We start from the raw sequence: 45,596 nt of genomic DNA, 5'->3' as shown, positions 1-45,596 counted from the left end.
GCTCGTGTACCCCGAAGGGCCTTACCGCTCGACTTGCATGTGTTAAGCACGCCGCCAGCGTTCGTCCTGAGCCAGGATCAAACTCTCCGTTGAAATCCATATGTCAACCACGGACAAGCCGCGGAAAACAGACTAACGAAAAACGATCCATTGCAATCAGAAACAAATCAAACTGACTTGAATCCAGAAAAATTACAAAGGAATCCGACACGAATCAACAATGAGCGAACCCACCAACCTCGAAGAGGTCAGCAGACCCACACGCCGAGACCCGTGAACGGGGTTAATGCTAAATTTCGGCATTGACTTTCGGCACGCTGTTGAGTTCTCAAGAATCGGACGCACACCGCGCTTCATTCTTTCGTTTGAAGCTCCGGGGCAACCCGCCAGACTTTACTATTTCGTCCGGGGCCGGTCAAATCGGCCCCTTTCGTCCTAGTCTCTCTGCACGTCTCAGTGCCCGAAACCCGCTCAGGGCGTGTTTCGGTAGCCAGGACCTTCAGGGAGTTCGGAGCATCCGGCCGCTTTCGCGTCCCGCACTCGCTCCGACAAGGGGAACATTACTGACGTTCGCGGCGAAGATGCAAATCGGGGTCGAGGCCCTGTCCGGACCCCGGATCTAGCCCACCTTCGGGCAGGTGATCTCCCCGTCGTTCTGGACGAAGACGATCGCCTTGCCCGACCCCTCAGCACGTAGCACGGTGTCCGCCGTACGGCAGCCGAACGACCCCTGCGAGCGAGGCGCGAACGTCATCGGCACCTGCCCCGGGAAGGTCACCGACAGCCGGCCTTCGTCACGTACCACGGTGAACGCCGAGCCAGGGCGCAACTCGTACGTGCCCTCGAGCGCCGCGAGCTCGTCGAGCCCGGGCCACTCCGGCTCGTCCAGGTCCGCGGGATGGTCCTTCCACCCGTACGACGAGGCGATCGTGGCGAAGGCCCTCTGGACGACATACGAACCGTTGTCGCCATTGGTCATCACCGCAGCGCCTTGTCCCGTATCCCGGTAGGCCAGCAGGTGGCACTTGAAGCCGTGGTTGCCGCCACTGTGGCCGAAGGTCGTCCCACCATTCCCCAAGAACAACCCGAGACCGAGCGCATCCAGCCCGCCGATCCGATCGGACGACAGCACCTGCTGAGTGAGCATCTCCCTCGCCAGCTCCGGGGACAGCAGCGCTCCGTCGGCGCCGGCGTACGCGCTTTGGACGGCTATGGCGAAGGTGCAGAGGTCACTGGGGGTGGTCCAGAGGCCGGCCGCCGCCAGCTCGGGGTACGTGTGCCAGCGTCCATCGACCGCGCGCCCGAACTCGTCGTGCGCGGTGGCGGCACGCGCATGCGATTCCTCGGGAAGAGGTTGTGCGTAGTCACTCGACGACATCCCGAGCGGATCCAGGACCAGCTCGCGCAGGAGCTCCCGGAACGGCGTACCGGTGACGTCTTCCAGGAGTTGCTGCATGATCACGGTTCCGCCGCCGGAGTACCGGAACTGGGTGCCGGGCACTGTGTCGACCCGTACTCCGAAGGTGTTCGTCGGGCGAACGCCGTCGAGGACCTGCAAAGGTGTCGGTACTTCGGCGTCGTGTGCGTAGCCGGGGAATCCGTGCACGGTCAGACCCGCACTGTGGCTCGCCAGGTGGCGCAAAGTGACCACGGGCTGCCAGTCGCCGGTGGGTGGCAGCTGCCAGGAGGTGAGCCGACGGTTCACGTCCTCGTCGAGGTCGAGCAGACCTCTGTCGACCAGGCGGAGCATGGCGAAGACCGCGATCGGCTTGCTGATCGAGCAGGCCTGGAACAACCTGTCCGGCGTGACCGGATCCGCCCGGCCGGCGTCGACGACTCCCGCACTCCCCCGGTCGACGATCTCGCCGCCGTCGATCAGCGCCCAGCTGACCCCCGGCACCTTGAACTTCTCGAGTTCCGCCCCGATCCCGTCCCGCAGTACGTCGGTCAACTCCGTCGCCTCCCCTGGCTCAAGTGCTCGGAGCCTAGTTGCGCGACGGGGCATTGAACGGCCGCGGAGGCCCGGGGTGCCAGGCGTCCGCGGCCGTCGACTCGGTCACCGCGACGGCTGGGGTGCCTCGCAGTCGATCTTCGGGTTGGCGCCGATGTAGTTCAACGGCCCCGCGATGATGGTCACGAGGATCGTGCCCACCTTGGCGCAGGTGGCGTCCGAACCGGAGAAGTACTCTCGCTGCCCTGCGGCGGCGACACCGATCAACAACCACACGACGACAACGATCGTGACGATGCGAGAACCTGTCGTAGAAGCTCTACGAGTGCGCATGGCTACCTTCCTGACACTGGTCCACCCCCGTGGATCCACAATCTGGTGCCCGCCGACCACGCAGCGAAAACGTCCGGACCTCCTTGTCGATTCGCAGCCCGCTCGTTCGTCAGCTCTGTGAGCGCCCACCAGGGGCGGTCCGCGGGCGTTTCGGCGGTCGCGGGACGGAAAGGAATCACCATGAGCAAGTACCTGTACCTGTACCGCGGGCCGGCCACCCCGATGGAGGACTTCACCCCCGAGCAGGGTGAAGAGCAGATGAAGGCCTGGACCGAGTGGATGGGCAAGGCGGCGTCCGCGATCGTCGACCAGGGGAACCCGTTGGTTCCGAAGGCCTCGGTGCGCGACGACGGCTCGGCGACCGAGCCGAGTGACCAGAACGGCTACACCATCGTCGAGGCGGCGGACCTCGACGCCGCCCAGGCGTTGCTGGTCGGCCACCCGTTCCTGTCCGAGGGCAAGGGCCGCTTCGCGGTGGAGATCTTCGAGATCCAGCCGATGTAGGCGCGCTCAGAGGTAATGCGCTCAGATCTCGGCGAACTCGAAGTACGGCTTGATCTCGGCGTTGACGTAGGCGCCGATGCTCGGAGCCGCAAGCAGGCCGGCGTACGTCGGCTGGGGGACGTCGTAGTACAGGTAGACGCTGCCGTTGACGTACTCCAGCTCCAGCGTGCGCTTGGCGACGTCGTACCCGACCGACCTGACACTCGCCGACTCCACCAGTCGCCGCCTCATCGCGCGTCTCCTCACCGACATCACGTCCTCGACCTCGGACATGATGCCCGGCGCGGCGGCCCGAAACCTTCTCGACCGCGGTCATGTCTGTACTTCGTCGAGACGGGTTGCGGTGTCCGCCTGGGTCGGGGCCTTCGGGGGTTGCAGGGCGGCGAGCACGCGGGCCAGTTCGCCGACGACTGCGTGGAGCTGGCTGACCACAGAGGTGTCCAGGGTGATCGGGTCGTCGTCGGGCGGCGGGAGGTTGAGGTTCGAGGCGAAGCGGGTGCGGGTGTCCTCGGTGGCGAGGGTGAGCGAGGTGTCCAGCGCCTCCTGGAGTTGAGGGCTGGGCACCATGCCGGGGCGCTCGCGCCACTTCGCGATCGTCCGTGGGGAGACGCCGAGGTGCTCGGCGAACGCCTCGTTGGTCAGGCGCATCGCCGCCTGCAAGGCGCGCGCATGCCTGCCGGTCCACTGATCGATGACTGTCATCGGCTCACTCCCAGCTCGACTACTCTATGCAATCAGATTACGACGATCGGGTGAGCGGATGGGTGCCTGATCAGTGCCCTGTGGATACAGCGCCGGTTCGTGGTTCGGCGCTGGCTGCGGGCGTTGACTGTCGGACATGGACGAGACCAGCGGAAGACCCGCGACGATGCTCCGGCCGCGGCGGCGTCACCTGAAGATCGCCGTGCCGACAGGACCACGGCGGTTTCAGCTCGTGCGGCACGTCGACATCTCCGGAGTCAGCGGTACGGGGGTGGTCGCGGAAGGCGTCGAGTGGACCGACGGCTCGGTCACCCTGCACTGGGGAGGCCGCTACCCGACGACAACCGTCTGGCAGGACGGGGTCGACGCCCTGCTGTCCGTGCACGGCCACAACGGCGCGACCACGATCCAATGGCTCGACTGATCTCGGTAGGGCGCGGCGCAGCAACCCCCTGCAAAAGGTCGCCGGCCCTACCGACTACTCCGAGAGCATCAGCTGAGCGTGTCCGTTGTCATCGGCCCGGCCGTCCTCGAGCGCCTCGACCGGCAGATCATTGGCGGCCGCCGACAACCGGGTGAGCGTGCCGAGCAGGTCGACGCACTTCGCGACCTCACCCGGATTGTTGGCGAGCCACCAGACCGCGGCCGAACCCGGAGTCGCCAGCACGTCATCCCTGACATAGGCGCGTTTCTCCTGCTGCAGTTGACGTTCCAGCGACGAGGTCTGCGCTTTGCGGTGCAGGGCGGTGACGACCTGGAGGTGCTTGAGGTCGGCGACGGACAGCTTGAGACGGACCTCGGTCGCCCACGTTCGCACCTGACCTTCTTCGTCCAGATCCGGTTCGCCGAGCAGGGCGGCGAGTCGGTGCTGGTTGAGCGCCTCTTCGGTTGGTTGCTGGCCGATCGTCAGCGCCTTAGCGCGGCTGACCGGAGCGACGCCTCGCGTGTCGCTGACCGCGATACCCCGGTACTGCGACTGTGGCCGGTTACCTCTGTACCGCGACCGTGGCCGGCCGCGGCGGCGGTCAGCCGGCCAGGGAGCGGAGGGCTCGACGGGAGGGAGTCAGCAGGACGGGCTTGTAGGGGCAGCGGGTGTCGGTGAGCGTCTCGTAGGCGCGGATCGCCCGGTCCGCGGCGTCCCAGCCCTGCTCGGCGGGGCTCTTCCCCAGGCCGCGGTTGCGGACCAGGGCGCCGTAGAAGGCCGAGCAGAAGACGGTCGCCTCGTACCAGCCGACCACCGTGCTGGTGCCGATGTAGGTGATCTCGTCCTGCAGGCAGTCGCGGATCGCCCGCTGCCACTTGCCGATGCCCGTCTTGCAGCCGTCGGCGATCACCACTCCGCTGGCGATGCCCCACGACCGGTCCAGGAACCAGTCCGCGAGAGCGGTCAGGGAGACCTGGGTCTGACCGTCCGTCGACAGGAACGACGGCTCCTCGCTGTGGTCACCGTGCGCCATCACGTGGAGCACGGTCGAGGGCGTGGTCAGCGCGGAGAAGGCCGTCTCATGGTCGCGGGTCCGGACGAAGTTCACGTCGATCACCGGGCTGTTCCAGCCGGCGTTGATGTTGCTGGTGATCCCCTGCACGAAGGTCATCGAGGCGTCGAAGGAACTGTCCAGGCCGAGGTCCACCAGCGTGATCAATCGGTTCTTCATCGCCCACCCCTCGAACGAGTCCCGGTCCCCCGGCCTCCGAGGTCCCGCCCCATCATGACCCAGCCCGCCGACAGTTTCGCCTCCCGGTCCACGGATGAGTCCGCGGATGGGTCCACCGCTACGGTGGCGGGAGCGCGCCTACCACCTGGAGGATGTCCGATGAGCGAACTCGCACCGACCGTCACGCTGAGCAACGGAGCCAGTCTGCCCCGGCTGGGTCTCGGCACCTCGCCGATGAACGACGACGAGGTCGAGCGCGCCGTAGTACAGGCGCTGGAGGTCGGGTACCGCCTGGTCGACACCGCGGAGGCGTACCGGAACGAGGTGGGCGTCGGGCGCGGGTTGGAGGCGTCCGGAGTCCCGCGGGACGAGGTGTTCGTGACCTCGAAGTTCAACAAGCACCGGCACAGCGTCGAGGGGGCGCGAGCGGCCTTCGAGGCGAGCGCGGAGAAGCTCGGCGTCGAGTACCTCGACCTGCTGCTGATCCACTGGCCGAACCCGGAACACGGCCAGTACGTCGAGGCGTGGCGCGGCCTGATCGAGCTCCGCGAGGCGGGGCTGGTCCGCGCGATCGGCACCTCCAACTTCAAGCCGTCCCACCTTCAGAGGCTGATCGACGAGACCGGTGTGGCCCCCGAGGTCAACCAGATCCAGCTGAGCCCTATCTGGACGAAGCAGGCGGAGCGCGACTACCACACCGCCCACGGCATCGTCACGGAGTCCTGGAGCCCCCTCGGCAAGGGCAGCGATCTCCTGGACCACCCCACCGTCACAGCAGCCGCCAAGGCCCATGACAAGACTCCAGGGCAGGTCGTGCTCCGCTGGCACGTCCAGCAGGACCTCGTACCGATCCCCAAGTCCTCCAACCGCGAGCGCCTCGAGCGGAACCTCGCGGTCTTCGACTTCGAGCTGACAGCCGACGAACTGGCCGCGCTGTCAGCCCTGGACGGGACCGGTCGAGCCCCAGCCGACTCAGACAAGACCGGCCACTGACCACGACGCCGGGGGTCAGTCGGTGAGGGTGCCGAGTTCGTTCAGTAGCGTCTCGAGAACGGACTCTTCGTGGACGGCCTTCCCGTGCAGTCGCATGGCAGCGCCGAGCTCGGCGTCCCACGACGGTTGGATCGGCGTATCCAGCAGGCTTGGACTGCCTGGTTGCAGTCCAGCCTCGTAGTCCGAGGCGGTCATCAGCCAGGGACTCACCTCGAAACGCGCCACTAACCGGTTGGCGATCGCGATGCCTGCCCAGTCGAAATCGCCGTGATAGCGGAGCTGCACCGCGGGTGAAAACCGATCGAGCACCGTTGTGACCACCGTGTTCGGCTCGCCCGATGTGCAGACGACCGGCGTCGAGCCGCCATTGGCCTCCGCGACAGCTTCGAGAACTCGAGGGTTCTCGCAGACCAGCACGGGCCGGTCCGACGGCATGTTCAACTCACAGCGCCGCAGTTCCCAGGCCGTCAGATGCACCGGATCACCTGCATCGGCGGCCAGCTGCAGCCGCTGCGTCACCGGATCCTGCCCTTCCGGACGCAGGCCCAAAGTCAGGCACGTCGACGAGATCAGGTCCGGCGTCGCTCCATAGGCCTGCCACAGGTTGCGCCGCCCTCCTGCTGACCCTGGTAAGGCTATACCGGACGCCGCTGCCAGGCCTCGGAGTACGACTAGATGGAGCGGGCCGTCCTCGTCCAGTGCATGCGCGTTCCCGAGAAGCTTCGCGCCCAGCTCGACGCGTGACCTAGGCAACGACTCAGCTGTGACAGCCCGGAGGATGGTGGCGGCATCAGCGATCAGTCGAGCCGCGTCCGACCGGTTCGTCAACAGACCCGTCCGTCGCAGGCCGGCCAACCACTCGTCCACCCAAGGGGCCTCGAGCAACGACTTCGCCAACGTCAGCGGCTCCTCCCGACGTTGCGTCAACTCCTCGCGCTCCCTGCGCCGGTCCCGCAGCGGTGACCCGGTCAACGCCTCCAGTACCGCCGCCAGACCGGACTCACCGGATCGTTCGGCCAACCGAGCATCGAGTACGGCCAGGTCCACGACCACTCGTTCCCGTGTCACGGTCCGCCCCAGCAAGGCTCCCAGCGCATGCCTTGATCCCCGCGAGGCGACAGTCAGAGTGACTCTGCCTTGGGGCGGCAAACCTGTCGTCTCCACCCGGGCGCGGACCCGTTCCCAGATCTCGGTGAGCTCCGGAGTCGCCACCCAGTCGGGCAAGGTCATCCGATCGCCCTCAGCCCGCGGCCGTCCCAGCGGTACTCGTACTGAGCGATTCCCCGTTGCGCCGGGTCCCGCAAGGCTTCGTAGATCGCCAGCGACGGCACGGTGTCGTGGTCTCCCCACAGCCGCTCGCTCGTGATGACGAAGTCCAGGTCCAACTGCACCAGCAACCCGAACAGCAGCGGGTGGGTGCGCACATCGATCTTGGGGAACGCATCGTCGAGCAGCACGAGCCGCGGCGCGAACGGAGCCGCGCCCGCCAGCGAGGTGAAATGCGCCGCGGCCGCGGCGAACAATGGCAGGTAGCAGAGCACCTTCTGCTCGCCCTGGGACAACGGGGATCGGCGATGGAGCTCGAGCCAGCGCCCCTCGGACTCCGGCCGGGTGTACTTGATCCGGAACTCGAACCATCGCCGGTAGTCCAAAGCCACTGCCAGATGCTCGCTGTAGGACAGTTCCGGGCTCTCCGCCCGAGAAGCCTCGATCAACCGGTGGAGCGAGTCCCGCAGCGTGGCTCGCTCCTCAGGCAGCAGGGCGCCGACCGGTTGGGTCAGCAGTCGGATTGCTTCCCGCGCCTCAGGCGACACGTCCTCCCGCAACCGCCAGTCCAGCCGCATCCGGATTCCCTGCGAGGTGGTGACGTCGGTCAGTAGGCGGTTCATCGCCTCGACCAGGTCAGTGGCCTCTACCCTGCGTCGCCGGATCGCGTCACCTAGCTCCCCCAGGATGTGCTGTTCGAACCTCTCCCGCTCTCGATCGGTCAGCAACCGCCGATCCTGCTCAACCGCGGCAGCGGCCCGGGCGACCAACTGGCCGATCGCTGATTCGCCTCCCTCGTCCCGCCCAGTGACCGAGAGCAACCCCCCGAACATCAGGATCTGCGGCTCGTGCTCGGCCGCAGGCCCGCTGGCAGCCTCGGTCTGCGCGCGCCAGACAGCGGCTTCCTCGTTCCCTGACCTCGCCCCTTCGAGGCTGGCCAACTCGCGGGCGACGGCCATCAGTTCATCAGAAACAGAGTCATCCGGCCCTAGGGTCGCGGCCTGGACAAACACCGCACCTGCCGGCACCTCACGTCCTTGGAACGCCGACGCCAAGAGACCCGGCACCTCGACCACAGCACCCAGCTCATGCAAGACCTCGGCCCGGACCTGTCGGTGGTCGGCGACCGCACTGCCGGCCTGCGCGACTCCTTCCCGCAGACCACCTCTGCGCTCTGCAAGCTCCTTGGCTTGAGCCTCGCCCAAGCGGGCCGCCGCCTTGGCCTCTCGCACTCTGTCGCGCAACTCGCTCAGGCGTCGCTCCAATTCGACTACTGTCGCGCTGACAGCCGTACGCAACTCGGCCAGTTCGGCGGCAACGCCGTCAGCCGTCGATCGCGCCTGGGCCCCACCCGTCCGGATCACCTCCAGCGCCTCGGCCTCGGCATCCAACTCAGCTCGGTCGTCGCGCCACCTGCGGACGTCACGGTGCAAGGGCGCGACGTCATGCTCCAATTGGGCGAGCTCACGATCGACTGCTCGTAGCCGCTCCTCCAACGCGGCCAGTGGGCCCGACTCCTCCGGTACCTCGTTCTGCCGGGCCAAGCGCTTGACCTCAGCGAGCCGCTGGGTGACCACCTGACGAGCAGACAGTACGGCGGTCTGCGCAGCCTCATGCGCGAGGCGATCCCGATCCGAGGTTGCCGTCCGTTCCTCCACTGTCGCCCAAGCCCTCAGCAGTGGCTGAACGGCAGGGATGTTCCGCAGCCATTGCTCCAGGGCATCGATCCGCGCCTTGACTGAGCCTGCGACTCGAGCGGCCTCGTCATGCTGTGCATGCGCGGCGGTGATCAACGCATCGACCGCGGCCAGTCGGCGGAGCCGCTCCTCGGCGCGGGCGGTTGCGCCGACGTACTGGGCTTGTTCCTTGGCCGCGCGACCTTGGAGAGGCCCCAGCGACCACGTGCCGTCGACGCTCACCCAGGCCGACTCATCGGCGGGACCAAGACCCACCCGGGAGAGCACGGCAGTGACGACCTCGGCCGTGACATCTCCGGAGGACCCGACATCGGGTTGGAGTACATCGAGCAGCGTCGTCCCCGACAGTCCAGAGCCGGCGGACAGCACGATGTCGCGTTGATCAGCGCCCAGAACGCTGCCGTCCGGTCGTACCCAAGCATCCAGCAGACCCGAGGCCTGCAGCGCAGCCTCCAGACCTGGCCGGTGTTCTACGTCGAGATCAGAACGGAAGTCCACCAGCCGCCACAATGCGGCTCCAGCAGTTCGCTCCGATCGGCCCAGTACTGGCTCAGGCGGAGCCGGGTCGGTCTCGCGCTCGATCACGGTACGTCGTGCGGCAAGACGCTCGAGCTCTGCGGCGGCAGCGTCACGGCTGGAGATCGCCGACTGCAGCTCGGCCCGGAGGCGGTCGAGCACGGGCGCTGCAGCAACACCGGTGGTCCGCGCTAGGCCCTCCACCACCGACGGTGTCAGCTCGCCCGGCAACGGGAACTCCGGGGCGGCGGGTTCCGCCGCCCAGTTGCTCAAGCTGCCCCAGAGCGAGTCGGCTTCAGCGCCGGCGTTGACCTCGGCGTCGCGCAGAGAAGCGCGAGAGATCTCCCATCGCTCCTCAGCCTCAGCTGCGCGTCGTTCGCGGTCGGTACAGTCGCTTCGCGCCCTCTCGTGCTCAGTCATCGCATCCCGTACGACGTGCGCCGCGGCCAAGCGATGGCGTACGGCCTGTCCGGCTGATGCCACGATCGGCCCGGCCGATTCGACCGCAGCGAGCAACTGGTCGGCTTGGTGGGTGTCATCCAGCCGCTCTACGGCGAGAGCGGCCGGCGAGGCAAGAGGCGCCTGCACGCCCGCCTCCCGCAGAGACCGGTCGGCCTGGCCTACCCGTCGGGTGAAGATGTTCAACCGATCCAGGACGTCCCGACCTGCCGCGGCCAGCTTGGCCCTCCGGCGCTTCCATTGCTCGTCAGCCGACTGTGCAGACCGTTCCGCGTGGACTGCTGCTGTCTCCAACTCACTCGCTCGAGTGCTGAGGTCCGTCAGTCGTCGTTGATCCCGAGCCTCTGGGCTGTCCTCGAGCTGTCGGATCCGCCCATTGTTCTGCTCCACCTCGGTGTTGAGTGTCTCGACCTGCGCCTCAGCCGTCTCTTGCTGGGTTGTCAGGTCAGCCAGCTCTTTCTGCCGTCGTTGCAGTCGGCCAGTTAGTCGTACCTCCTCAGCCAATGCGTCGATCACCGCCGCCCCTCTCCTTGCGACGACGGCACGCGCATAACCGCTGTATGCCTCGCTCAGGCCGGTTAGGGCCTCTACGGCGGCTGCCCGACGTTCGATCTGCTCACCGAAGGCGGACAGCTCGTCGAACGTCTCACCTGCCGCGCGGACGGCCTGATCATCCAGCTGCGGAAGCGCCTGCAGGAGCTGATCGGCCAGCCGCCTGGGTTCGATGTCCTCGCCGACCTGGGGCTGACGTAGCCAGTAGAGCAACCGCAGCACCTCGTCGTACTGCGAGACCTCGAGGCCGAACAGGCCCCGGCCGACATGCTCTTTGTAGGCGCGCGCGTGCTCGAAGACGTGCCCATCATCTCCGAGCTGCTCGGCCAATCGCTGCCGTGACAGCGGGCCCGCCGAATCCTCGAGGAACAGGTTCTGTCCGATCCGCCGGGTCGTGGTGAAGAACCACGCTGTCGCTGTCCGGGCGGACGCCGATGCCCGGATCCCGACTCCGCAAGTGAAGGTGACCGGTCGGCCGGCGTCGTCCTTCCGGGCGAACTCGACCCACAGATAGCCGACCCTGGCCTGGCCCCCGTACCCATCAGTCATCAGCCAGAGCAGGCTGGTGTGATGCCTGGCCGACGACGTCATCCTCGCCTTGTCGCCGTCGAGCACGAACGGCAGCAGCATCTCGAGCGTCTTCGACTTGCCGGCGCCGTTGGTCCCACGGAGCAGCATCCGCCCGTCGGCGAAGCCGAATTCCTGGTCGTCGTACTGCCAGACGTTGAGAATGCCGGCCCGGTTCAGCCGATAGCGGTCGCCGGTCGTCGACAGCCGCGCGACCTCAGGCTCGAGAACTGTCATCTCGTGTCCTCGTCGAAGAGTGAGCGCTCCCCAGCCGCGCCGGCCTCGACCAACGCCGGGCGCGGGGCATACCTGGATCCGGCCGCATGCACGAGAACCGCGTCGTCGGTCTGACGGACCAGCCCGGCTGCCTCGAGCACCTCGAGTGCTTCGAACAAGAGCGCCTCCGGATCAGCCTTGTGTGATTTCTTCAAGCCTTCCCGCCAGGTCGTGAAGACGTCCCCGGCGAGCCGGCGAACCGCTGCGGAGGGAACGGTCATCCACTCGGTCCCGTGCAGGGTGGAGCCATGGATCCCACGCAATTCGTTGATGACGGCATCCAGCAGCAACAGGGCGAAGTGTCTGGCCGACCCGCCACCGGGAAACTCGCGATCGGTCAACTCACCGAGCGGATCAATGGCCACCGCGCCCTCCGCCCTCAGCTCCAGCTCCAACCCGAACCGCTGCCGGAACCACTCTCGCTCCCGGTTCCGGTTGCGCCGCCACCACTCGCGCTGCTCATCGGTGAGATCCGACAGGGAGAGCACCGGCTTCTCGGCCAGGTGGCGTCGCACCGCGACCCGCGCGCCACCAGCCGCGGACGGCACCGACATCTGACGGATCACGTCGTCTGCGCGCTGACAGTTGCCGAGCGGCGCCGCGACCATCAACGCCAGCCGATCGCGCCGTACGTCGAGCAGAGACAGCGTGCGTTGATCCGCCCAGTGCTCGAGGTCGCCATCGCGTTCGCTGAGGACGCCGAGGTCGCAGAGAGCCAGCAGAGCGCCATGCATCGCCCGCCGGTCGGCGATGGCATCCAGGTCGAGGTCGATGCCCGCATCCGCCGCGGCGGAACGGATTTGGGCCACCAGTTCGTCAACCATCAGCTGGGACCGGCACCGGGTCAGAGCGGCCAGGGTGAGGGTGAGCAACGCGTAGCCGCGGGGCGAGAACGGTGTTCCCGAGCGGCGGTGCAGCCCGCGGCTGTGGTCCCGGCCAAGGCCGACCTTGTAGAGCCGAACCACTCCGGGCTCAACCACCAGGCGATATCTGAGTCCGTCGGCGAACAACCTCGCCAGCTCGACCCGATGCCGTCGTACCAGCCGGAGCTCGTCGTCGTGGCCGCCGCCGTCGTAAAGCAGCGGTCTACGGAGCAACGTCCGAGCCGCGGTGCGTATCTCGTTCTCGGCAGTGAAGTCCGTCGCCGGCGCGGGTCGCTCAGGCATCACAGTCACGCGCCGGCCTCCCGTCGCTCCTGGACACCGGTCAGTTCGACCTCCAGCGTCAGATCGGTCAGCGTGAGGCGGCCGCTCGGGCTGATCACCGTGGTGGAGCTGCCCAGGGTACGGCGAACGCTGAGCCGCAGCGTCTCCGTGTGAACAGGCGTCTCGATGACTGCGGGGTTGTCGCCGAGCTCCCGTCCATGCGTGGACAGGGCACGGGCGTAGAGGTCGAGCAGCACTGTCCTGGCTCGATCCGACAGGTGGGCGCGGGCAAATTCGCCCTGATGTCCGGCGATTTCTCGCAGCGCGGCGGCCTGCTCGTCCTGGGCGCGATGACGCTCGGCAAGACGTGCCTGCTTGACCGCGGCGAAATCCTCCTTCGCGCCCGATCGGCCGCCCGATCTACGCTCGCCTGTCTTCCGCAGCGAGATCGGAACTTGCGCCACCGGGGTCTGCCACCAGCTCGCTGTGGCCGGTACCGGGTCGGAATCGTCGTCGGCAGCGAACGAGAGGTGCCGCGTTGAATAGAGCCCGTACGCTGCCGCCCAGAGTTCGTGAGCCCCGCGATCGTCGGAGTCGTCGAACCATCGGGACAGGTTCAGCAGGTCGCCGTACCGGCTCTGCTCCCGATCGGCTCGGCCGGCCAGCCGGCGAAGGTTCACGAGCAGTGACCGCATCGCTTCGGTGGCCAGGGTCCGCACGTGGTCAGCGTCCGAACCGCGGCCGGCCGACCCCACGAACCATGCGTGCAGGCTGACCCAGTCCTCGGGATCCAGGCCCATGGCTCGCTTCGCCTGCGTCCCGTCGACGCCGATCAGGCGCTGGCCCGCGTTGGCTCGGGCGCACAACTCGGGCACGTGGCTCTCGACCGCCTTGAGGCGATCGGCGATCTGCGGCATGTGGCGGGAGATTTCGTCCACGAAGCGCTGCAGGTAGTCGAGCAGCGCTCCCTTGAAGGCCTGGAACTCGTCTCGCCCGAGGTCGTACCGGCTGAGGACCTGGGACAGATAGGTGTAGAACTGCCGCGTGGATGCCACCAGCGTCTCGAACTGGGCGAAGAGCGTGACAATCTGGCGGGCCAGGTCATCACTTTCGACCTCGCTGAGAGCGGCGCCGGTCAAGCCGTCCAGGTTGTTGAGACCGGCCAGCACGCCACCGAGCATCTCGCTGGAGACCTCGCGGGCTGAGTCGGTGTGACCCAGCAGTTCCTCGACCTGGCGATGAACGAGCTCGCCGCGCTGGGTGAGCTGATAGCGGGCACGGTTGGTGAGGTACTCCCTGACGCTTCGCGCCTCGGTCTCTCGCGGACTGCGGGCAAGGTTGCCATGCTCGACCAGATAGGACAGGCGCGCGTCAACGGTGTCAGGATCCAGGTCGAGACCATCCTCTGCCAGACGCGCGGCGACCTCGGCGGCGGATTGGTCGGAGAGGAACCCGCTGATCCCGCCGGTGAACAGCCGCATGATGGCGACGTAGCCCGCCGCTTCATCGTTGACGGCGTACCGAAGTGCACCGAGCGTCTGCCGCTCGGCGGAACTGAAAGTCGGTTCGCCAGACACGCCCCAGAGCGTAACGGCAACCGCAGACAGTTCCGCCTCACCCTGTCAGTGTGTGCGCGTTCGGAGTCCCCAGCCGAAGGGGTAGAGCGGGTGGTAGTTGCGGTCACCGATGTTGATCGGCTCCTGGTCGGCGCTCCGCGGCCAGGTGTGGGACAGCTTGCCGGTGAAAGGCCTCTTGCCGAACAGCACGTCCGCCACACCTTCGCCCTGCGAGCCAGGAAGCCACGACGCCACCAAGGCATCGATCTTGCCCAACTGCTCGGCCGGAATCACCTGTGGGCGTCCGGACACGACCAGTACCGCGCACTTCGCGATCGCGCCGCACACCTTGTCCACAACGGCCTTGTCCCCCGGCTGCAAGTCGAGGCTCTTCGGTTCGCGCAGTACTCCGCCGTCCTCCGGGTCGAAGCCCCACCTGGGACCGCCGACGTCGCCGAAGCCCTCGGAGTACGGGGTCTCGCCGACCACGACCACGGCGACGTCGCTGCCTGTCGTCGGTGCCGAGCCGTCCTTGCTGTAGGTGACCTGGGCGCCCGGTGCGACCTGCCGGATGCCATCGAGGATCGTGTTGCCGGGGATCCGGTGCTGACCGGACGCGCCCTGCCAGCTGAGGGTCCAGCCACCGGCCTGGTTACCCATGTCATCCGCGTTACGGCCGGCGACGTACACCTTCGCGTTCTTCTTCAGTGGCAGGAGACCGCCCGAGTTCTTCAACAGCACCTGCGACTTGGCGACTGCCTCGCGAGCCAGCGCCCGGTGCTGCGGTGATCCGACCTGAGCAAGGTGCGTGCGGTCGGTGTAGGGCTTCTCGAACAGCCCGAGCTCGAACTTCTTGGTCAGGATCCGCCGGACGGCGTCGTCGATCCGTGCCTGCGAGACTCGGCCGGCCCGCACCTCGGCGAGCAACGTGGTCTCGAAAGCCTGGTAGGAGAACGGCTCCATGAACATGTCGGTGCCCGCGTTGACACCGGTCCGGACCTGATTCGCGTAGTCTCCGGGGAGCTGGTGGATGCCTTCCCAGTCGGAGATCACGAAACCGTCGAAGCCGAGCTTGCCCTTCAGCACGTCCGTGATCAGCTCACGGTTCGCGTGCATCTTGATCGGATTGCCGATCCCGTCCTCGGTCCAGTCGATGCTGGAGAAGGACGGCATCACGGTGCCGGTGTCATACCGCCGTACCGCGTCGACGTACGGCGCGAGGTCGAACCGCGCGAAGTCGCGCCGGTTCGTGACGGTGACGCCCTGGTCGATCGTGTAGTCACCGGCGGCGGAACCGAACTCGGTGTCACCGTCGCCCGCGTAGTGCTTGGCGCTTGCCAGCACCCGGTCGGCGGCCTTCAGGTCCTTGGTGTGCTTGCCCTGGAACCCCTCGATGGCAGACGCGAACCGAGTGACCAGCTCGGGGCTTTCGGAGAAGCTCTCGTAGGTCCGCCCCCATCTGGTGTCGCGGGCCACGCAGACACATGGCGCGAAGGCCCACTGCGGTCCGGTCGCACGAGTCTCCTCGGCGACAACGTGCTCGATTCGCTCGACCAGCTTGGGATCCCAGGTCGAACCGAGCCCGATGTTGTGCGGGAAGACCGTTGCCCCTAGCAAGTTTCCGTGGCCGTGCACCGAGTCGACGCCGTACACGATCGGGATCTGCAGCCGGGTCTGGAGTGCCTGTGCTTGGAAGGCGTCGACCATGTCCGCCCAGGCCTGCGGCGTGTTGGGCGTCGGGACCGAACCACCTCCCGACAGCACGGACCCCAGTTTCGAGGTCGTGACGAGCAACGGGTCGTTGGCCGCAGCGCCACGTTCGGCCTGCGTCATCTGGCCGACCTTCTCCTCGAGCGTCATCCGGCCGAGCAGGTCTTTCACCCGCTTCCAGACCGGCAGCTTCGTATCGAGGTAGGCCTGACCGCTGTTGCGGATCTGCGGCCGGGCTGACTGATCAGCCGCGTACGACGTGGTCGTGGGCGCGACGCCGACGGACGAGGTCGGCGCGAGCGCCAGAACAAGGGCGATCGGCACGACGGCGAAGGTCGTACGGCGTGCCCAGCTGCGACGAGGTGATTCGTTCAAACGCATGACTTGCTCCTCGGCGGGTAGGAGATAGAGCGCTCTCCTCGCCACACTCTGGCGATCCCTCGCCCGGGTCAACCTCTCGCACCCCCTCATGCGCCCAACGGCACAGCGACTGCCGTCGAGTCGTGGATCGCGGTGGCGTGCAAACGATTACCGACAACGGAAATCCACGAATGAGCGCCGACTCAGCTTCACGGCAGGAGGGTGGACGCGCTGCGGCCCCCGGGGAATGTGGGAAGTTCCCGGGGGCCGTGGCGCTTTCAACCAGGGGTCAGCTGCAGCCTGAGGTGCTGCCGCAGCCTTCGCAGACGTAGCAGGAACCCGAGGGGCGCATCTTGGTGCCGCAGGTGAAGCAGAGGGGTGCGTCCACCGAGGTGCCGGTGATGAGTTCGAACATCTCGGCGGTGGTGCGGACGTCGGCGGAGGTGATCGGCTTGGCTGCCGCGGCGTCGACCGAGGCGTCCTCGATCTCGACCTTCTCCGCGACCGGCTCGATCGACTTCAGCGACTCGGCCTCGGACACCTCGACCGGGGCCGGCTCGTAGGAGCCGGTGTCGAGCTGCCGGGAACGCTCGTCCGCCGAGTAGATGCCCAGGGCGGCGCGGTCGTCGAACGGCAGGTAGTCCAGTGCCAGGCGGCGGAAGATGTAGTCCATGATCGACTGCGCCATCCGGACGTCCGGGTCGTCGGTCAGACCGGCCGGCTCGAACTTCAGGTTGGTGAATTTCTGGACATAGGTCTCCAGCGGTACACCGTGCTGCAAAGCGATCGAGATCGCGATCGAGAAGGCGTCCATCACGCCGGCCAGGGTCGAACCCTGCTTGCCCATCTTCAGGAAGACCTCGCCCAGCCCGTCGTCCGGGTAGGAGCCGGCCGTCATGTAGCCCTCGGCGCCACCGACGCTGAACGAGGTGGTGCGCGACGGACGCGACTTCGGCAGACGCTTGCGGGTCGGCCGGTACTCGATGATCTTCTCGACGACCGGCTCGGCCTCCGTCGCGGCCGCGCTGGCCTTGGCGGACTTGGAGTCCGACAGCGGCTGGCCGACCTTGCAGTTGTCGCGGTAGACGGCGAGCGCCTTCAGACCGAGCTTCCAGCCTTGGAAGTAGACGTCGGCGATCTCCTCGACCGTCGCGGTCTCCGGCAGGTTGACCGTCTTCGAGATGGCGCCGGACAGGAACGGCTGGGCCGCTGCCATCATCCGGACGTGGCCCATCGGCTTGATGGCCCGCTCGCCCATCGCGGTGTCGAAGATCTCGTAGTGCTCGGTCTTCAGGCCCGGGGCGTCGACCACGTGGCCGTGCTCCGCGATGTACTCGACGACCGCCTCGATCGTCTCCTCGGTGTAGCCGTACTGCCGCAGCGCCCGCGGCACCGTCTGGTTGACGATCTGCATCGAGCCGCCGCCGACCAGCTTCTTGAACTTGACCAGCGAGAAGTCCGGCTCGATGCCGGTCGTGTCGCAGTCCATCATGAAGCCGATGGTGCCGGTCGGCGCGAGCACCGAGGCCTGCGCGTTGCGCCAGCCGTTCTTGGTGCCGATCTTCAGCACGCCCTCCCAGGCGGCCGTGGCGTGCTTCTGCACGTCCTTGTCGATCGCGTGCACGGTGCGGATCGCGTCGTTGGCCGCGGCGTGCTTGCGCATCACCCGGGTGTGCGCGTCCTTGTTCCGCTCGAAGCCGTCGTACGGGCCGACGATGCCGGCCAGCTCCGCGGACCGCTTGTACGACGTACCGGTCATCAGGGAGGTGATAGCGCCCGCCAGTGCGCGACCACCGTCCGAGTCGTACGCGTGGCCGGTCGCCATCAGCAGCGCGCCGAGGTTGGCGTAGCCGATCCCCAGCTGCCGGTAGGCCCGGGTGGTGTCGCCGATCGCCTCGGTCGGGAAGTCGGCGAAGCAGATCGAGATGTCCATCGCGGTGATGATCAGCTCGACGGCCTTGACGAAGTTCTCCGAGTCGAACGAGTCGTCGTCGGTGAGGAACTTCATCAGGTTCAGCGAGGCCAGGTTGCAGGACGAGTTGTCCAGGTGCATGTACTCCGAGCACGGGTTGGACGCGGTGATCCGGCCCGTCTCCGGGGTGGTGTGCCAGTCGTTGATGGTGTCGTCGTACTGGATGCCCGGGTCGGCGCACGCCCACGCGGCGTGGCTGATCTTGTCGAACAGCTCACGGGCGTCGACGGTCTCGATGATCGAGTTGTCGATCCGCGCCCGCAGGCCGAACTCGCCCTTCTCCTCGACCGCGCGCATGAACTCGTCGGTGACGCGCACCGAGTTGTTCGCGTTCTGGTACTGCACCGAGGTGATGTCGCGGCCGCCGAGGTCCATGTCGTACCCGGCGTCGCGCAGGACACGGATCTTGTCCTCCTCGCGCATCTTGGTCTCGACGAACTCCTCGATGTCCGGGTGGTCGACGTCCAGCACGACCATCTTGGCCGCGCGGCGGGTGGCGCCACCGGACTTGATCGTGCCGGCGGAGGCGTCGGCACCGCGCATGAAGCTGACCGGGCCGGACGCGGTACCGCCGGAGGACTGCAGCAGCTCCTTGGAGGAACGGATCCGGGACAGGTTCAGACCGGCGCCGGAGCCGCCCTTGAAGATCAGGCCCTCCTCCTTGTACCAGTTCAGGATCGAGTCCATCGAGTCGTCGACGGCGAGGATGAAGCAGGCCGACACCTGCTGCGGGGACGAGGTCCCGACGTTGAACCAGACCGGCGAGTTGAAGCTGAAGTACTGGTGCAGCAGCATCCAGGTGAGCTCGTGCTCGAACACCTCGGCGTCGGCCGGGGTGGCGAAGTAGCCGTAGTCCTCACCGGCCTTGCGGTAGGTCTTCACGACCCGGTCCAGCAACTGCTTGAGGCTCCACTCGCGGTTGTCGTGTCCGACCGCGCCGCGGAAGTACTTGGTGGTGACGATGGTGGAGGCGTTCACGCTCCAGTAGTCGGGGAACTCGACCCCGCGCTGCTCGAAGACGGTCTCACCCGTCTTCCAGTTCTGCTGTACGACGTCGCGACGCTCCCACGTCACCTCGTCGTACGGGTGAACACGCTCGGTGGTGAAGATGCGCTCGATGGTGAGTCCCGCGGGGGCGTTCTTCCGCCCACGGAACCCGGCCGCCGACCTCTTGGTCGACCCCGAGTGGCCGGTCACCGTCTCTGTCATGGTTGCTCCTCGCCCTGATGTCTGCGGTCTGTCGGGACCGCCCCGTTGAGTTGCTGCTGGGTAACGCCGGTACTGCTATTTCCCCGTTGATGTCTGTGTCGGTACTGCGGGCTCGGTGCCGACCGGCTCCTTCTCGGCCCGCAGCAGCGCGATCTCGGTCTCGAAGTCGTCGGCCGACTCGAACTGCCGGTAGACGCTGGCGAACCGCAGGTACGCGACCTCGTCGAGCTCGCGCAGCGGTCCGAGGATCGCCAGGCCCACCTCGTGCGCGGGCACCTCCGGCGAGCCGCCACCCTTCAGCGCGTCCTCGACCTGCTGGCCCAGCCGGGCCAGGGCGTCCACGTCGACGGGCCGGCCCTTGCAGGCCTTGCCGACTCCGCTGATGACCTTCTCCCGGCTGAACGGCTCGGTGGCGCCGGAGCGCTTCACGACCGTGAGCTGCATCTGCTCGACGGTGGTGAACCGCTTCTCGCAGACCGGGCACTGCCGCCGGCGGCGGATCGCTCCGCCGTCCTCGGCGACCCGGCTGTCGACGACCCGGGAGTCCACGTGCCTGCAGTAAGGACAGTGCATGGCAAACCACTCCTCCCGTGAGCGACCCGGCCCCTGCCTGGGGACGAATCTGTGGATCAGCTGGGGACAACCTGTGCATGACCTGTGAGTAACTAACCACTACCTGTGGATGACTTACAGGCTTGTAACTACTACATCTAGGGATGTTACGTCCGGCCTCCGACAGTTTGCAAGAACGGCCGAATCTCGCGCGCGTCTCTTTGTTCCAACACCCGCGCGGCCCCGTGTACTCCCGCGTGGCGCCCGCCGAACGACCCTTTCGAGGAGCAAAATGCGCCCCGGTCAGTCCCCCGCGGGCGGCACGCAGAAGTCGAGATCGCAGCCCCGGTCGGCACCCAGCACGTGCTCGTGGAACAGCCGCCGGTACCCCGTCGCCGGGGCCGGCGCGGGCGCCGGAAGGTCCGCCCGGCGGGCCTCCAGCTCCTCGTCGGAGACCAGCAGATCCAGGGTCCCCGAAGCCACCGACAAGCGGATCGGATCACCCGTCCGCACCAGCGCGAGCGGCCCGCCCAGCGCCGCCTCCGGCGTCACGTGCAGCACGATCGTCCCGTACGCCGTACCGCTCATCCGGGCGTCGGAGATCCGGACCATGTCCCGTACTCCGGACCGCGCCAGCTTCCCCGGGATCGGCAGATAGCCGGCCTCGGGCACCCCGGCACCCAGCGGACCCGCGTTCTGCAGTACCAACACGTCAGACGGCTCCACGTCCAGATCCGGGTCGTCGATCCGCGCCGCCAGGTCTTCCAGCGAGCTGAACACCACAGCCCGCCCAGTGGTCTCGAAGAGCGCCGGATCCGCCGCCGACCGCTCGGTCAGCAACTCGAGCATCCGACCCGGTACGGCGGGCGCGGGAGGCCGGACGTTGTCGGACGAGATCAACCCGCGCAGCAGCAGGCTCCGTTTGCGCAGACCGCCGCCCGCCCGGAGTGATCGCTCAGCGAAGCGCTCTCGCCTCGGCCACGATCTGCTGCCGCCGTACTGCGCTCAGACCCGCGGCGGCGGGCGTCGACGGTCCACACGTTCACGGCAACGCCGGCCGCGTGGCTCCCCCGATAGGTGAGGATGTGGGGCATGAAGCCGGTCATCCTGGACGTCGACACCGGACTCGACGACGCCTGCGCCCTGTTGCTCGCCGCCCGCCACCCCGACCTCGACCTCCGGGCGGTGACCTGCGTCGGCGGCAACGTCGGCATCGACCAGGTCGTACTCAACACCCTCACCGTGCTCGAGGCAGCAGGGCGTCCGGACGTCCCCGTCGCGCGCGGCGCCGCGCTGCCGCTGCTGCAGCCGGTACGAACCGCCCCGCACGTGCACGGAGCGGACGGGCTCGGCGACCTGGACTGGCCTCGCTCCAACCGCATCGCGGAGGAGCGGCACGCCGTCGAGTTGCTCCGCGATGTGCTGCTGGAGGCGGCCGGCAAGGGCGAGCGGGTGACGCTGATCCCGCTGGCGCCGATGACCAACATCGCCTTGTTGCTACGGACTCATCCGGAGGTAGCTGACGGACTTGGCGAGATCGTCTTCATGGGCGGCGCGGCTGGGATCGGCAACGCGACCGCCTCGGCCGAGTTCAACATCTGGACCGACCCAGAGGCCGCCGCGATCGTGCTCAGCGCGGCGGGCGCCCTCGGAGTACCGCTGACCATGTATGGGCTCGACGTGTTCTACGACGTGGTGATCTCACGCGAAGAGGCTCAGGCGCTGGGTGGTTCTCCGTCGGCGGACCTGGCTCGGGCGTTGATCGAGAAGCGGAGCCGGCTCTACAAATCGGATGGCGCGAGCATCGGTGACGGTGGCGCCGTCTGCGCCGTGATCGACCCGGCAGGGCTGACCACGTCGCCCTTCCCGCTGCGCGTCGAGCTGTCCGGCAGTTGGTCGCGCGGGCGCACGATCGTGGACACGCGTGACTGGTCGGGCGACCTGTCCAGCGACCCGTTCGGACCGGCGCCGACCGTCGTCCAGGTGTCCACCGCGGTCGACGGGCGGCGGTATGCCGACCTCTGGCTGAACACCGTCAGCTGAGGCCTCTGGCACCACACCCTCGGCTGAGGCGACCGGATTCGGACAGCTCCTTGTTCGCACAAGACGGCTCGTGGTTGCATTGCAAACGTTTGCAGTCTTCCGCCCGAGCTAGGAGCCACGCCTTGTCCGGTACTCCCACCAGTCGTCGCCGCTACGCCGTAGTCGGGCTCGGAGCCCGCGCCGAGACCTTCGTCGGCGCCCTCGCCGGCCCGTACGCCGATCGTGCCGAGCTGGTCGGGTTCTGCGACACCAACCCGACCCGGATGAGCGTGCACAACCGTTGGCTGGCCGAACGTCACGGGTACCCGGCCGTCCCGCAGTACGCCGCGGCCGACTTCGCCAGGATGCTCGACGAGCAGCGGCCGGACGTGGTGCTGGTGACGTCGATGGACCGGACCCACGACGACTACATCGTGGCCGCGCTCGAGGCCGGGCTCGACGTGATCACCGAGAAGCCGATGACGATGGACCCGGTGCGCTGCCGGCGGATCCTGGACGCCGCGGAGAAGGCGCCGGGATCGGTCCGGGTCGCCTTCAACTACCGCTACAACCCGGTGCACGCGAAGGTCCGCGAGGTGCTCGCCTCGGGCGCGATCGGTGAGATCGGCTCGGTGCACTTCGAGTGGCTGCTCGACGTCCGGCACGGCGCCGACTACTTCCGCCGCTGGCACCGGGACAAGGCGAACGCCGGTGGCCTGATGGTGCACAAGGCGACCCACCACTTCGACCTCGTCAACTGGTGGATCGCCTCCGAGCCGGAGACCGTGTTCGCCGACGGGAAGCTCTTCTTCTACGGCGACGAGAACGGCAAGCGCCGCGGACTCGCCCGGGCCTACGACCGGGCCGACAGCTCGCCGGAGGCGGCGGACGACCCGTTCGCGATCAAGCTCGCCGCGAACGACAAACTGCGCGAGCTCTACCTGGAAGCCGAGCACGACGACGGCTACCACCGGGACCAGAACGTGTTCGGCCCGGGCATCACGATCGAGGACGACATGGCGGTGCTCGTCCGCTACTCCTCGGGCGCGTCGCTGAGCTACCACCTCACGGCGTACTCGCCCTGGGAGGGCTACCGGATCGGCTTCAACGGCAGCGCCGGCCGGCTCGAACTGCTCGTCCGGGAGAACACCTTCGCGACTCCGCCCGCAGACCAGCAGCACGCGACCGCAGTACAGCACGGTGATGCGAAGCCGGGTGAGACTGAGGCGCTGCTGACGCTGCACCCGCTCTGGGAGCCGCCGCAGACCCTGCTGCACGGCGAGCTCGGTCAGGGCCACGGTGGTGGCGACGCGCGGCTGCTCGAGTCCCTGTTCGGTGACCCGGGCGAGGATCCGCTCGGCCGCAGCGCGGACCACGAGGACGGCGCCCGCTCGCTCCTGATCGGCCTCGCCGCCAACCAGTCCTTCGAGACGGGTCAGGTCGTCAGGGTCTCCTCCCTGCTGAGCTGATCAGCTGAAGGCAGCGAGGCCCGCAAGACCCAGGTAGACCCCGCCTGTGGTCTTGCGGATGCCTCGCTGCCAGGTCGGCGACGCCTGGATCCTGGTCGCCAACCCGCCCGCCGCTACGGCGTACGCGGTGTCGCAGGCGGCTGCCAGCAGCACGAACAGGCCTCCCAGTACTGCGACCTGGAGTACTGCGGGTCCTCGGCCGGGATGCACGAACTGCGGCAGGAACGCGAGGAAGAACAGGGCTGTCTTCGGATTGAGCAGGTCGACGAGTACGCCGTCGCGGTACACCTGCAGGTGCGTCACGGAACCACGCCGGTGTCGCGCGATCGTCGTCCGGGTCCCGCAGCGGCTGAACTGTCGAGTTGCCAGCCAGATCAGGTAGGCCGCTCCGGCGTACCTGACTATGAGGAAGGCCGTCTCCGAGGAGGCGAGCAGGGTCGCGAGGCCCAGTGCGGCCGCGACGACGTGTAGGAGAGCGCCGGTCTCCAGGCCGAGCACGGAGTACAGGGCTGCGACTCGGCCGTGCTCGATGCCGCAGGCGACGACGTAGGCGACGGACGGCCCTGGCACGAGCAGGACGGCCAGCGTCGCGGCGCAAAAGGTCAGGACGGTACTGGTTTGCATTGATCCCCCGATCAAGATCCCCCGGTCAGAGCTGCGGCACCCGTGGTGCCGCGCTGTGGGAGAAGGTACGGACGACCACTGCCGAACGGATGCCGATTCGCTGTCACTTGGTGCTCCGAGGGTTGACAGCCGAGCATGGGCGGGTTGCTCGGGAACTCGGTGAACCTTGCCGCGGCTACGATCGGAACACCCTTTCCAGCGACGACGTCATCTGCCTGGGGGTGCTGATGACCGGTCCTGAGATCCGTCTGCTCGGCCCCTTCGAGGTGTCGCTGTCCGGGCATCCCGTGCTACTTCCGGGCCGCAAGGTGCGTGCGCTGCTGGCTTTGCTGGCCCTGTCTGCCGGGCGCACGGTCTCCTTCGACTCGCTGGCGCTCGGGCTGTGGGACGACAGGCCGCCGGAGCGAGTCCGCGGCAGTCTCCAGACGTACGTCGGCCGGCTGCGGCGGGTGCTCGGCGACGACCTGGTGGCTACCGAGCCGACGGGCTATCGGCTTCGGGTGCCGGACACCGCGGTGGACGTGCTGGTGTTCCGTGATCTGGTCGAGCAGGCTGATGGCACTCCGGACTCTGCCGAGGAACGGCGTCTTCTGAGCGCGGCGCTGGCCCTGTGGCGCGGAGATCCCTTCGGTGAGTCGCTGTCCGACTGGGTCGAGCAACAGGTCTCCCCCGATCTCGTCGAGCGCTACCTCGCGGCGTACGAGCGGCGAGTCGACCTCGATCTGGCGGCCGGCTCGTCGGGCGCTTGCGTCGGCGAGTTGCTGAGCCTGACCGAGCGCTTCCCGCTGCGCGAACCACTCTGGACGCGGCTGCTGATCGCCCTGAAACTAAACGGACGGAAAGCCGAGGCACTAGACCGCTACGAGGCGGTGAGGTCCCTGCTCGCCGAGAACCTCGGAGCGAGCCCATCCGCCGAACTCCAGGCCGTCCACCGCCAACTGCTCTCCGAGCCCTCACTCTCCTTCGACGAGCCGAGCCCGCCCGCACCTGGCCTCGCGGCCGACAGACCGATCACTACTGGGCCGGCGGTTGGGTTGACGCGGTTCTTCGGGCGGGAGTCGGAGTTGGGGGTGGCGGATCGGCTGCTGGCTGAAACGCGCCTGGTGACGGTCGCGGGACCTCCGGGCGGTGGAAAGACTCGGCTGGCCACGGAGCTTGCTGCTCGCACCGGGTGCTTCGAGGGTGTCTGGCTGGTGGAGCTTGCCGCGGTGTCGGACGAGCGGGCGGTCGTCGGCGCGATGGCTTCGGCGCTCGGCATTAGCGAGAAACCCGGTGAGTCGACGACGGAGGCGTTGGTGACCGCATTGTCGGACGCCAAGTCCCTGGTCGTTCTCGACAATTGCGAGCACGTCGTTGATGCGGCCGCACAGTTGGCCGGGAGGATTCTGGCCACTTGCCCGTCGGTGCGAATCCTGACCACCAGCCGAGTGCCGTTGGGGGTTGCCGGGGAACAGTTGTTCAGACTGCCACCACTCGACGACGGCCCAGCGCTGGAACTCTTCGCCGATCGCGCCGGTCTGGTTGCCGTTGAACTCGGTGACGCGGCCGCCGGCGAGCACGTCCTGCAGATCTGCCGGCGTCTCGACGGGATGCCGCTGGCCATCGAGCTGGCCGCCGCCTGGAATCGGGTGCTCTCGCCACCGGAGATCCTCGAACGGCTGGATGCTCTGCTGCCATTGTCGAGAGGCACCGGTTCATCCGATCGGCAACAGACGATGACGGCGACGGTGGAATGGAGTCGACGGCTGCTCCCGCAGCCAGCCCGCCTCCTCTTCGATCGACTCTCGGTCTTCGTCGGCGGCTTCGACCTGAGCGCCGCCGAAGCTGTTGCCCAGCTAGGCGCGGACCTACTCGGCTCCCTCACCGTCCTCGTCGACCACTCGCTGGTCCTGGCAGAGCCCGCCGCGGCCGGGCGTACGCGGTACCGGATGCTTGAGCCGCTGCGCCAGTACGGCGAGACGGCGCTCGCGGCGCGAGGTGAAGCCGACCTGATCCGCGAACGGCACGCCCAGCACTTCCTCGCCGTGGCACGTCGCTGCGATGCCGGGCTGCGCGGCCCGAACCGCCCGGCCGGGCTGATCGAACTGCAGCGGGAGGCGGGCAACCTGCTGGCCGCGGCGAACTGGGCGCGATCGCAGCCAACCGATCTGGGGCTCGAACTGAGCACGGCCCTCGCGTACTTCTGGGAGCAGCGTGGGCGGATCAACGGTGCTCGCGCCCGGCTCGAGGAGTTGCTGGATCGCGGCGCCGAGGATCCGCGTCTCCGCGCGGCCGCGCTGGCTCGAGTCGGCCGGCTCGCCTGGCGCCAACGGGACTACCCAGCAGCGCGCGAGGCGTACCAGGAGAGTCTCTCGCTCGCCCGCGAGTTCGGAAACGGACTGGACGCCGCCCGCGGACTGCGCAACCTGGCCCTGGTCGAGAGCACCACGGGCAACACCGCTCGGGCCCGGAAGCTCTGCGCTCAGAGCATCGCGCTGTTCCACGATCACGACGACGAACAAGGCAAGGGCTGGGCGCTCACCGTGCTCGGCCTCGCGAAGTACGAGGACGGCGATTGGCAGGGCGGGCGCGAGTGCTACCTCCAGGCCCTGAAGGCCAGTCAATCGACCGGAGCCGACGCGCTCGGCGTCTCCGCCAGACTCGGTACTGCGTTCGCCGCCGCGGTGACCGGGGATGTCGCCGAGCATCGGCACCAGTTGAGCTTGGTGATCGAGGATCTCCGCAAGGCCGACGGGCTGGTTGAAGATCCGGAATGGTTGTGGGCCGCCACGACCTTGGCAGCAGCCGAGGGGCGGATCCTCTGCGCGCTGAGGCTCGCGGGTGCGGCCGAGGCGCTCAGCCGACGCGGCGGCCGGATGGCCGGCACCATGACGGCGTACTGCGAGGCCGTGGTCGAACGTGCGCGCGAGGAGGCCGGCGCCAGGACGGCTGAGCGATTGATGGCTGAGGGGCAGACACTGCCGCCTGAGCGGCTGATGGCGGAGGCGCTCGCCGTTCCCACCCCTGCCGATCGCCCGCTCACCGACCGGGAACGCGAGGTCGCCGAGCTCACCGGCCAGGGCCGGACCAATGACGAGATCGCCGCCGCACTCTGCATCTCGCGACGGACGGTGGAATCGCACCTCGAACACATCAGGCAGAAGCTCGACCTCACCAACCGCTACCAACTGATGGCCTGGGCGCTGCAGAGATCCGGGTGATTACCGATGACCGCGGGCCGACGAGTGGCTGAGGGTGGCGGGATGGAAAAGGACTACATCTTCGACACGAGTTCAGATCTCGGCCGCCATCACATGGATTGCCTGGAGAACGTGCTCGACGGACCGACCACCCGTCTTCTGGAGGCGATCGGCGTCCGGTCCGGTCAGCGGTGCCTCGACCTGGGAGCCGGTGGCGGGTCGATCACCCGCTGGCTGGCAGAGCGGACCGGCCCGACGGGCAAAGTCGTCGCGGTCGACATCGCCACCGACCATCTCGTCGAAGGACCAGGGATCGAGGTCCACCGCCACGACATCGTGGACGGTCTGCCGGTGGACGGGCCTTTCGATCTGATCCACGCCCGGCTGGTCCTCGTGCACCTGCCGCAGCGGGAGAAGGTCTTCGAGACGCTCGTCAACGCGCTGGCGCCGGGTGGCTGGCTGGTGCTCGGAGAATTCAGTGGGAGACCGCTGAAGGTCGTCTCGGCACCGACCGACGAGGACCGGACCTTGTGGGAACGGATGATGTATCTGTCCCACGAGGTGCTCGGGCCGACCCGAGGCATCGACTTCGACTGGGCCCACAAGGTGCAGGGCCGGATGGAGCAGGCGGGCCTCGCAAACGTCCAGGCGATGGAGTACTCGGAGACCACCACAGGTGGTGGCGATGGATGCCTGCTGCACCGCAATCTCAACCAGCAGGCCGAACCACTGCTGCTGGGCCTCGGAGCCACTCCGACCGAACTGTCCCGCTATCGGGATCTGATGCTGGATCCGCGTTTCCGCGCCTGGTTCTACCAGTTCGTCTGCACGGCCGGGCAACGCCCGCCGCACTGACGGCGAAGAGGCGGCAGGACTTGGCGCCCGTACTCCGGGGCGCGGGCTGAGCCTCTGCGGAGCTAGCGGATGGGGACCTCGATGGTGCGGCCGGGGATGACGTCGGCGGCGTTGCGGAGGTTGTTGAGGTCGGCGATCTGCTCGACGACGACGGCGGGGTTCTCTTCGGGGTTGGTTTCCTGGGCGATGGACCAGAGTGTCTGGCCGGCGCCGACCTCCACCCGGATCGTGTGGTCGAACTGGGGCTGACTGTCGAGCACTCCGGCGATCCGCAGGCCCAGGACGGCGATCGCGGCGCCGAAGACGAGCACCGAGACCGCGGTGAGAACCATCCGGCCCCGGCGGGTCAGCTGCAGGGCCGACGGCTCGATCTCGGCGGTGGTCCGGCGGCTCGCGGCACTCCGGGTCTGGACGTGGCGCCCGAGCTCGTCACCGGAGCACGCCCGCACCGGGAGCGGCTCGGTCGTCGTCCCGGCGATCCTCGGCCGGCGGCGTTGACGCGTGCCGTCGACGTCGGGCGACGGGGCCGCCTTCGCCGTCGCACCTGATGTCAGAGCCCCTGACGCCAGAGCCGCTGTGCTCATCGGATCCTCCAGACCCTCGTTCAGTCCTCGTCGTGCGGTGTCGTTCGCTGTCGATCTCTGTCTACCGGCCGGGTCCGACAGTTTTCGGCGAGCACCTCGCCGGGACTCCCGGACCGCCGGCCGTTCGACCGGCCCGAACACCTGTTCGATCGAACGCCTGTACGAATGATTAACCGGCAGACGCGGTGTACGCAACCATTTCCGACCAGGACACGCCGTGGAAATTCCCTGTCGGCGGGGCTCTATAACCTGACACGCGAACAAACGTGCGAACCGACACGCCTTCGAACAGATGTTTGAAGAATCTCAGGATTCGGTCTACGGTCTTCTCAGTCGACAAAGCAAGGCCGGTGCCCGACCGCCGGCCCGACCCGAGGAGTTGCCACCGATGGCCAGGACGCCGAGCGGTTCCAGCAAGGACGATCGCACCACTGCGAAGGTCTCCGACAAGACCGTGTCCGAGCTACCCGACGGCCCGGCCGACGCGACCGGCCTGACGCCTCGCCAGCGGCGTGTCCTCGACGTCATCCGCGACTCGGTCGACAGCCGTGGCTACCCGCCCTCGATGCGGGAGATCGGCGAGAAGGTCGGCCTGACGAGTTCCTCCTCGGTGTCGCACCAGTTGCGCGTGCTCGAGCAGAAGGGCCTGCTCCGCCGCGACCCGAACCGCCCGCGCGCCATCGAGGTCCGCTACCCCGGCGAGGTCGCCGACGCGGCCCGGCGCAGCTCCCTCGGCGCCGTCCGGCAGACGTCGTACGACGAGACGGGTGCCGGTGACGCGCACCCGGCCGCCGCCTACGTTCCGGTGGTCGGCCGGATCGCCGCCGGTGGCCCGATCCTTGCGGAGCAGGACATCGAGGAGGTCTTCCCGTTGCCCAGGGCAATGGTTGGCGAAGGCACCTTGTTCATGCTGAAGGTCAAGGGTGAGTCGATGATCGAGGCCGCGATCTGCGACGGCGACTGGGTCGTGGTGCGCCAGCAGCAGACCGCTGACAACGGTGACATCGTCGCTGCCATGATCGACGGCGAGGCTACCGTGAAGACGTTCAAGAAGACCTCGAACCAGATTCTGCTGCTGCCGCACAACCCCGCTTTCGAGCCGATCGACGGCAAGGACGCGACGATTCTCGGGAAGGTCGTAACAGTTCTGCGGCGTGTCTGACATCGCAGACGGCGAGCGGAGTCGGGCGTGTCATGTCAGGATTGAGACTATGACGACTGTCTATGACTTCAGCGCCACCCGGATCGAAGGCAATGAACAGTCTCTTGCCGACTTCCGCGACCAGGTGCTCCTGGTGGTGAACACGGCCTCGCAGTGCAGCCAGACACCGCAGTACTCCGGGCTCCAGAAGCTGTACAAGACGTACCGCAAACAGGGCTTCTCGGTGCTCGGCTTTCCCTGCGACCAGTTCGGCCACCAGGAGCCAGGCGACGAGAACGAGATCGCGAACTTCTGTTCGACGCTCTATCACGTGACGTTCCCGATGTTCGCCAAGATCGACGTCAACGGCTCCCGGACGCTTCCGCTGTTCAACTGGCTGAAGCGAGAGCAGGGCGGCCTTCTCGGCGGGCGGATCAAGTGGAACTTCACCAAGTTCCTGATCGCACGCGACGGTAGCGTGATCGCGCGGTATGCGCCGACCCACACGCCGGAGAAACTCGCGGACAAGATCGAGGCTGCTCTCGCGGTTCCAGCGCCGAGCCGGCGGGAATCGAACGATTGACCGTTCTGCCCACGGCAGGTGGAATCGTTGCCCGATTTGCTGAGACACACCGTGAATCACTGTCTCAGTCAGCCAGCGGTAGATCTCACCATGGGCAAGTGAGGCAGAACGCATTTCCCTCTTGGCGCATTTCTCTCTGGGTTGGTCTTTGGCGTTTGGTCCTGACTGATGGGCAGGTCAGAGAACCACTGATTCCGGGTCGATGTCCAGGCGGAGGCCACGCCAGACCGGGTGGCGAAGGCGGCCGTCGCCGGCCCAACCGGAGAAGGCGACTTCGGCGACCAGGAGTGGGTCGAGCCAGTGCGCGGCGCGGCGGTCCGGGGTGGGGACCGAGGAGGCGTCGAACGGTGGTCGGTCGATCTCGAGGGCGGCCAGTTCCGCGCTGAGGACCTCGAGCATTGCGAAGTCCAGACCTGAGCCGACCTTGCCGATCAGAACGAGTTCGCCGCCGGGCTCGGTGTAAGCGCCGCAGTAGAGCGAGCCGATCCGCCCGGCCCGGTTCCCCTCCCCCGGATGCCAGCCACACAGGATCACATCACGCGTCTGGATGGGCTTCACCTTCACCCAGTCGTGGCTGCGTTTCCCTGGCAGGTAGCGGGATCTGCGCCGCTTGGCCACCACGCCTTCGAGACCGGTCGACGCCGACAGTTCGAGCGCCTCGTCACCGTCCGCGTACGCCGGTGGCACCTCCCAGAACGGATCCCCGATGTCGAGCGAGTCCAGCAGTCCGCGCCGATCGTCGTAGGTTGCGTCCAGCAACGACTTTCCGTCGAAGGTGAGCACGTCGAAAACCCGCACTGAAACAGGCACCTGGTTGATCAACTGCGCGAGGTGTCGCGGATCGCGCACGTGCATCCGCCGCTGCAACAGCCCGAACGACGGTGCCCCGTTCTCGTCGAGCGTGACGATCTCCCCGTCCAGTACTGCGGGCAGCACCAGGCCCGGCGCGTTCGCCAGGCCGAGCAGCTCGGGGTAACCGCCAGACACGTCGCGGCTGTTCCTCGACCAGAGCCGGCAGACGCCTTCGTCGACCTCGGCGATCACCCGGATGCCGTCCCACTTCATCTCGTACGACCAGTCCGCCCCGGACGGCATCGGGCCGACCGCCGCCATCATCGGCAGCACCGGGGGACCGGACGCGGGACTCACGAGTCCTGGAGTCTCTTCAAGGCGCCGAGCACCTTCTCACGATCGGCTGTCGGCCACATCGGCGGCAAGGAGGCGCGCAGGTAGCCGCCGTACCGGGCGGTGACGATGCGCGGGTCGAGGATCGCCACCACGCCGCGATCGGTGGTCCGGCGGATCAGACGACCGGTCCCCTGCGCGAGCAGCAACGCGGCGTGGGTCGCGGCGACGGCCATGAACCCGTTCCCGCCTGCCTCGTCCACGGCTCGCTGCCGGGCGGCCATCAGCGGCTCGTCCGGTCGCGGGAACGGCACCCGGTCGATGATCACCAGGTTGCAGGTCGAGCCCGGTACGTCGATGCCCTGCCAGAGCGAGAGCGTCCCGAACAGCGAGGTCTCCGGGTCCTCCACGAACTCGCGCGACAACTCCCCCAGTTGCGCGTCACCCTGGCACAGCACCTTCAGGTCGGTTGCCTCGCGGACGGCAGCCGTCGCCGCCTCGGCCGCCCGGCGGGACGAGAACAACCCGAGCGTGCGGCCACCCGCGGCCGTGATCAGGTCGACGATCTCCTCGAACTGCTTCTTGCCGAGCCCGTCGCGATGCGGCGGCGGAAGGTGCTTGGCGACGTACAGGATGCCCTGCTTCTCGTACTCGAAGGGCGAGCCGACGTCGAGCCCGCGCCACGGCAGCGGGCCGGTCTCGGACTCGTCGTCAACCTCGGGCATCTCGTCGTCGCCATCGAGCTTGTCGGCCGGGCGCAGGCCGACCTGCCGCGCGATCGCGTCGAAGTCGCCGCCGAGCGTGAGCGTCGCCGAGGTGAGCACGACGGTCCGGTCCTTCAGCACCAGTTCGCGGAGCAGCCCGGCGACGGTGAGCGGCGCGATCCGCAGTTCGCGGCCGAACCGGTCCCGGTCGACCATCCAGACCACGTCGAGATCGCTCAGCGCGGCCACCCGCTCGGCGACGTCGAAGATCTCCTTGACCGCGCCCTTCGACTGCCGCTTGGCGCCGTCCGGGTCGTCGTCCTTGTCGTCGGACTTCTTGTTCAGGTCGGAGTAGATCCCGCGGGCGGCGTCCCGGACCAGCGCCGCCGCCTCGAGCACCACCCCGTTGGACGCCTCGATCCGGCCCTCGCGGGTCTCCTCCAGGGCGGCGCGCAACGCGTCGGAGGCGTCGATCAGGTCATCGGCCTTGTCGTCGTCGACGAACCGGCGGGCGCGTTTGGCGGCGCGCTCGACCATCTGCGGCGAGAGCTCGTCGCCGGCCGCGCCGGTGACCCGGGCCGGGAGCTCGTGCGCCTCGTCGACGATGACCACGTCGTGCTCGGGCAGCACCGTGCGGTTCTCGAAGGCGTCGATCGACAGCAGGGCGTGGTTGGTGATGACGATGTCGGCCTTGCGCGCCTGCTCCTTGGCCTTCTCGGCGAAGCACTCCTCGCCGTACGGGCACTTCTGCGCGCCGAGGCACTCGCGCGCGGCGATCGCCACCTGCTGCCAGGCCTGGTACTGGTGGGACGGCGCGTGGTCGCGGTCGCCAGCCTCACCGTCGAGCAGTTGCTGCTCGGCCCAGTCGCGCAGCTCGAGCACCTGCTGGCCGATCGGGCCGGCCGGCGGCACGTCGATCAGCATGCCGTCGTCGTCCGGCGCGCCTTCGCGGATCCGGTGCAGGCAGGCGTAGTTGTTCCGGCCCTTCTGGATCGCGTACGACGGACGCCGTGGCAGCAGCTTCTCCGTGGCGTCGAGCAGGGCCGGTACGTCGCGGTCGACCAGCTGCGACTGCAGCGTCAACGTGGCGGTGGAGACGACGACCCGGCGCTCCTCGACCGCGTGGATCAACGCCGGCACCAGGTAGCCGAGCGACTTCCCCGTGCCGGTGCCGGCCTGGACCAGGAGGTGGGATCCGTCGTGCATGGACCCGTTCACCGCCTCGGCCATCTCGACCTGACCCGGACGCGTCTGACCACCGATCCCGGAGACCGCGGCCTCCAGCAGTTCCCGCACCTCGACACCCACCGCATCACCCTAGCCGGGTTCGGGGACAGTTTTCGGCGACGGGCCCCGACCCTGTGGACAAGCCGCTTCTGGTACGACGCGCGCTCCTCCCGACGAGGTGAAAGTCTGTGGCCCCACCCCTCGGAAGGAGTGAGGCCCACAAGGTGGCGTTCTAGACGACGGCGCCGCGGTCGGGTTCGGCGTCCCTGTCCCGTTGCTTGACCTTCGGGCGGGGTGGCGGGGCCGGATAGCGCTTCTCCAGCTCGACCAGCAGCGGGGCCGCGGTCAGGTTGGAGGAGTAGGTGCCGACCAGGATGCCGAGCAGCAGCGCCAGGGCGAAGTCGCCCAGCGAGTCACCGCCGAGGAACAGCAGCGCGGCGAGGATGAAGAGCGTGCTGATACCGGTGTTGATGGTCCGGGGCAGCACGTTCACGATCGCGGTGTCGACCACCGGCCCGAGTGCCTCGGTGGACCGGGCGTTCCGGGTCTCGCGGATCCGGTCGAACACCACCACCGAGTCGTTCACCGTGTAACCGATGATCGTCAGCATCGCCGCGAGGAAGATGCCGTCGACCGGCTTGCCGGTCCAGGCGAACACGCCGACCACCACCGCGACGTTCTGCAGCAGCGCCAGCACGGCACCCGCGCCGAAGGTCCAGCGGAAGCGCACCGCGAGGTACGCCAACTGGGCCAGCAGCGCGACTCCCAGCGCGATCAGCGCCTTGTCGCGCAGTTCACTGCCGAGCGACGGGCCGATGCTCTCGTTGCGGATCAGTTCGGTGCCGCCACCGATCCGGGAGATCGACTCGCGGATCTTCTCGGCCTCGTCGTCGCTGATCGTGCCGGTCCGGACGGTGATGTCGTCGGTGCCGGAGGCCTGCACCACCGCGTTCGGGTACCCCGCCTCGGCGACCGCCGCGCGGGCCTGGTCCGGGGTGATCTGCTGCGCGGTGCTCACCTCGAGCAGCCGCCCGCCGGTGAACTCGATGCCGAGGTTGAGACCGCGGATCCCGACGCCGGCGAGGCTGACGACGATCGCGACGGCGGTGATGATCAGCCAGCGCCGGCTGTGCTTCATCAACGCCGGCCGCTTGGCCTCCAGCCAGGTCCGGACCCGGCCGTGACCGGCGATCCCGCTGATGCCCGGATGGTTCAGCACGAACTTCCGGGAGACGGCGAACTCGGCCAGCACCCGGGTGACGACCAGCGCCGACAGCATCGAGGCGAGCACACCGATGCTCAACGTGACACCGAAGCCCCGGACCGGACCGGCCGCCAGGAAGAACAGGAGTCCGGCCGCGAGCAGGGTGGTGACGTTGGAGTCGGCGATCGCGGACAGCGCGTTCTGGAACCCGCTGCGCAGGGAACGGCGCAGCCCGTCGGTCCGGCCCCCGATGTAGTCCTCACGTGCTCGTTCGAAGACCAGCACGTTGGCGTCCACCGCCATCCCGATCGCGAGCACGAAACCGGCCAGACCCGGCAGGGTCAGGGTGGCCCCGAGCGCGGTCAGCGCGGCGTACGACAGGCCCGCGTAGGCGACCAGGCCGAAGACGGCCATCAGGCCGACGAGGCGGTACACGATGGTGATGAACAGGGCGGTCAGCGCGACGCCGATGATGCCGGCCAGCGCGCTCGCCTGGATCGCGTCCTTGCCCAGCGAGGGCCCGACCACCCGCTGGTCGATGACCTGGACCGGGACCGGCAGCGAGCCGCCCTCGATCAGCGCGGCCAGGTCCTTGGCCTCCTCCTCGGTGAAGGAGCCGGTGATCGTGCTGGTGCCGCCGCCGATGCCGATGTTGCAGAGCTGGCTGCCGCCGTTCGGGTCGACCTGCGGTGCGGTGATCACCTCGTTGTCGAGCACGATCGCGACCCGCCGCTGCGGCGACCCGACCGGCTCACACGCGGCCTTGCCGGTGATGTCGGCCCAGATCTTGCCGCCGTCGTCCTTGAAGTCCATCTGGACGAACCAGCCCTGTGCCGCCTGCGCGGGATCGATCAGGCCGTCGGCGCCGCTGACCTTCTCACCGGTCATCGCGGGCTTGGCGAGCCGCAGCAGGCCGGCGCCGTCGTCGCTGGGCAGGTACAGCTCCCCCGCGGCCGGCTTGGCGGGCTTCTGCGCGACCTGGTCGAGCACCTGGTGGAAGGTCAGCTGGGCGGTCTTGCCGATCACCTTCGCCGCCTCGCGCGGGTCCTGCACGCCGGGCAGCTCGACGATGATCCGGCGCTCGCCCTGGCGGGTCACGCTCGGCTCACTGACACCGAGCGCGTCGATCCGGCGGCGCAGTACCTCGAGCGCCTTGTCGGTGGTCTCCTGGTTCGCCTTCACCGTGGGCGAATCGCTCGCCTCGAGCACGATCTGGGTGCCACCGCGCAGGTCCAGGCCCAGCTCGGGCTTGGCGGTCAGCACGGTGTACGTCGACGCCGCGAGGATGAGGAACGCGAACAACGCGCGGACCAGGGACGACCGGTTCACTGACTTCCTCCGGAAGGTGGGCACCCGCTGTGCGGATGTCGTGACACAGAGCAGACCACTGGAAGTGGAAAGGCTCAGTGTACGAACGAACACAAGCCCCGGGTCGTCCCCCGCGAGCGGCGGCGGCAACCCGTCGTACAAGCCTGCACCGGTTGTCAGGGCACAAGTCGCACATCGAGACCAACGCGACCCCGAACGTGGCCAGCGGCGGCACCACCGGCGCCCCGGTGAACCGCCTGCTCTACAGCAACGGCCTCTAGAGCAACGGCCTCTAGCTACTGCTCGCTCGTGTCGATCCCGTGCTCGATGGCGTAGCGGACGAGTTCCGCACGGTTGTGGAGCTGTAGTTTCCGCAGGGTGTTCTGCACGTGGTTCTCGACGGTCCGGTGGGACAACACCAACCTGGTGGCGATCTGCCTGGCCGTCAGACCACGAGCCACCAGCCGCAGTACCTCTGTCTCCCGCTCGGTGAGCTGCGGCACCTCCGGCCCAGCTCCGAGCCGCCTGTACTCCCCCAGGAGCAACCCGGCCAGCCCTGCGCTGAACACGGCGTCGCCTTCCGCAGTACGCCGTACTGCGTCGTCGAACTCGTCCAGGGACGCCGACTTCACCAAGTAGCCGGAGGCACCGTTCTTCACGGCGGCCAGTACGTCGGCCTGCTCCGCGCTGGCCGACAACACCAGAACCCGGGTGTCCGGCAGCGCGGCGGTGATCTCGCGGGTGGCGTCGACGCCCGAGCCGTCGCCGAGCTGGAGGTCCATCACCACCACGTCCGGCCTGGTCGCCTTGGCGATCCGGATGCCGCCAGCCACGTCCGCCGCGGTCGCGCAGACGTCGTACCCGCGACTGCCGAGGTCCCGCGCGACGCCCTCGCGCCACATCGGATGGTCGTCGACGATCATCACCCGTGTCGTCATGCAGTGGTCACCTTCATCTCCCACTCGGTACCTTCGCCCGGAGCCGTCCGGACCGTGACGCTGCCGCCGAGATCGGTGATCCGGCCGCGGATCGACTGGCTCACCCCGAGATGCCCGTCGGATCCCGCCCGCAGCAGCTGGTCGGGCGTCGTACCGGAGCCGTCGTCGCGGACGGAGAGCAGCACCTCGCCACCGAGATCCTCGACCACCACCCAGCAGCGGGCCTCCGGGCCCGCGTGCTTGTCCACGTTACTCAACGCTTCCTTGACCGCGGCAACCAGTTCGGTCGCCGTCGCGGTCGGCAGCAGCACTTGCTGAGCAGGCACCACCACGTCCACCCGGGGGGTTGCCAGCGGCAACAACAGCATGCACAGGTCGATCCGGCCGCGGTCGCCGCTGACCGGGCGGGAGGCCATCAGGGTGCGCAGGGCAACCTCCTGCTCGGCGGCCAGGGCGGCGAGCTCCACCGCCTCCCCACCGATCGCGGTGCCCCGCCGCTGCACCTGCGCGAGCACCTGCAGTACTCCGTCGTGGATCGACCGGCTGAGGCGGAGTCGCTCGGCCGTGGCGCTCTCGGCGGCGATCGCCTCCCGCAACCTGGCGTTGGCGCGCCGCATCGTGGTCGCGGCGTACCCGACGACCAGGCCCGCGACCAGCAGCAGTTGAACGTTGCTCAGGACCTTCGACACGTTGTCGAACCCGCGGAGGGAAAGCAGCGCGAGACTGACGGCCGCGGCGCCGAGCAGTCCCCCGTCGCGGCCGCGGGAGATCGCCAGCGCGAGCACCGGCCCGGCCGCCCAGACCGAGGTGAGGACGGAGGCGCCGCCACGGATGTCGACCAGCGGCTGGGCCAGCAAAGTCATGTACATGCAGCCGATGGTGACGATCAGGTCGGCGAAGGCCAGCCGGGTGTTGCGGCGTCCCCAGTGCCGGCTGTACCCGATGGAGGCGATCACCGTCCACAGACCCATCACCACCAGTTGGATCACCGCGCCGGTGGGGTTGCGGATGCCGTCCCAGCGGGTCCACACCCCGAAGACGGCGAAGCCGTAGGTGATCACCCTGAAGACCACCAGGGCCCGCCACAACGGCAGCAGCAGGTCGGCCGAGTCACCCCGGTTCCGGCCCACGTCCTGCCGCGCAGCGTTCATGTCGCACAGTGTGCCAATTCCCCGGGCCGCGACGCTGCGTCATCGTACTCCAGTGCCCTGAGTGGTCTTACTCAGATCGTGAGTGCATGATTCCCCGCTGTTGCGGAACTTTTTGGCGCGAACCACTTCAGCACGGCCGATTTTCCCCGTACTGTCGCGGCAATCGACACGCTCGGGGGAGCCATGAACACGCCGCGTCACCACGCGCGGCGTGCTTTTGAGGAGCAGGGAGAAAAACGTGCGCAAAGTATCTGCCGGGCTGTTCAGCCTGGCTCTCGCGGCGACGTTCGGACTGAGCATGAGCTCGGCCGGCAACGCCGCACCGCCCAGGGCAGTCGGTACGGCGCCGGTCGCGAGTGAGGCCTCGGCTCCGGACGAACTGCCCAACCCGCAGGAGGACAAGCGGCGCGAGCTGCGTGAGGAAGCCCTCACGAAGGTCCTCAACGGCACCGCCAAGGCGGAGAAGCGCGGCACCAGCACCGTGGTCAAGCTGGGCAAGAAGACGGCCGGGGCCAAGGGCGAGAGCAGTGCCAAGGCGGCCAAGGTCGACCAGTACGTCGAGCTGAGCCGGGAGAAGACCGACCGGATCTTCGTCGTGCTCGCCGAGTTCGGCAACGAGCGGCACCCGAGCTACCCCGACCAGGACACCGCACCTGGCACCCCTGGCCCCACCACCTTCGAGGGCCCGCTGCACAACGCCATCCCGGAGCCGGACCGCGCGGTGGACAACTCCACCGTCTGGCAGGCCGACTACAGCCCCGAGCACTTCCGGCAGCTGTACTTCGGCGCCGGCGCGAACGTCAACTCGGTGAAGAACTACTACGAGAAGCAGTCGTCCGGGCGCTACAGCGTGGAGGGCACCGTCACCGACTGGGTGAAGGTGCAGTACAACGAGGCCCGCTACGGCCGGTCCAACGGCTTCCCGTGCACCGGCAACGTCTGCAACAACACCTGGGCGCTCGTCCGCGACTCCGTGAACCAGTGGGTCGCCGACCAGAAGGCGGCCGGCCGCACCACCGCGCAGATCACCGCCGAGCTGAAGACGTTCGACCAGTGGGACCGCTACGACTTCGACGGTGACGGCAACTTCAACGAGCCCGACGGCTACATCGACCACTTCCAGGTCGTGCACGCCGGCGGCGACCAGGCCGACGGCGACCCGCACCAGGGCGAGGACGCGATCTGGTCGCACCGCTGGTACGTCGGTCTCGCAGGCGGCCCGGCCAACAACCCGGCCGGCGGCACCCAGCTCGGCGACACCGGCCTGTGGGTCGGCGACTACACGATCCAGCCGGAGAACGGCGGCATCAGCGTCTTCGCGCACGAGTACGCGCACGACCTCGGCCTGCCGGACGAGTACGACACCTCCGGCCCGGCCATCGAGAACGGCGTCAACTGGTGGACCCTGATGGCGCAGAGCCGGGTGGGCGCACCGACCGACGGCGGCATCGGCGAGCGCGCGGCCGACCTGAACGCCTGGGACAAGCTGCAGCTCGGCTGGCTGGACTACGAGATCGTCCGTGCCGGTCAGGACAAGACGCTCGACCTCGGCCCGCACGAGTACAACTCCGCCAAGGCCCAGGCCGCGGTGGTCACGCTGCCGAAGAAGAGTGTCACCACCGCGCTCCAGACACCGCCCGTCGGCAGCAAGTCATGGTGGAGCGGACGCGGCGACGAGTTCACCCACACGATGAACCGCCAGGTGACCCTGCCGGCCGGGACAGCGACGCTGACCATGCAGGCGAACTGGGAGATCGAGGACTGCGACACGACGGCGTGTGACTACGCCTACGTCGAGGTCAACGACGGCACCGGCTACAAGCCGATCGCGGGCGACATCACCAACCCGGCCGAGGGCAACGGCATCGACGGCGAGAGCAACGGCTGGGTACCGGCCACGTTCGACCTGTCCGCCTACGCCGGCAAGACGATCGGCCTGCAACTGCGCTACACCACGGACGCGAACACTGGTGGCTTCGGCTTCTTCGCGGACGCGATCAAGGTGACCTCGGGCACGACCACGCTGGTCGACTCGGGCGCGGAGGCCTCCCCGGAGGGCTGGACGCTGAACGGCTTCAGCTCGCAAGGGGCGACCATCACCACCCTGTACGACAACTACTACATCGCCTCGCACCTCAACTACGTCTCGTACGACCAGTACCTGAAGACCGGCCCGTACAACTTCGGCTTCGGTGCGGCCCTGCCGGACAAGGTCGAGCACTTCCCGTACCAGGACGGCCTGCTGGTCTGGTACTGGGACACCTCGCAGGCGAACAACAACACCAACCAGCACCCGGGTGAGGGCCTGATCCTCCCGATCGACTCGCACCCGGACCCGATCAACCGTCTCGACGGTCAGATCTGGCGCCCGCGGGTGGCCGGCTACGACGCCCCGTTCGGGCTCGAGAAGGCCGACAGCTTCACCCTGCACGTGAACGGCCAGCCCAGCTACATCCGTGGCCAGGACGGCGTCTCCACGTTCAACGACAGCAAGTCGTACTGGAACCCGCTGCAGCCGCAGAACGGCGTCAAGGTGCCGAACAACGGCGTCAACATCAAGGTCCAGTCGCGCACCGACACCTCGATGAAGATCAAGATCTCCAGCCGCGACTGACGGCCTGAGGATCTGGATGCCCTGATCTGATGCCCTGAGCAACTGACGGCGGCCGGTGGTTCCCCTGGGGGAATCACCGGCCGTCTTCCTGTCACTGGCAGTGCTAGGCAGAACAGAGTGAGGTACGCCTGCCCGGACGAGGCGACAGTGGAGAAGCCCGGAGAACACGCTCCGGAAAGACCCCTTGGAAGGGACTTCTCCGATGACAGTCGTCGAGCTGACCGCGGCCGACCCGCAACGGATGACCGGCCCGCGACAACGGCTCACCCTGCTCGTCCTGCTGACCGCCGGCTTCACCCTCGCGGTCGACTTCTCCATCCTGAACGTCGCACTGCCGGTGATCGGCCAGGACGTCGGCTTCTCGCTGGCGAACCTGCAGTGGATCGCCACCGCGTTCGCCCTCTGCGCAGCCGGATTCACGCTGCTGTTCGGCCGGGTCGCGGACCTGTTCGGCCGCAAGCGGATCTTCCTGACCGGGATGGCGTTGCTCGGCATCGCCTCGCTCGTCGGCGGCATCGCCACCGCGCCACCGGTGCTGATCGCCGCCCGCATCGCCCAGGGCCTGGCCACCGCCGCGGTCACCCCGGCCGCGCTCTCCCTGCTGACCACGTCGTTCCCCGAGGGACGGCTGCGGGAACGGGCTCTGAGCCTCAACGGCGCGCTGATGGCCGCCGGATTCACCACCGGCGCGATCCTGGGTGGCCTGCTGACCGATCTGCTCAGCTGGCGGTGGGCCTTCTTCGTCAACGTCCCGGTCGCGGCAATGGTGCTGGCGGTCGCCCCTCGGGTGCTCGTCGAGACCCGGCTGGACCGGCGGCCCCGGCTGGATCTCTGGGGCGCTCTGTCGGTCACTGGTGGTCTGCTGGCCCTCGTCTACGGCCTGACGCGGGCCGGCGAGGAATCCTGGGCGGATGGCCGGGCTCTGATAGCTCTGGCCGTAGGCGTGCTGTTGCTCAGCCTGTTCCTGCTGATCGAGCGCCGCGTCGACGCTCCGCTCGTACCGCTCCGGGTACTGCGCCGGCCCAACGTCCGCTGGGGCAATCTAGCCGGCCTGCTCGCCTTCGTCACCGAGACCTCGCTGGTCTTCCTGCTCACCCTCTACCTGCAGCGGGTTCTGGGCTACTCCCCGCTGATGGCCGGGCTCTCGTTCGCGGTACTCGGCGTCGGCACTGTGGTCGGCGGGTCCATCGCCCCGAAGGTGCTCGGCAGGTTGGGCACGCGCAGGACGATCGTGGCGGGCTTCCTGCTCCAGGCCGCGGCGACCCTGCCGCTCGTGCTCCTCGGCCGGTCCGACGGCTGGATGGCGCTGCTGCTGATCGCCACCTTCATCGGAGGCGTGGCCAACCTCGTCGCCATCGTCGGATTCATGGTGACCGCGACGTCCGACCTGCCGAACGAGGTGCAGGGCCTGGCGACCGGGCTGACGACGATGAGTCAGCAGGTCGGCATCACGATGGGCATCCCGGTCATGAGCGCCATCGCCACAGCCGCGATGAGCGGCGGCGACGGCCCTGCCCAGGTGCTCACCGGAGTCACGACGGCGATCTGGGTGAACGCGGGCCTGTGCGTCCTGGCCGCGGTCCTCACGCTCGCCTTCCTCCACCCGGCGAAGGCGGCCTGACATGTGCTGCCACGAGAAAGTCACCGGCTGGGCCGGATCAGCGCCAACTACGATGAGGATCGTGGAGACCGAGCTCGGACACTTCCTGCGCACCCGGCGTGGCCGGCTGCAGCCGGAGGACGTCGGCCTGGTCTCGTACGGCGCCCGCCGGGTGCCGGGGCTCCGTCGCGAGGAGCTCGCCCAGCTGGCCGGGATCAGCATGACCTACTACACCCGGCTCGAGCAGGGCCACAGCCAGCAGGCCTCCGACGAGATCCTGCTCGCGATCGCCCGGGCATTGCGGCTGGACGAGGACGAGACGGCCCACCTCCGCGATCTGGCCCGCCCGGCCAACCACCCCAGGCCGCGGGCCCAGGAGCCAGAACCGGCCCGGGAAGGCGCCCGCCGCCTGGTCGGGGCCATGAGCGGGGTGGCCGCGATCGCGATGGACCGGCGCAGCGACGTGCTCGCCTGGAACTCCACCGCCCACCGGCTGCTGGCCGGGCACTACGACGAGCACAGTCCGTGCTCCGTGGACACCCGCCCGAACCTGACCCGGATGCTGTTCCTCGATCCGCACACTCGGGAGCTGTACGCGCAGTGGGAGCTGGAAGCCGAGCGATCGGTAGCCTCGCTGCGGCTTGTCGCCGGGCGGCACCCCGACGACCGGTACCTGGCCGAGCTGATCGGCGAGCTGTCCATGCAGAGCCCCGACTTCGCCCGGCTGTGGTCGGCCCACCCGGTACTGAACTGCTCCTTCGGGACGAAGATCTTCCAGCACCCGGTGGTCGGCCGGCTGGAGCTCGGCTACGAGGTCGTCCAGTTCCCGGACAACTCAGCGCATCGCCTGCTGATGTACACCGCGGAGGCCGGTTCTCCCTCGGCCGTCGCCCTCGAACTCCTGGAGCGCGGCACCGCCGACCTCAAGATCTCCTGACCCTGGCTCAAAGACAGCAGAACGGCCGGGCTGGGTGAGTCCAGCCCGGCCGTTCGTTTGCCGTCAGTGCGCGGCGACGCCGTACTGCGCGAGGTCGCCGGCCAGGTCCGCGTGGACCCGGGCGGTCAGGCGGGTGCCGTCGGCCGTGTGCTCCAACTGGTCCACCGCGCCCTCGGAGTGGATCCGGGAGACCAGGTCGCCGCGGTCGTACGGGAGGAGCAGGTCGACCGGGACGTTCGGGCTGGGCAGGGACGCCTCGACCAGGGCCCTCAGCTTGTCGATGCCTTCACCCGTGCGGGCGGACACGACGATCGCGCCGGTCTCCCGGTGCAGGATCGGCGCGAGCGCCATCGGGTCGGCCAGGTCGCCCTTGTTGATCACGATGATCTCCGGGACGTCCGAGGCGCCGATCTCGTTGAGCACCTCGCGGACCGCCTGGATCTGCGCCATCGGGTCCGGGTGCGAACCGTCCACCACGTGCAGCAGCAGATCCGCGTCCGCGACCTCCTCCAGCGTCGAGCGGAACGCCTCGACGATGTCGTGCGGCAGGTGCCGGACGAACCCGACGGTGTCGGTGAACGTGTAGACCCGGCCGTCGGACGTGGTGGTCCGGCGGGTGGTCGGGTCCAGGGTCGCGAACAGCGCGTTCTCGACCAGGACGCCGGCGCCCGTCATGTTGTTCAGCAGCGAGGACTTGCCCGCGTTCGTGTAGCCCGCGATCGCCACGGAGGGGATCGAGTGCCGGCGGCGTTCCTGCCGCATGGTCGAACGGGTGCCCTTCATGTCCTTCAGCTCGCGGCGCAGCTTGGAGATCTTGGTGTTGATCCGTCGCCGGTCGGTCTCGATCTTGGTTTCACCAGGACCACGACCACCGATACCGCCACCAGCGGCACCGACACGACCACCGGCCTGGCGGGACAGGTTCCCACCCCAACCACGCAGCCGCTGCTTCATGTACTGCAGCTGGGCCAGCTCGACCTGCGCCTTGCCTTCCTTGCTCTTCGCGTGCTGGGCGAAGATGTCCAGGATCAGCGCGGTCCGGTCGACGACCTTGACCTTCAGCTTGTCTTCCAGGTTGCGGAGCTGGGCCGGTGCCAGCTCGCCGTCCGCGATCACCGTGTCGGCGCCGAGCGACGCGACCAGGTTCCGCAGGTCGGTGACCTTGCCGCTACCGATGAAGGTCGCGGGGTCCGGCTTCTTGCGCCGCTGGATCACGCCGTCGAGCACCTCGGAACCCGCGGTCTCGGCGAGCAGTTTCAGCTCGGCGAGGGAGTTCTCGGCGTCCTCGGCGCTGCCGTCGGTCCACACACCGACCAGCAGGACACGCTCCAGCAGAAGTTTGCGGTACTCGACCTCGCTGATGTCGGTCAGCTCGGTCGACATCCCCACCACGCGCCGCAGCGCCTGGCGTTCCTCGAGCTCCAGTCCTTCGGTGCCCAATCCTTCGGTGCCGAGGGCGTCGGAACTCAGAGTGTCGTTGTCATAACCCGACGAAGTGTCCTCGTCGTCGAGCACGTCGTCCTGGAGCAGGTCGAGGTCGACGTCGGTCTCTTCGTATGCGTTCGAATGGGTCGTCATATACCTTCCATCGTGGCACGCGCCACCCATACGGGCGACCCGTTTTCAGTAACAACGCCCCGGCGCACTCCCGGATTCCCGCTCAGAGCGGCAACCAGGCCCGGTCGAACTCACCGCGCGCGTGCACGACAGCCGGTCCGGTGAGCTCCAGATGGTTGTCCTCACGCCACGTGACGGTGACGGATCCACCCGGTACTGCGACCCGGTACGTGACCGGGGTTTCCTGCCGCGCGGCCCTGGCTGAGGCGACCGCGACGGCGCAGGTGCCTGTGCCGCAGGAGCGGGTCTCCCCCGAGCCGCGTTCGTGTACGCGCATCTCCACCTCGTTCGGGCCCTTGCGGACCACGAACTCCACGTTCACGCCGTGCGGGAAGGCCTCGACCGGGGTCCAGCCGGGCTGCTCGATCAGCCATCCGGGCTCGCGCAGCTCGTCGACGAAGGCAACGGCGTGCGGATTCCCCATGTCCACGTGCAACGCGGGCCACTGGTGACCGTTGGCCTCGACAACGATCCCGGCCGGTCCGGGGAACGCCGGTTCGCCCATGTCCACGGTGATCGTGCCGTCGTCGTTCAGCGCGATCTCCTTGACCCCGGCCCGGGTTCCCACCCGCACGGGCTTGCCGTCGGTCAGGCCCGCCTCCGCGAGGTACCGGGCGAAGACGCGGATGCCGTTGCCGCACATCTCGGCGATCGACCCGTCCGCGTTGCGGTAGTCCATGAACCAGTCGCCACCGTCCTCGACGTACGACTGCTTCGAGCCCTCGATCACTCGCAGCAC

General features: G+C 68.1%; 35 protein-coding genes and 1 rRNA gene (1 of these 36 running past the window's edge). 12 read left to right on the top strand and 24 right to left on the bottom strand.

The features are described from left to right. From EV648_RS32130 to EV648_RS32120, 3 genes are all read right to left on the bottom strand, one after another. Positions 1–93 (bottom strand): 16S ribosomal RNA (locus EV648_RS32130); the annotation flags it as partial. A gap of 526 nt (positions 94–619) precedes the next feature. Further along, positions 620–1,951, bottom strand: a complete 1,332-nt coding sequence (locus EV648_RS32125; RefSeq protein WP_241995794.1) for a serine hydrolase — start codon at positions 1,949–1,951, stop codon at positions 620–622. 105 nt (positions 1,952–2,056) lie between these two features. Next, on the bottom strand, positions 2,057–2,227 hold the full coding sequence (locus tag EV648_RS32120; RefSeq protein WP_241995792.1) for a hypothetical protein: 171 nt from the start codon (positions 2,225–2,227) through the stop codon (positions 2,057–2,059). A 237-nt stretch (positions 2,228–2,464) separates the two neighbouring features. On the opposite strand from EV648_RS32120, the gene EV648_RS32115 reads away from it, so the two are divergent. Continuing rightward, the gene (locus tag EV648_RS32115; RefSeq protein WP_132298864.1) at positions 2,465–2,788 is read left to right on the top strand and encodes a YciI family protein; all 324 of its coding nucleotides are present in this window, start codon (positions 2,465–2,467) and stop codon (positions 2,786–2,788) included. A 21-nt stretch (positions 2,789–2,809) separates the two neighbouring features. Here the strand turns inward: EV648_RS32115 and EV648_RS32110 are convergent, their stop codons facing one another. Both EV648_RS32110 and EV648_RS32105 read right to left on the bottom strand, forming a co-directional pair. Next, on the bottom strand, positions 2,810–3,019 hold the full coding sequence (locus EV648_RS32110; protein ID WP_132298863.1) for a KTSC domain-containing protein: 210 nt from the start codon (positions 3,017–3,019) through the stop codon (positions 2,810–2,812). Between the two features lie 81 nt (positions 3,020–3,100). Further along, positions 3,101–3,490 carry a helix-turn-helix domain-containing protein gene (locus EV648_RS32105; protein ID WP_132298862.1) on the bottom strand — a complete coding sequence of 130 codons (390 nt, stop codon included), beginning with the start codon at positions 3,488–3,490 and terminating at the stop codon, positions 3,101–3,103. 136 nt (positions 3,491–3,626) lie between these two features. Between EV648_RS32105 and EV648_RS32100 the strand changes: the two genes are divergently transcribed. Then, the gene (locus EV648_RS32100; RefSeq protein ID WP_199234926.1) at positions 3,627–3,914 is read left to right on the top strand and encodes a hypothetical protein; all 288 of its coding nucleotides are present in this window, start codon (positions 3,627–3,629) and stop codon (positions 3,912–3,914) included. 54 nt (positions 3,915–3,968) lie between these two features. Here EV648_RS32100 and EV648_RS32095 read toward each other — a convergent pair whose 3' ends face one another. Beyond that, positions 3,969–4,307 (bottom strand): hypothetical protein, encoded by a 339-nt coding sequence (locus tag EV648_RS32095; protein ID WP_241995790.1) that lies wholly within the window; start codon positions 4,305–4,307, stop codon positions 3,969–3,971. A gap of 208 nt (positions 4,308–4,515) precedes the next feature. Beyond that, entirely contained in the window at positions 4,516–5,145 is a 630-nt protein-coding gene (locus EV648_RS32090) for a hypothetical protein (protein WP_132298861.1), read from the bottom strand. A 159-nt stretch (positions 5,146–5,304) separates the two neighbouring features. On the opposite strand from EV648_RS32090, the gene EV648_RS32085 reads away from it, so the two are divergent. Then, positions 5,305–6,138, top strand: a complete 834-nt coding sequence (locus tag EV648_RS32085) for an aldo/keto reductase (RefSeq protein ID WP_132298860.1) — start codon at positions 5,305–5,307, stop codon at positions 6,136–6,138. A gap of 15 nt (positions 6,139–6,153) precedes the next feature. Here the strand turns inward: EV648_RS32085 and EV648_RS32080 are convergent, their stop codons facing one another. The 8 genes from EV648_RS32080 to EV648_RS32045 all read right to left on the bottom strand — a co-directional run bounded on the left by EV648_RS32080 (position 6,154) and on the right by EV648_RS32045 (position 20,875). Beyond that, positions 6,154–7,368 carry a TIGR02679 family protein gene (locus tag EV648_RS32080; RefSeq protein WP_132298859.1) on the bottom strand — a complete coding sequence of 405 codons (1,215 nt, stop codon included), beginning with the start codon at positions 7,366–7,368 and terminating at the stop codon, positions 6,154–6,156. Beyond that, positions 7,365–11,432, bottom strand: a complete 4,068-nt coding sequence (locus tag EV648_RS32075; RefSeq protein WP_132298858.1) for a TIGR02680 family protein — start codon at positions 11,430–11,432, stop codon at positions 7,365–7,367. The genes EV648_RS32080 and EV648_RS32075 overlap by 4 nt, the downstream gene beginning before the upstream one ends. Next, positions 11,429–12,637 (bottom strand): TIGR02678 family protein, encoded by a 1,209-nt coding sequence (locus tag EV648_RS32070; RefSeq protein ID WP_241995795.1) that lies wholly within the window; start codon positions 12,635–12,637, stop codon positions 11,429–11,431. The genes EV648_RS32075 and EV648_RS32070 overlap by 4 nt, the downstream gene beginning before the upstream one ends. Before the next feature lie 5 nt (positions 12,638–12,642). Next, entirely contained in the window at positions 12,643–14,193 is a 1,551-nt protein-coding gene (locus tag EV648_RS32065) for a TIGR02677 family protein (protein ID WP_132298856.1), read from the bottom strand. A 45-nt stretch (positions 14,194–14,238) separates the two neighbouring features. Then, positions 14,239–16,263 carry a glycoside hydrolase family 3 protein gene (locus EV648_RS32060; protein WP_132298855.1) on the bottom strand — a complete coding sequence of 675 codons (2,025 nt, stop codon included), beginning with the start codon at positions 16,261–16,263 and terminating at the stop codon, positions 14,239–14,241. Positions 16,264–16,531: 268 nt separating this feature from the next. After that, complete coding sequence (locus EV648_RS32055) at positions 16,532–19,423, bottom strand: vitamin B12-dependent ribonucleotide reductase (RefSeq protein WP_132298854.1); 2,892 nt, start codon at positions 19,421–19,423, stop codon at positions 16,532–16,534. A 75-nt stretch (positions 19,424–19,498) separates the two neighbouring features. Next, positions 19,499–19,996: a transcriptional regulator NrdR gene (nrdR, locus tag EV648_RS32050; protein ID WP_132191570.1), complete on the bottom strand. Its 498-nt coding sequence runs from the start codon at positions 19,994–19,996 to the stop codon at positions 19,499–19,501. 282 nt (positions 19,997–20,278) lie between these two features. After that, on the bottom strand, positions 20,279–20,875 hold the full coding sequence (locus tag EV648_RS32045) for a dihydroxy-acid dehydratase (RefSeq protein WP_241995788.1): 597 nt from the start codon (positions 20,873–20,875) through the stop codon (positions 20,279–20,281). A gap of 192 nt (positions 20,876–21,067) precedes the next feature. On the opposite strand from EV648_RS32045, the gene EV648_RS32040 reads away from it, so the two are divergent. Next, a complete protein-coding gene (locus EV648_RS32040; protein WP_199234925.1) occupies positions 21,068–22,018 on the top strand; it encodes a nucleoside hydrolase in 951 nt (316 codons plus the stop codon). Positions 22,019–22,140: 122 nt separating this feature from the next. Continuing rightward, on the top strand, positions 22,141–23,466 hold the full coding sequence (locus EV648_RS32035) for a Gfo/Idh/MocA family protein (RefSeq protein ID WP_132298852.1): 1,326 nt from the start codon (positions 22,141–22,143) through the stop codon (positions 23,464–23,466). Here the strand turns inward: EV648_RS32035 and EV648_RS32030 are convergent, their stop codons facing one another. Further along, positions 23,467–24,090, bottom strand: a complete 624-nt coding sequence (locus EV648_RS32030; RefSeq protein ID WP_132298851.1) for a LysE family translocator — start codon at positions 24,088–24,090, stop codon at positions 23,467–23,469. It lies immediately after the preceding gene. A gap of 227 nt (positions 24,091–24,317) precedes the next feature. Here EV648_RS32030 and EV648_RS32025 point away from each other — a divergent pair, with 227 nt between their 5' ends. Both EV648_RS32025 and EV648_RS32020 read left to right on the top strand, forming a co-directional pair. Continuing rightward, positions 24,318–27,290 (top strand): BTAD domain-containing putative transcriptional regulator, encoded by a 2,973-nt coding sequence (locus EV648_RS32025; RefSeq protein WP_158294115.1) that lies wholly within the window; start codon positions 24,318–24,320, stop codon positions 27,288–27,290. Positions 27,291–27,332: 42 nt separating this feature from the next. Further along, positions 27,333–28,124 carry a class I SAM-dependent methyltransferase gene (locus tag EV648_RS32020; RefSeq protein WP_158294114.1) on the top strand — a complete coding sequence of 264 codons (792 nt, stop codon included), beginning with the start codon at positions 27,333–27,335 and terminating at the stop codon, positions 28,122–28,124. A 62-nt stretch (positions 28,125–28,186) separates the two neighbouring features. On the opposite strand, the gene EV648_RS32015 is transcribed toward EV648_RS32020, so the two are convergent. Then, positions 28,187–28,708, bottom strand: coding sequence for a LysM domain-containing protein (locus EV648_RS32015; protein ID WP_132298848.1), 522 nt, complete (start codon positions 28,706–28,708; stop codon positions 28,187–28,189). Positions 28,709–29,096: 388 nt separating this feature from the next. Here EV648_RS32015 and lexA point away from each other — a divergent pair, with 388 nt between their 5' ends. Then, positions 29,097–29,870 carry a transcriptional repressor LexA gene (gene lexA, locus EV648_RS32010; RefSeq protein ID WP_132298847.1) on the top strand — a complete coding sequence of 258 codons (774 nt, stop codon included), beginning with the start codon at positions 29,097–29,099 and terminating at the stop codon, positions 29,868–29,870. Between the two features lie 49 nt (positions 29,871–29,919). Continuing rightward, complete coding sequence (locus EV648_RS32005) at positions 29,920–30,432, top strand: glutathione peroxidase (RefSeq protein WP_132298846.1); 513 nt, start codon at positions 29,920–29,922, stop codon at positions 30,430–30,432. A 177-nt stretch (positions 30,433–30,609) separates the two neighbouring features. Here the strand turns inward: EV648_RS32005 and ligD are convergent, their stop codons facing one another. The 5 genes from ligD to macS all read right to left on the bottom strand — a co-directional run bounded on the left by ligD (position 30,610) and on the right by macS (position 38,089). After that, positions 30,610–31,581: a non-homologous end-joining DNA ligase gene (ligD, locus tag EV648_RS32000; protein ID WP_241995787.1), complete on the bottom strand. Its 972-nt coding sequence runs from the start codon at positions 31,579–31,581 to the stop codon at positions 30,610–30,612. After that, positions 31,578–33,557, bottom strand: coding sequence for an ATP-dependent DNA helicase (locus EV648_RS31995; RefSeq protein WP_132298883.1), 1,980 nt, complete (start codon positions 33,555–33,557; stop codon positions 31,578–31,580). Before EV648_RS31995 ends, ligD begins: the two co-directional genes overlap by 4 nt. Positions 33,558–33,720: 163 nt before the next feature. Then, the gene (gene secD, locus EV648_RS31990; protein WP_132298845.1) at positions 33,721–36,021 is read right to left on the bottom strand and encodes a protein translocase subunit SecD; all 2,301 of its coding nucleotides are present in this window, start codon (positions 36,019–36,021) and stop codon (positions 33,721–33,723) included. Positions 36,022–36,296: 275 nt separating this feature from the next. Beyond that, the gene (locus EV648_RS31985) at positions 36,297–36,938 is read right to left on the bottom strand and encodes a response regulator transcription factor (RefSeq protein WP_132298844.1); all 642 of its coding nucleotides are present in this window, start codon (positions 36,936–36,938) and stop codon (positions 36,297–36,299) included. Then, on the bottom strand, positions 36,935–38,089 hold the full coding sequence (macS, locus tag EV648_RS31980) for a MacS family sensor histidine kinase (protein WP_132298843.1): 1,155 nt from the start codon (positions 38,087–38,089) through the stop codon (positions 36,935–36,937). The genes EV648_RS31985 and macS overlap by 4 nt, the downstream gene beginning before the upstream one ends. Positions 38,090–38,327: 238 nt before the next feature. On the opposite strand from macS, the gene EV648_RS31975 reads away from it, so the two are divergent. The 3 genes from EV648_RS31975 (at position 38,328) to EV648_RS31965 (ending at position 43,240) form a co-directional block, all read left to right on the top strand. Further along, positions 38,328–40,703, top strand: coding sequence for an immune inhibitor A domain-containing protein (locus tag EV648_RS31975; protein ID WP_132298842.1), 2,376 nt, complete (start codon positions 38,328–38,330; stop codon positions 40,701–40,703). Between the two features lie 202 nt (positions 40,704–40,905). Continuing rightward, the gene (locus EV648_RS31970) at positions 40,906–42,324 is read left to right on the top strand and encodes an MFS transporter (RefSeq protein WP_199234924.1); all 1,419 of its coding nucleotides are present in this window, start codon (positions 40,906–40,908) and stop codon (positions 42,322–42,324) included. Between the two features lie 52 nt (positions 42,325–42,376). Further along, a complete protein-coding gene (locus tag EV648_RS31965; protein WP_132298841.1) occupies positions 42,377–43,240 on the top strand; it encodes a helix-turn-helix transcriptional regulator in 864 nt (287 codons plus the stop codon). 63 nt (positions 43,241–43,303) lie between these two features. Here the strand turns inward: EV648_RS31965 and hflX are convergent, their stop codons facing one another. Beyond that, positions 43,304–44,818, bottom strand: a complete 1,515-nt coding sequence (hflX, locus tag EV648_RS31960; protein WP_132298840.1) for a GTPase HflX — start codon at positions 44,816–44,818, stop codon at positions 43,304–43,306. Between the two features lie 82 nt (positions 44,819–44,900). Further along, positions 44,901–45,596, bottom strand: the 3' portion of a protein-coding gene (dapF, locus tag EV648_RS31955; protein ID WP_132298839.1) for a diaminopimelate epimerase. 153 nt of this gene lie beyond the right edge of the window; the window shows 696 of its 849 coding nt (coding positions 154–849); its start codon lies beyond the right edge, outside the window; the stop codon is at positions 44,901–44,903.

This window comes from Kribbella sp. VKM Ac-2568 (assembly GCF_004345365.1).
In the GTDB taxonomy this organism is placed as follows: domain Bacteria; phylum Actinomycetota; class Actinomycetes; order Propionibacteriales; family Kribbellaceae; genus Kribbella; species Kribbella orskensis.
The sequence above is the reverse complement of the archived record's forward strand: the minus strand, read 5'-3'. Positions and strand labels throughout refer to the sequence as shown.

Excerpts from the sequence above, each read along its gene's own strand:
- EV648_RS32115 (WP_132298864.1), top strand. The coding sequence starts at position 2,465 with ATGAGCAAGTACCTGTACCTGTACCGCGGGCCGGCCACCCCGATGGAG.
- EV648_RS32110 (WP_132298863.1), bottom strand. The coding sequence starts at position 3,019 with ATGAGGCGGCGACTGGTGGAGTCGGCGAGTGTCAGGTCGGTCGGGTAC.
- EV648_RS32105 (WP_132298862.1), bottom strand. The coding sequence starts at position 3,490 with ATGACAGTCATCGATCAGTGGACCGGCAGGCATGCGCGCGCCTTGCAG.
- EV648_RS32100 (WP_199234926.1), top strand. The coding sequence starts at position 3,627 with ATGGACGAGACCAGCGGAAGACCCGCGACGATGCTCCGGCCGCGGCGG.
- EV648_RS32090 (WP_132298861.1), bottom strand. The coding sequence starts at position 5,145 with ATGAAGAACCGATTGATCACGCTGGTGGACCTCGGCCTGGACAGTTCC.
- EV648_RS32085 (WP_132298860.1), top strand. The coding sequence starts at position 5,305 with ATGAGCGAACTCGCACCGACCGTCACGCTGAGCAACGGAGCCAGTCTG.
- EV648_RS32080 (WP_132298859.1), bottom strand. The coding sequence starts at position 7,368 with ATGACCTTGCCCGACTGGGTGGCGACTCCGGAGCTCACCGAGATCTGG.
- EV648_RS32075 (WP_132298858.1), bottom strand. The coding sequence starts at position 11,432 with ATGACAGTTCTCGAGCCTGAGGTCGCGCGGCTGTCGACGACCGGCGAC.
- EV648_RS32070 (WP_241995795.1), bottom strand. The coding sequence starts at position 12,637 with ATGCCTGAGCGACCCGCGCCGGCGACGGACTTCACTGCCGAGAACGAG.
- EV648_RS32060 (WP_132298855.1), bottom strand. The coding sequence starts at position 16,263 with ATGCGTTTGAACGAATCACCTCGTCGCAGCTGGGCACGCCGTACGACC.
- EV648_RS32055 (WP_132298854.1), bottom strand. The coding sequence starts at position 19,423 with ATGACAGAGACGGTGACCGGCCACTCGGGGTCGACCAAGAGGTCGGCG.
- nrdR (WP_132191570.1), bottom strand. The coding sequence starts at position 19,996 with ATGCACTGTCCTTACTGCAGGCACGTGGACTCCCGGGTCGTCGACAGC.
- EV648_RS32040 (WP_199234925.1), top strand. The coding sequence starts at position 21,068 with ATGAAGCCGGTCATCCTGGACGTCGACACCGGACTCGACGACGCCTGC.
- EV648_RS32030 (WP_132298851.1), bottom strand. The coding sequence starts at position 24,090 with ATGCAAACCAGTACCGTCCTGACCTTTTGCGCCGCGACGCTGGCCGTC.
- EV648_RS32025 (WP_158294115.1), top strand. The coding sequence starts at position 24,318 with ATGACCGGTCCTGAGATCCGTCTGCTCGGCCCCTTCGAGGTGTCGCTG.
- EV648_RS32020 (WP_158294114.1), top strand. The coding sequence starts at position 27,333 with ATGGAAAAGGACTACATCTTCGACACGAGTTCAGATCTCGGCCGCCAT.
- EV648_RS32015 (WP_132298848.1), bottom strand. The coding sequence starts at position 28,708 with ATGAGCACAGCGGCTCTGGCGTCAGGGGCTCTGACATCAGGTGCGACG.
- lexA (WP_132298847.1), top strand. The coding sequence starts at position 29,097 with ATGGCCAGGACGCCGAGCGGTTCCAGCAAGGACGATCGCACCACTGCG.
- EV648_RS32005 (WP_132298846.1), top strand. The coding sequence starts at position 29,920 with ATGACGACTGTCTATGACTTCAGCGCCACCCGGATCGAAGGCAATGAA.
- EV648_RS31985 (WP_132298844.1), bottom strand. The coding sequence starts at position 36,938 with ATGACGACACGGGTGATGATCGTCGACGACCATCCGATGTGGCGCGAG.
- macS (WP_132298843.1), bottom strand. The coding sequence starts at position 38,089 with ATGAACGCTGCGCGGCAGGACGTGGGCCGGAACCGGGGTGACTCGGCC.
- EV648_RS31970 (WP_199234924.1), top strand. The coding sequence starts at position 40,906 with ATGACAGTCGTCGAGCTGACCGCGGCCGACCCGCAACGGATGACCGGC.
- EV648_RS31965 (WP_132298841.1), top strand. The coding sequence starts at position 42,377 with ATGAGGATCGTGGAGACCGAGCTCGGACACTTCCTGCGCACCCGGCGT.
- hflX (WP_132298840.1), bottom strand. The coding sequence starts at position 44,818 with ATGACGACCCATTCGAACGCATACGAAGAGACCGACGTCGACCTCGAC.